48 protein-coding genes and 1 tRNA gene (1 of these 49 cut by a window edge) are annotated in these 57,084 nt (G+C 66.2%); 30 read left to right on the top strand and 19 right to left on the bottom strand.

All coding sequences use genetic code 11. The annotated features are described in order from the left end of the window. From ACFWHR_RS14690 to ACFWHR_RS14675, 4 genes are all read right to left on the bottom strand, one after another. Positions 1-185, bottom strand: the beginning of a protein-coding gene (locus ACFWHR_RS14690; protein WP_382449058.1) for a dihydroxyacetone kinase family protein. 1,540 nt of this gene lie to the left of the window's left edge; only the first 185 of its 1,725 coding nucleotides appear in the window; it begins with the start codon at positions 183-185; the stop codon falls past the left edge of the window. A gap of 9 nt (positions 186-194) precedes the next feature. Beyond that, positions 195-1,250 (bottom strand): substrate-binding domain-containing protein, encoded by a 1,056-nt coding sequence (locus ACFWHR_RS14685; RefSeq protein WP_382449057.1) that lies wholly within the window; start codon positions 1,248-1,250, stop codon positions 195-197. A 391-nt stretch (positions 1,251-1,641) separates the two neighbouring features. Next, a complete protein-coding gene (locus tag ACFWHR_RS14680) occupies positions 1,642-3,027 on the bottom strand; it encodes an FGGY-family carbohydrate kinase (RefSeq protein WP_382449056.1) in 1,386 nt (461 codons plus the stop codon). A gap of 3 nt (positions 3,028-3,030) precedes the next feature. Next, a complete protein-coding gene (locus tag ACFWHR_RS14675; RefSeq protein ID WP_382449055.1) occupies positions 3,031-3,966 on the bottom strand; it encodes a sugar-binding transcriptional regulator in 936 nt (311 codons plus the stop codon). A gap of 197 nt (positions 3,967-4,163) precedes the next feature. Between ACFWHR_RS14675 and ACFWHR_RS14670 the strand changes: the two genes are divergently transcribed. Together ACFWHR_RS14670 and ACFWHR_RS14665 are read left to right on the top strand one after the other, a co-directional pair. After that, entirely contained in the window at positions 4,164-4,382 is a 219-nt protein-coding gene (locus ACFWHR_RS14670) for a helix-turn-helix domain-containing protein (protein ID WP_382449054.1), read from the top strand. Continuing rightward, positions 4,375-4,833: a Clp protease N-terminal domain-containing protein gene (locus tag ACFWHR_RS14665; protein WP_382449053.1), complete on the top strand. Its 459-nt coding sequence runs from the start codon at positions 4,375-4,377 to the stop codon at positions 4,831-4,833. Before ACFWHR_RS14670 ends, ACFWHR_RS14665 begins: the two co-directional genes overlap by 8 nt. 58 nt (positions 4,834-4,891) lie before the next feature. On the opposite strand, the gene ACFWHR_RS14660 is transcribed toward ACFWHR_RS14665, so the two are convergent. Beyond that, entirely contained in the window at positions 4,892-5,335 is a 444-nt protein-coding gene (locus tag ACFWHR_RS14660) for an Lrp/AsnC family transcriptional regulator (RefSeq protein ID WP_382449052.1), read from the bottom strand. Between the two features lie 142 nt (positions 5,336-5,477). Here ACFWHR_RS14660 and ACFWHR_RS14655 point away from each other — a divergent pair, with 142 nt between their 5' ends. Beyond that, complete coding sequence (locus tag ACFWHR_RS14655; RefSeq protein WP_382449051.1) at positions 5,478-6,302, top strand: arginase family protein; 825 nt, start codon at positions 5,478-5,480, stop codon at positions 6,300-6,302. Positions 6,303-6,340: 38 nt separating this feature from the next. Here ACFWHR_RS14655 and ACFWHR_RS14650 read toward each other — a convergent pair whose 3' ends face one another. Beyond that, complete coding sequence (locus ACFWHR_RS14650; RefSeq protein WP_382449050.1) at positions 6,341-8,065, bottom strand: RNA polymerase sigma factor; 1,725 nt, start codon at positions 8,063-8,065, stop codon at positions 6,341-6,343. A gap of 447 nt (positions 8,066-8,512) precedes the next feature. Here ACFWHR_RS14650 and ACFWHR_RS14645 point away from each other — a divergent pair, with 447 nt between their 5' ends. Next, complete coding sequence (locus tag ACFWHR_RS14645; RefSeq protein ID WP_382449049.1) at positions 8,513-13,846, top strand: DUF6923 family protein; 5,334 nt, start codon at positions 8,513-8,515, stop codon at positions 13,844-13,846. 48 nt (positions 13,847-13,894) lie between these two features. Here the strand turns inward: ACFWHR_RS14645 and arr are convergent, their stop codons facing one another. Both arr and ACFWHR_RS14635 read right to left on the bottom strand, forming a co-directional pair. Then, positions 13,895-14,344: an NAD(+)--rifampin ADP-ribosyltransferase gene (gene arr / locus ACFWHR_RS14640; RefSeq protein WP_382449048.1), complete on the bottom strand. Its 450-nt coding sequence runs from the start codon at positions 14,342-14,344 to the stop codon at positions 13,895-13,897. A gap of 42 nt (positions 14,345-14,386) precedes the next feature. After that, positions 14,387-15,760 carry an MFS transporter gene (locus tag ACFWHR_RS14635; RefSeq protein ID WP_382449047.1) on the bottom strand — a complete coding sequence of 458 codons (1,374 nt, stop codon included), beginning with the start codon at positions 15,758-15,760 and terminating at the stop codon, positions 14,387-14,389. A gap of 85 nt (positions 15,761-15,845) precedes the next feature. Between ACFWHR_RS14635 and ACFWHR_RS14630 the strand changes: the two genes are divergently transcribed. Then, on the top strand, positions 15,846-16,229 hold the full coding sequence (locus ACFWHR_RS14630) for a winged helix-turn-helix transcriptional regulator (protein WP_382449046.1): 384 nt from the start codon (positions 15,846-15,848) through the stop codon (positions 16,227-16,229). A gap of 80 nt (positions 16,230-16,309) precedes the next feature. Here the strand turns inward: ACFWHR_RS14630 and ACFWHR_RS14625 are convergent. Beyond that, positions 16,310-16,383, bottom strand: a tRNA-Arg gene (locus ACFWHR_RS14625). Between the two features lie 122 nt (positions 16,384-16,505). Here ACFWHR_RS14625 and ACFWHR_RS14620 point away from each other — a divergent pair. Genes ACFWHR_RS14620 through ACFWHR_RS14610 form a run of 3 tightly spaced genes read left to right on the top strand, consistent with a single transcriptional unit; the run spans position 16,506 to position 21,911 of the window. Beyond that, positions 16,506-17,045, top strand: coding sequence for an adenine phosphoribosyltransferase (locus tag ACFWHR_RS14620; RefSeq protein ID WP_382449045.1), 540 nt, complete (start codon positions 16,506-16,508; stop codon positions 17,043-17,045). Between the two features lie 47 nt (positions 17,046-17,092). After that, positions 17,093-20,173, top strand: coding sequence for a DUF2207 domain-containing protein (locus ACFWHR_RS14615; protein WP_382449044.1), 3,081 nt, complete (start codon positions 17,093-17,095; stop codon positions 20,171-20,173). Positions 20,174-20,177: 4 nt separating this feature from the next. After that, positions 20,178-21,911: an AMP-binding protein gene (locus ACFWHR_RS14610; RefSeq protein ID WP_382449043.1), complete on the top strand. Its 1,734-nt coding sequence runs from the start codon at positions 20,178-20,180 to the stop codon at positions 21,909-21,911. Between the two features lie 177 nt (positions 21,912-22,088). On the opposite strand, the gene ACFWHR_RS14605 is transcribed toward ACFWHR_RS14610, so the two are convergent. Further along, on the bottom strand, positions 22,089-23,120 hold the full coding sequence (locus tag ACFWHR_RS14605) for an o-succinylbenzoate synthase (RefSeq protein ID WP_382449042.1): 1,032 nt from the start codon (positions 23,118-23,120) through the stop codon (positions 22,089-22,091). A gap of 97 nt (positions 23,121-23,217) precedes the next feature. On the opposite strand from ACFWHR_RS14605, the gene ACFWHR_RS14600 reads away from it, so the two are divergent. Further along, positions 23,218-24,132 (top strand): 1,4-dihydroxy-2-naphthoyl-CoA synthase, encoded by a 915-nt coding sequence (locus ACFWHR_RS14600; protein ID WP_382449041.1) that lies wholly within the window; start codon positions 23,218-23,220, stop codon positions 24,130-24,132. A 210-nt stretch (positions 24,133-24,342) separates the two neighbouring features. Here the strand turns inward: ACFWHR_RS14600 and ACFWHR_RS14595 are convergent, their stop codons facing one another. Continuing rightward, on the bottom strand, positions 24,343-24,966 hold the full coding sequence (locus ACFWHR_RS14595) for a hypothetical protein (protein ID WP_382449040.1): 624 nt from the start codon (positions 24,964-24,966) through the stop codon (positions 24,343-24,345). Between the two features lie 190 nt (positions 24,967-25,156). Between ACFWHR_RS14595 and ACFWHR_RS14590 the strand changes: the two genes are divergently transcribed. Both ACFWHR_RS14590 and ACFWHR_RS14585 read left to right on the top strand, forming a co-directional pair. Beyond that, positions 25,157-26,449 (top strand): AMP-binding protein, encoded by a 1,293-nt coding sequence (locus ACFWHR_RS14590; protein WP_382449039.1) that lies wholly within the window; start codon positions 25,157-25,159, stop codon positions 26,447-26,449. Next, positions 26,446-27,402, top strand: coding sequence for a 1,4-dihydroxy-2-naphthoate polyprenyltransferase (locus tag ACFWHR_RS14585; RefSeq protein WP_382449038.1), 957 nt, complete (start codon positions 26,446-26,448; stop codon positions 27,400-27,402). Before ACFWHR_RS14590 ends, ACFWHR_RS14585 begins: the two co-directional genes overlap by 4 nt. Before the next feature lie 109 nt (positions 27,403-27,511). On the opposite strand, the gene ACFWHR_RS14580 is transcribed toward ACFWHR_RS14585, so the two are convergent. Next, positions 27,512-27,889 carry a nuclear transport factor 2 family protein gene (locus ACFWHR_RS14580; protein ID WP_382449037.1) on the bottom strand — a complete coding sequence of 126 codons (378 nt, stop codon included), beginning with the start codon at positions 27,887-27,889 and terminating at the stop codon, positions 27,512-27,514. 82 nt (positions 27,890-27,971) lie between these two features. Here ACFWHR_RS14580 and ACFWHR_RS14575 point away from each other — a divergent pair, with 82 nt between their 5' ends. The 3 genes from ACFWHR_RS14575 to ACFWHR_RS14565 all read left to right on the top strand — a co-directional run bounded on the left by ACFWHR_RS14575 (position 27,972) and on the right by ACFWHR_RS14565 (position 32,641). Continuing rightward, positions 27,972-28,580 (top strand): TetR/AcrR family transcriptional regulator, encoded by a 609-nt coding sequence (locus ACFWHR_RS14575; RefSeq protein ID WP_382449036.1) that lies wholly within the window; start codon positions 27,972-27,974, stop codon positions 28,578-28,580. Between the two features lie 336 nt (positions 28,581-28,916). Continuing rightward, entirely contained in the window at positions 28,917-30,815 is a 1,899-nt protein-coding gene (locus tag ACFWHR_RS14570; protein ID WP_382449035.1) for an ABC transporter ATP-binding protein, read from the top strand. Beyond that, a complete protein-coding gene (locus ACFWHR_RS14565) occupies positions 30,812-32,641 on the top strand; it encodes an ABC transporter ATP-binding protein (protein WP_382449034.1) in 1,830 nt (609 codons plus the stop codon). The genes ACFWHR_RS14570 and ACFWHR_RS14565 overlap by 4 nt, the downstream gene beginning before the upstream one ends. Before the next feature lie 105 nt (positions 32,642-32,746). On the opposite strand, the gene ACFWHR_RS14560 is transcribed toward ACFWHR_RS14565, so the two are convergent. Beyond that, entirely contained in the window at positions 32,747-33,004 is a 258-nt protein-coding gene (locus ACFWHR_RS14560) for a DUF4229 domain-containing protein (protein WP_382449033.1), read from the bottom strand. Between the two features lie 84 nt (positions 33,005-33,088). On the opposite strand from ACFWHR_RS14560, the gene ACFWHR_RS14555 reads away from it, so the two are divergent. The 3 genes from ACFWHR_RS14555 (at position 33,089) to ACFWHR_RS14545 (ending at position 36,398) form a co-directional block, all read left to right on the top strand. Continuing rightward, positions 33,089-33,634, top strand: a complete 546-nt coding sequence (locus tag ACFWHR_RS14555) for a PLD nuclease N-terminal domain-containing protein (RefSeq protein ID WP_382449032.1) — start codon at positions 33,089-33,091, stop codon at positions 33,632-33,634. Further along, complete coding sequence (gene menD, locus ACFWHR_RS14550) at positions 33,631-35,454, top strand: 2-succinyl-5-enolpyruvyl-6-hydroxy-3-cyclohexene-1-carboxylic-acid synthase (RefSeq protein WP_382449031.1); 1,824 nt, start codon at positions 33,631-33,633, stop codon at positions 35,452-35,454. The genes ACFWHR_RS14555 and menD overlap by 4 nt, the downstream gene beginning before the upstream one ends. Before the next feature lie 74 nt (positions 35,455-35,528). Further along, a complete protein-coding gene (locus ACFWHR_RS14545) occupies positions 35,529-36,398 on the top strand; it encodes a PPK2 family polyphosphate kinase (protein ID WP_382449030.1) in 870 nt (289 codons plus the stop codon). Positions 36,399-36,422: 24 nt separating this feature from the next. Here the strand turns inward: ACFWHR_RS14545 and ACFWHR_RS14540 are convergent, their stop codons facing one another. Continuing rightward, positions 36,423-37,703, bottom strand: coding sequence for an isochorismate synthase MenF (locus tag ACFWHR_RS14540; RefSeq protein ID WP_382449029.1), 1,281 nt, complete (start codon positions 37,701-37,703; stop codon positions 36,423-36,425). Between the two features lie 97 nt (positions 37,704-37,800). On the opposite strand from ACFWHR_RS14540, the gene ACFWHR_RS14535 reads away from it, so the two are divergent. The 3 genes from ACFWHR_RS14535 to ACFWHR_RS14525 all read left to right on the top strand — a co-directional run bounded on the left by ACFWHR_RS14535 (position 37,801) and on the right by ACFWHR_RS14525 (position 41,401). Continuing rightward, the gene (locus ACFWHR_RS14535; RefSeq protein WP_382449028.1) at positions 37,801-38,808 is read left to right on the top strand and encodes a class I SAM-dependent methyltransferase; all 1,008 of its coding nucleotides are present in this window, start codon (positions 37,801-37,803) and stop codon (positions 38,806-38,808) included. A 41-nt stretch (positions 38,809-38,849) separates the two neighbouring features. After that, a complete protein-coding gene (locus tag ACFWHR_RS14530) occupies positions 38,850-39,863 on the top strand; it encodes a polyprenyl synthetase family protein (protein WP_382449189.1) in 1,014 nt (337 codons plus the stop codon). 137 nt (positions 39,864-40,000) lie between these two features. After that, positions 40,001-41,401 (top strand): pyridine nucleotide-disulfide oxidoreductase, encoded by a 1,401-nt coding sequence (locus ACFWHR_RS14525; protein WP_382449027.1) that lies wholly within the window; start codon positions 40,001-40,003, stop codon positions 41,399-41,401. 313 nt (positions 41,402-41,714) lie between these two features. Here the strand turns inward: ACFWHR_RS14525 and ACFWHR_RS14520 are convergent, their stop codons facing one another. Next, positions 41,715-42,593, bottom strand: a complete 879-nt coding sequence (locus tag ACFWHR_RS14520; RefSeq protein WP_382449026.1) for a Sir2 family NAD-dependent protein deacetylase — start codon at positions 42,591-42,593, stop codon at positions 41,715-41,717. Further along, positions 42,590-44,218, bottom strand: a complete 1,629-nt coding sequence (locus tag ACFWHR_RS14515; protein WP_382449025.1) for a PucR family transcriptional regulator — start codon at positions 44,216-44,218, stop codon at positions 42,590-42,592. Before ACFWHR_RS14515 ends, ACFWHR_RS14520 begins: the two co-directional genes overlap by 4 nt. 130 nt (positions 44,219-44,348) lie before the next feature. Here ACFWHR_RS14515 and lysA point away from each other — a divergent pair, with 130 nt between their 5' ends. From lysA to ACFWHR_RS14480, 7 genes are all read left to right on the top strand, one after another. Further along, positions 44,349-45,650, top strand: coding sequence for a diaminopimelate decarboxylase (gene lysA, locus ACFWHR_RS14510; RefSeq protein WP_382449024.1), 1,302 nt, complete (start codon positions 44,349-44,351; stop codon positions 45,648-45,650). 76 nt (positions 45,651-45,726) lie between these two features. Continuing rightward, entirely contained in the window at positions 45,727-46,677 is a 951-nt protein-coding gene (locus ACFWHR_RS14505; protein ID WP_382449023.1) for an ABC transporter substrate-binding protein, read from the top strand. Continuing rightward, positions 46,674-47,663 carry an amino acid ABC transporter permease gene (locus tag ACFWHR_RS14500; RefSeq protein WP_382449022.1) on the top strand — a complete coding sequence of 330 codons (990 nt, stop codon included), beginning with the start codon at positions 46,674-46,676 and terminating at the stop codon, positions 47,661-47,663. Before ACFWHR_RS14505 ends, ACFWHR_RS14500 begins: the two co-directional genes overlap by 4 nt. Continuing rightward, the gene (locus ACFWHR_RS14495; RefSeq protein WP_382449021.1) at positions 47,660-48,481 is read left to right on the top strand and encodes an amino acid ABC transporter ATP-binding protein; all 822 of its coding nucleotides are present in this window, start codon (positions 47,660-47,662) and stop codon (positions 48,479-48,481) included. Before ACFWHR_RS14500 ends, ACFWHR_RS14495 begins: the two co-directional genes overlap by 4 nt. A 22-nt stretch (positions 48,482-48,503) precedes the next feature. Next, the gene (gene pyrE, locus ACFWHR_RS14490) at positions 48,504-49,058 is read left to right on the top strand and encodes an orotate phosphoribosyltransferase (protein ID WP_382449020.1); all 555 of its coding nucleotides are present in this window, start codon (positions 48,504-48,506) and stop codon (positions 49,056-49,058) included. 123 nt (positions 49,059-49,181) lie between these two features. Next, positions 49,182-50,633, top strand: coding sequence for an OFA family MFS transporter (locus ACFWHR_RS14485; protein WP_382449019.1), 1,452 nt, complete (start codon positions 49,182-49,184; stop codon positions 50,631-50,633). Next, complete coding sequence (locus tag ACFWHR_RS14480) at positions 50,626-50,784, top strand: hypothetical protein (protein WP_382449018.1); 159 nt, start codon at positions 50,626-50,628, stop codon at positions 50,782-50,784. The genes ACFWHR_RS14485 and ACFWHR_RS14480 overlap by 8 nt, the downstream gene beginning before the upstream one ends. 176 nt (positions 50,785-50,960) lie before the next feature. Here ACFWHR_RS14480 and ACFWHR_RS14475 read toward each other — a convergent pair whose 3' ends face one another. The 3 genes from ACFWHR_RS14475 to ACFWHR_RS14465 all read right to left on the bottom strand — a co-directional run bounded on the left by ACFWHR_RS14475 (position 50,961) and on the right by ACFWHR_RS14465 (position 53,582). Then, positions 50,961-51,767 carry an amino acid ABC transporter ATP-binding protein gene (locus ACFWHR_RS14475; RefSeq protein WP_382449017.1) on the bottom strand — a complete coding sequence of 269 codons (807 nt, stop codon included), beginning with the start codon at positions 51,765-51,767 and terminating at the stop codon, positions 50,961-50,963. Next, a complete protein-coding gene (locus ACFWHR_RS14470; RefSeq protein ID WP_382449016.1) occupies positions 51,764-52,600 on the bottom strand; it encodes an amino acid ABC transporter permease in 837 nt (278 codons plus the stop codon). Before ACFWHR_RS14470 ends, ACFWHR_RS14475 begins: the two co-directional genes overlap by 4 nt. Positions 52,601-52,682: 82 nt before the next feature. After that, positions 52,683-53,582: an ABC transporter substrate-binding protein gene (locus ACFWHR_RS14465; RefSeq protein ID WP_382449015.1), complete on the bottom strand. Its 900-nt coding sequence runs from the start codon at positions 53,580-53,582 to the stop codon at positions 52,683-52,685. 253 nt (positions 53,583-53,835) lie between these two features. Here ACFWHR_RS14465 and ACFWHR_RS14460 point away from each other — a divergent pair, with 253 nt between their 5' ends. The 3 genes from ACFWHR_RS14460 (at position 53,836) to ACFWHR_RS14450 (ending at position 56,941) form a co-directional block, all read left to right on the top strand. Continuing rightward, positions 53,836-54,561 carry a FadR/GntR family transcriptional regulator gene (locus ACFWHR_RS14460; protein ID WP_382449014.1) on the top strand — a complete coding sequence of 242 codons (726 nt, stop codon included), beginning with the start codon at positions 53,836-53,838 and terminating at the stop codon, positions 54,559-54,561. Beyond that, on the top strand, positions 54,558-56,093 hold the full coding sequence (locus ACFWHR_RS14455; protein ID WP_382449013.1) for a gamma-glutamyltransferase family protein: 1,536 nt from the start codon (positions 54,558-54,560) through the stop codon (positions 56,091-56,093). Before ACFWHR_RS14460 ends, ACFWHR_RS14455 begins: the two co-directional genes overlap by 4 nt. 71 nt (positions 56,094-56,164) lie before the next feature. Further along, on the top strand, positions 56,165-56,941 hold the full coding sequence (locus tag ACFWHR_RS14450; RefSeq protein WP_382449012.1) for a sulfite exporter TauE/SafE family protein: 777 nt from the start codon (positions 56,165-56,167) through the stop codon (positions 56,939-56,941). Positions 56,942-57,084: the final 143 nt, after the last annotated feature.

Raw genomic sequence — 57,084 nt, 5'->3', positions numbered from 1 at the left:
ACGAGGCCCGCGAAGGCGGGGTAGTGCCCCGAGCCACCCCCCACAACGACCGCCACGATCGGTTCGCTGCCGCGGTGGCTGATGACGCCCCCGGGCACCGCGCGAAGGCGGTCGGCGTAGAGGTCGACGAATCCGGCGAGTTGATCCTCGGCGAACTCAGCGGGGTCGTTGTAGAGGGTGGTCATCGTGGGTCCTTACTGCTTCTGACCGGGCAGGTTTTCGAAGGCGATGTTGCCCGAGGCGAGGTTCTCGTCAATCAGATCGGGAAGGCCCTTAAGGAAGGCCTCGCGATCGGTGACGACGTTCTTCATCGCGTCTTCGACGTTGTCGCCTGTGACCGCTGGCATCACGTAGACCGGCTCAGTGTCGCCGTCTTCGCCGCGCACGACGTTCGCGGCGACAGCGAGACCGGTTGCGAGCTCGACCGTGCCGTGCTGCAGCGAGGTGCCGATCATGTCGCCGGCCTGCACCGCTTTCAGGCCGTCTTCGATGCCGTCGATGCCGACGACCGGAACGTCTGAGACGCCCGCTTCACGGAGGGCCTGGATCGCGCCGAGGGCCATGTCGTCGTTCTGGGAGATGACGCCGTCAATATCGTCGCCGAACGCCGAGATCCAGTTCTTCACCTTGTTGACGGCCTCGTCGCGCTTCCAGTTCGCGGTGTCTTGCGCGAGCACCTTGATGTCGGGGTTCTCGGCGAGCACCTTGTCGATGCCCGAGCCGCGGTCGAGTTGCGGTGACGAGCCGAGCGGCCCCTCGAGCACCACGACGTTGCCCTTGCCGCCGAGAGCGTCGACCATCTGAGTCGCCTCCTGCTCGCCCGCGGCGACGTCATCGGGCTGCACGCTCGCGTCAACCTCGACACCGGTGAGCGAGGTGTTCACGGCGACGACGGGGATTTCTGCGTCTTTCGCGGCCTTCACCTGCGGGCCGAGCGAGTCGGCCTGCACGGGCACGACGATGATCGCGTCGACGCTGTCGCTGACGTACTGATCCATCTGGTTCGCCTGGGTGGCGACGTCGCCGCCCGCAGAGTTCCACTGCAGGGTGATGTCGTTTGCTGCGGCGTAGGCCTCCATGCCCTCCTTGCCCTGGGTGATGAACGACGACATGTCGTAGACCGTGACGCCGACGACGATGTTGTCTTCGCCTCCGGCGCTCGGGTCACCCGCGCCGCACCCGGCGAGCGCGAGGGCGGCGGTGCCCGCGAGGGCCGCCGCGGCGATCGTGGTAGAAACCTTGCGTTTCATGAGTGACTCCTTCGTCATTGAGGGGGTGATGGGTGTGTAAGCAAAGTGTGGGAAGTGTTCGCGTGCAGCGTTGGCGTCGTCCGCGTCCCCCTGACGATAGGCCAGATGTCGCTCACATTGCAAATAAGCGTGCTCACATGTGCAAGAAGTCACAGTGAGGCCCACTCTGCTCATCTGTTCACGAACCCGAAACGCGCCGGTCGATCTCGCCGAGCCCCGCCCCCCCCGCCCCGCTGAGCGGCCCCGTCGAGCGTACGGAAGTGGGCGTTATGCGCCCTTATATGCGCCATTTGCGTGCGCTCGACCGGGTGCGCGGGGGTGAGCGTGGGCGGGGGTGAGCGCGGGGGAGGGCGTGGGGGCGCGCGCGGGAAGGGGTGCGCGGGTGCGCGGGCTAGGGGGTCAGGCGGGCGTTGTAGTTGGCCCGGGTTTGGGTGACCCATGCTCCGGGCGGGCCCGCGATGGGGCGGATCTCGCGCGTCGGCAGCTCAGGCCACTGCGGCAGGTCACCGAGTAGCGCCCACGCCGCCTGCCGGGCGGCGCCGAACGCGGCGTGCTCGCGATCGCGCGGAACGAGCAGCGGGCGCTGCAGCAGGTCGGCGAAGATCTGGCACAGCGTGGCAGATCTAGATCCTCCGCCCACGAGAAAAATGCGGCGAGCGGGCCCGCACTCGCGCACCAGCGCATCCATGGCGTTTGCTGTCGCGCAGCCCAAGCCGAGCATTGCTGCGCGGGCCATGTTGGTCGGGGTGAGGGAGGCTCGGCTGATCCCGAACAGCGTGCCGTCTGACACCGGCCTGCGCGGGTTTCGTTCGCCGTCGAGGAAGGGCAGCGCGATGATGCCAGCGGCGTCGGGTGCGCCCGCACCCGCGAGCGTGTCGAGCTCGGTGAGTGACACGCCGAGCATCTGTGCTGTCGACGTGAGTACCCGCGCGCCGTTCAGCATCGTCACCATCGGGATGAATCCTGAGCGCACGTCGGCCATGGTGTCGACGACGCCGTCACGATCGCGCGCCGGCGCGTCCGTGCGCATCGATACGGTCGCGCTCGTGCCGACCGAGATCACGACGTCACCGGCAGCGGTGTCGAGCGAAAAATGGGTGGCGGGATTGTCACCGCTTCCGGATCCGACCACGAGACCACTCGCGGTCACGCCCGCCGGTTCGCCCGGCCCGACCAGCGTAGGCACGCGGAGCTCGCGGCCGAACGCGCGGCGCAACAGCCCAGCATCGTATTCGCCGGTCGTCGCCGACCAATAGCCGGTGGTTGAGGCGTCTGATCGGTCGGTCGTGGGCGGCTGCGCGCGGTCGAGCACCCGCCACGTCAACCAGTCGTGGGGAAGCAGCGCGCTTTCGACCCGGGCGGCGATTTCAGGCTCGTGCTCGGAGAGCCAGCGGAGCTTGCTCACCGGGTGCGCGCTGTCGGGAACGAGGCCCGTGCGGTCCAGCCAGGCGTCGACACCCAGCTCGTCGACGAGTGCGTCGGCACTGTCTGAGGCGCGTAGATCGTTCCAGAGAATCGCGTCTCGCGCCGGATCCCCGCGCTCATCGAGAAAGATGGTCGTGTGCTGCTGCGCGGTAATCGACAGCGCAGCGGCATCCTCTGGGCGACTCGCGCCGGCTGCTTCAAGCGCATGCCACCAGTGTTCGGGGTCAATTTCCGTGCCGTCCGGGTGCGGCATTGCGCTCGTCCGAAGCAGCTCACCAGATCGCGCGTCGACAACGACGAGCTTGGTTTGCTGCGTGGAGGAGTCGATTCCGGCGACCGCCTGACGGTGCATGCGTTATCCCGCCAATAGTCTTTCAGCGGTGTAGATATCCGTGACCAGCCCGGTGAGCAGCCCGGAATTCAGCACGGCCCGGATCGCGCGCGTCTTCGACGGCCCGCCAGCGACCCCCACCCGTGAGGGGATCGCGCGCAGCTGTTCTTCTGAGATCGCGACGCAGCGCGCGTCGACGTCGTGCACGATCGCGCCGGCATCTGTGACGAGTGAGGAGGCCACCTCGGCGACCACTCCGCGCTCGAGCAGACGCTGGCGATCGAGGTCATCGAGTGCGGGGTTGGCCATCATGAGCGAGTTGGGCGGCGCCCACGATCCGATTGCGCAGAACGCGACGGTGACCTCGTCAAACATTTCGACCGCAGCCCGCACCCCGGGCTGTCGAAGTACCCCCTGCGCCGTCTGCGCATCGCTCATTACGAGCGAGGCGTAGATGGGCCAGCCCTGAACATTGGGGAGTGAGGCCAGGCGGCGAATCACCTCGAGCCCGCTCTCCTGGATCGGCCCGGCGACCCCCGCGAGCTGCACCACTGATCGACACGGCAGACGATTCAGCTCGCGAGCCATTGCGTTCAGCGTGCGACCCGAGGTGAGTCCCAAGATGTCCTCTGGCCCGACGAGCTCGTCGATGAGCTGCGCCGCCGTGGAGCCGAGGGCCGCCTGCACCTCGACGTCGGTGTCGACGGTCACGTCAACGGCGATGCCCTGCGCGAGACCGAACCGTTGGCGCAGCGCCATCGAGAGCTCGGCATTGATTCCGGGCGTGTTGCTGATCTGGAACTGAATCACGCCGCGTGCGATCGCCTCGTCGAGCATGCGTCCCACCTTGAAACGGCTGAGCCCGAGTGCCTCGGCGATCTCGACGCGCGTCTTCCGGTTGACGTAATATTCGCGCGCAACGTGAGCGAGCTGCACCCGTGAGAGTGGGCCATCGCTCATGGTCGCCTCCTCTGCGGGCCGTCGAATCGGGGGTCACACCGACATTCAGCGTTCAGGATAGCGCGTCACGGTTCACACGGGAGGGGTGGTGGGCGCGACCTGCTGGGCCGCGCTAATACCTGCGGGTCTCCCGTGTAACTTGCGCGCATCTGTCAGTCTGCCTTGACAAAGGTGAATTGTCAGTTCAGACTGACGGCATGGAATCGGATGATCTCGCGCAGTTACTGCGCACCACAGACCCAGCGACGGGGCTGAGAGCTGCCGACGCGCTGCGCCGCGTCGCCGAGCGAGTCGAGGCAATGCACGTTGCCGAGGCCCGCCGAGCTGGCTGGTCGTGGGAGCAAATCGGCGACGCCCTCGGTGTCACGCGCCAATCGGCGCACGCAAAATACGGAAAGGACCCGCACCATGTTTGAGAAGTTTGCCCGGTCCGCACGAACGGCCGTCGTGGACGCACGCTCCGAAGCCGCCCTGCGCGGGGATCGGCGAGTCGGGGCCGAACATCTGTTACTCGCGCTGCTCCGAGAACCCCCGCTCGCGCAAGCTTTCGGCGCGGACGCTGACCAGGCCCGTGCGGCCGCCGATGCCCTCGACCGCGCGGCGCTCGCGGCCGTCGGTATAGACCTGGGGGCCGCACCACTGGGTGCACCAGCAACCCTCGGCAAGCACGTGCCGTTCACCTCCGCCGCGAAGGGGGTGCTCCGTGACGCCCTCAAGATCGCCTCGTCAGAACGCGCTCGCTCGATCACCGCCGGTCACCTGGGCCGGGCGCTATTAGAGCGGCCCGACCCCGACCCGGCGGCCGCACTGATCTCGGCGCTGTCGATCGATCGCGCAGCGGCCAGTCAGCGGCTCATCGACAGGTGAGCGCACCGGAACAGGTGGCACGAGCCGGGGGACGTGGCATGCCGGGCCCAACCAGCGCCTAGCCGCGCGTGCGGTGATGCCCGGTCAGTGAGTTCATGAGCAGCACGGTGTCGGTGTCGGTGACGCCCGGCACCGCTCTGATGCGCTCCAAGACCTCATCGAATTCCGTCAGCGTTGACGTGCGCAGCTGCGCGGCGAGGTCCCACGTGCCCAGGGTCGAATGCAGTCGCTCGACCTCGGGAAATCCGCGGACGGCTCGGATGACATCTTGCCCGTGACTCGGTGTGCTCGAAATGAGTGTGATCGCCTCGACGGCGTCGCGATCGATCTCGTCGCTGAGGCGAATCGTGAATGCTTCGATCACTCCCGAAGCGGTCAAGCTGTCGATGCGCGCAGCGACCGTCGAACGGTTCACGCCGAGCTCGCGCGCGAGCGCCGCAGTTGGCATTCTCGCCTGCGTGCGGAGCAATGAGATGAGGCGCCGGTCAAGTTCGTCGATCACGCAGTAAGTGTAAATCGGCTCAGCAGATTGCGGAAGATTGGCCAGAAAATCAGCACTGTGACCGTTGATGCACCACATTGCTGCTTTCTAGCGTTGGAGTCACTGCACTTCGCAGAGAACTTAACATACGGAGGACCCCACTGTGACCGTTTCTCTCACGCACTTCGCCGCCCGCGTTGGTGACCACAACGACCGCGCAATGGCCGCCTCGCCGGTTCTCGCGGAGGTACTGGGGGCGCGCTTGGGCACCGCGGCCACCGTGATTGGCGAGCCAAGCTCGGCCGAGCCGACCGGCTGGCAGGCGGAACTCGCGACCGCGCTCCCCGCCCTGCTCCTCATGGCGACGCGATACGACGAGGTCTTCACGAACGGCCACTCGCCGGTCGCTGCCATCAGCCGCTGCGCGACCGCGCTCGCGACGCTGCCGGTTGTCGCCCGCCACCGCCCCGACGCCGTCGTTGTGTGGTACGACGCGCACGCCGACCTCAACACGCCGGTCGGCACCGAGAGCGGCTACCTCGGTGGGCTCGCTCTCTCGGGGCCTCTCGGGCTCTGGGATTCGGGGCTCGGAGCGGGGCTCGCTCCGCGCAACACCGTCATCGTGGGAGCTCGCGATATCGACGAGCCCGAGCGGGCGGTGCTGGCCTCGGGCGACATTCGCGTCGTTCCCGTGGGGGCCGACATGTCTGCGCGACTCGCGCTCGCTATCGACGGGCGGCCCGTCTACGTGCACATCGATTGTGACGTGCTGGATCCGGGCATCGTGCCGACCGACTATCACGTACCGGGCGGTATGACGCTCGAGCAACTCACCGCCTGCGCGCGGGCGCTCGCACAGAGCGAGGTCATCGGCCTCGAAATCGGCGAGCTCGAAACGGGCGAGACGCCGCCGCGCCAAGCAGAGGCCCTCATCGTCGACGCGCTTGAGCCACTGTTGGCGCGGCTTGACGGCGGCGGTCGCCGCTAGCCCAACACCGCTAGCTCGACGCAGCTCACGGCCAGACCCTACCGTTGCAGCACCCAGTCGCGCGGTGGTCCGATCGAGGTGTCACCCTGCCAGAACGTCAGGGTGCCCAGATCAGCACGGGCGTAGGGCACTGTCACTACGACCGCGCCGGGCTCAGTGGTTGCGTGCTTATCGACGATGAGCCCATGCTCAGATGACCGCACATTCGCGACCTCATTCTTCGAGGCCTCGCCCAGCCGCGAAATGCGGAGCGTCGAAGATGCGGCGCCCGCCTCGGTCACGGAGATGCGCAAGCCCTCACCGGCGGCGAAGGTTCCGACCTCGATCGGGTCCTCAATGTACTGAATGCCGCCTGACGTATACGTCTGCGAAGCGGTGATCGACAGCGTGCCTCGAATACCTCGGGGAGTGAATGACCACGCACCTGAGCTGCTCGCTGTGGTCGCCACCGCGAGCTTGCGCGACTGCTCATTCACCACGGTTACCACCACGCGGGCACCGGGTACCGCTGTGCCCGCGAGCCTCGGGAGCACGCCTGATTCTTGACCGTCGACGGCGCCGGCGGTGAGTGTCGCAGTGGTCGTTACGCTCGGTACTTCAGCGGGCGACGACTCAGTAGCAGCGTCGGGCGCGATGGGCGCTTTCTCGTCGGGCGGCGTGGCCCCGCCGTCCGCGTCTGCACTCGATGATTGATCATCGGAGGCGGTCGCCGCCGCCGTGGCCTCTGGCTCTGATTCTTTCGGGTCAATGGACGCTGTGGGTGATTTGCCATCGACGTCTTCCCGAGGTGCGTCCGGTGTGCTTGGTGAAGACGCGACCCCGAGTGGTGCGGGCGTGGTGTGGGTAAAGTGCACGACGGCGGCGACGGCGATGACCGCGGCGAGGCACAAGGCTGAGAGCACCACCAAGAGTTTTCGTAACCGGGGCGGCTGATCTGTCGCCGCGTTCGCCGAAGTGGGCGTTTGTAGCCAGGTCAGATAGCCGGCGGCACCCGCGCCGCCAAGCATTGCTGGTAGCAACGACAGGGCGAGATTCGAATTGATCTGCTGCGACTCCCGGGCAACCGCCTGACAGTGAGCGCACGTCTCCAGGTGTGCGGCGATGCGGGCGGTAACCTGCGAATTCGTGCGCTTTCGCGTGTACTGGGCCATGCGCTCGGTCGCCCATGCGCAGTCCGCGGGCAACTCGAGCTCAGGTGCAACATTGGCAGCGATCCACGACTGCTTGAAGCCCTCGCGGGCGCGCTTCAACAGCGCGCTCGTCGCGTTTTCAGTCATGTCGAGATACGTGCAGATTTGATGAATCGGCAGGTCTTCGACATCGCGATACCAGAGCACTTCCTGCCACCTCACGGGCAGGCTCTGAAACACCTGGAGCGTGAACCCGTTGCCGAGCACCTGTGCCGCGGTGTCTGGCTGGGCGAAGCCACGCGCCTCAAAGATCTCGTCGTCGACGCCCGTGACCTCGTCCGAACTCTTGCGTTTGGACTTGTTGATCGCAACGTTTCGCGCAGTCGTCAGAACATATGCGCGAAAGGCAATGTCTGGGCCCCCGCCGGCTCGAATTTGTACCAGCACACGTTCGAAGGCTTCTTGCGCGATGTCGTCCGGGTCGAATCCGGTGAAGGCGCGGGTCGCTGCAATCACCGCGGGCGAGTGTCTCCGCCACAGCTCAGCGAAGGCCTCGTCTGAGCCTTCAGTCCCCAATTTGGCGCGTTGCAACAGCGCATCATCAGATGCGCTCTCGACGTCGTTCCTGTTCATGCCCCCCCCGGGAATACCGGTAACTTCCAAAGATGACCGCGGAGGAGACTGGTACGCCCCCGAGTGTAGACAGCTTTCGAGAGGGCTGCGACACGAGGTGTGAAGCAACTCCGCAAGATGGTCCATCTGTCTGAGACAAGTCAGAAGAGTCGAATCTGACGGACACCGCGCGAAATTTTTTTGTCGCGTATTGTCCGTCAGATTTTGCTTCGCACACCTGTCTATGCGCGTGAGGGAAATCAATGCACTGGAGGGGTATGCAAAAGATGACATCTACAACTAAGCTCCGGTCCTAGTGGCGCTTTTGCGACACCTGCGCGTGCGCAATGGTGGGAGATCATGACGGGGGTCATGAGGGGGGTCAATGTGTTAATTCGGAGAGCCAAAAAAAATCTTCCGTCAACGGTGACGGGGTTTCGAAAGCGGCGCTTGATACGCGCGACAGCGATGACGCTGGCGAGCGCAGTGGTGATGACCCTGGCTACGGCGCTGAGCCTGACAGTGCCGTCGGCGGCTCAGGCGGCACCGGGCGACCCCTTCGACCCGACTCGTCCGACGGTGTTCGTCGCGCAGTCGCAAACCGGCGATCCGACGCGCCTCTACCGGTCCGAGACAGCCGGTGACGGTAGCTTCTCGTTCACACCAGAGGGTCCCGCTGTCGCATCGGGCAATTACAACGCGATCAGCTTCAACCGCGCGAACAACTACATGTACGGTTCGGTCATCGGGGCGATCGGCGGAATTCCGCAGAACGCCCTCGTGCGGATCGGCCAGTCCGGCGCCGTCACCCGCGTTGGCACGATGACGTTCCCCATTGCGCAGTGGGCCGGTGCGTTCAATACCGATAACGGTCTGCTGTACACGACGAACGGCGCGCCAGGGACGTCGCGCACACTGTACGCCGTGAATACCGCTACGGGAACGATCGCTTCGCAGGTGCAGCTGAGCCTCACCGATTACACCCTTGCCGACATGGAATACCAAGACGGATTCCTGTGGGCCTTTGACTACAACGGCGCGCAGCCAGCGGGCACCATCGTGCGCATTAATCCGCAAACCGGCGCCATGACCCGGTTTGCTGGCGTCATCACCGGCGCTCCCGCCGGCGCGTGGGGTGCGGCCTGGCAGTTCGGCAACGGCAACCTCGGGTTCTCAAATAACGGGAACGGCACGATAGCTCAACTGAAGATCACGAATGGCGCGACGGCCACTCCCACGTTCGAGGTCGTATCACTCGTTGCTGGTCCGCCAGCAGCGGGGAATGACGGCACGGCGATCCCGGGCATCCCCGTTGATCTGGCGATCGAAAAGTCCGCGGCGCCGACTTACGCCCCCGGCGGCCAAGTCAGTTACACGCTCACCGTGACGAACAACGGCGCGGGAGAATCGAGCGGGTGGACGGTGCAAGACAGCGTGCCGGCAGACCTGTCAAACGTTACGGCGTCGGGAGACGCCACCTGCAGTGTGACCGGCAATGACGTCACGTGTGCGGGTGGCAGACTCGCGCTGGGGGCATCTGCGACGATTACCGTCACTGGCACTACTGCGGCCGCAGAGCGTGACTGCTTCACCAACTCAGCATCCGTGATCGGCAACGAATTGGATCCGGTCGCCGCGAACAACGAAGACAGTGTCGAGGTGTGTTCGCGACTCCTGCAGATCGAGAAGACCTCGGACGCAACATCGGCGACTCGCGTGGGTGACACGGTCAGCTACACGGTCACCGCGACGAACGCTGGCGCGGCTGACTTCACGGTCGCCGATCCGGCGTTCGTAGCTGATTCTCTTGCCGGTGTAGTCGACGATGCGACGTACAACAACGACGCGGTGGCGACGCTGCCCGGCACACCCACGTACTCTGCTCCAGTGGTTGAGTGGTCGGGAGCACTCGGGGCTGGCGACAGTGTCGACATCACCTACACCGTCACGATGCGAAGCGGCGGCGACGGTAGCGTGCGCAACGTTGCGTGGGCTCCGGGAGACCCAGAGAACCCGACGCCTCCCGCGTGTAACCCACCCGTCGACGGCGTTGACCCGACGACCGGTGAAGCGTGCGCAGAGGTCGAGTTCGAACTGCCGCGCTTGACCATCGAGAAGTCGGCCAATCGCACCGATCTCCCCGCGATCGGAGACGACGTCGAGTACACGGTGACCGTGACGAACGAGGGACCGGGCGATTACACCGCCGGCGCCCCCGCTACGTTCACGGACGATCTCAGCAACGTGATCGACGCCGCGACCTACAACGATGACGCGGCTGCAACCGCGGGTACCGTCTCCTACAACGAACCGACCCTGTCATGGGAGGGCGCACTCGCCTCGGGCGAATCCGCAACGGTCACCTACACCGCCACGTACACGGGTGAGGGCGATCAGAATCTGCGAAACGTTGCCTGTATCCCCGCCGGCGAAGTTGCGCCGGGGGAGCGCGCGTGCGATCTCGTACAGATTCCGGGCGCAGATCTCACGCAGTGGAAGCAGGTCAGCGCGTCGGCGACGCCCGCGGTCGCGGGCACGGTGCTCACCTACACGCTGTTCTTCCAGAACGATGGCGAAGCCGACGCGACCGTCGATGCCGTTGACGACCTGACCTACGTTTTGGACGACGCGGATGTGACCGTAGAACCCTCGTCCTCCGACGGCCTGAACCCGGTGCGCACGGGCAATCAGATCGCCATCACCGGCACAGTACCCGCGGGTACGACATCTTCCGTGACGTATCAGGTCACGGTAAAGGCGGACGGAGATCGTGGCGATGACGTCTCGACCAACTTCCTGCTGGCGGCGGATGAAGAGCCGCCCACTAATCCCGTGTGTGTGCCAGACGATGAGCAGCTGCCGAACTGTACTGCGACGCCGATCGCGGCGGTGAGCTACAGCAAGGCCGTCGAAGCCTCGACCTCCCCTGTTGTCGCCGGTACCGTCCTGACCTACACGATCACCGTTGAGAACACCGGAGCAGTCGCTGGCCCGGTTGCGCGTGAGGATGTCTTGACGGATGTGCTTGACGACGCCGAGCTCTCCGCTGATCCCGAATCCGATACGGCGTCTGTGACGGTCACCGATGTGCAGGCGGGTCGCTTTGCGATCGGTGGCACGCTCGGGGCCGGTGAAACTGCGCTGGTTACCTACGATGTGACAGTGCTGCCGGATGCTGACCGCGGAAACAATGCGGCGAACAACTTCCTGGTGCCGCCGGGTGAGGAGCCGCCGGCCGACTGCGATGCCGACAGTCCGGAGTGCACGAGCACCCCGATGCCTCTCATCACGGCGACCAAGTCGGTCGACGTCGGCACGGGCGCGACGGTTGTCGCGGGGCAAGAAGTGACGTACACGCTGACCTTCGCGAACAGCGGCACTGCTGCGGGCGACGTCGACTACACCGACAATCTCGCCGGCGTTCTCGACGACGCAACCCTCACAGGCGGGCCGTCGTCGTCTGACGCCGCGCTTGTCGCGAACCTCGGTGCCGATGATGCGCTCGCGATTGCCGGCGAATTGGCCGCGGGCCAGACCGTGACGGTCACGTATTCGGTCACGGTGCTGCCCGACGGCCAGCGCGCCGACAACGTGTTGGGTAATGTGCTCGCTCCGTCGGATCTCGAGAACCCCGAGTGCGGCGACCCCGGCGTATCGTGCACGGAGAACCCGATTCCGCTGCTCGATTCTTGGAAGACGGTTTCCGCGAGCGATTCACCGGTGGCTGCCGGCACCGTGTTGACGTACACCCTGTACTTCGAGAACAGCGGAGCGGCTGCGGCGACCGTTGATGAAGTCGACAATCTCGTGCATGTCACCGATGATGCAGACGTCACCACGGAACCCAGCTCGGACGACCTGCTGGTCGCGCGCGCCGGAGATGTGATCAGCATCGGCGGCGAAGTACCGGCTGGTGAGACCTACAGCGTCACGTATCAGGTCACCGTGCGGGCAGATGGGGAGCGTGGCGACGATATCGCGGCGAACTTCCTGCTCCCCGAGGGTCAGGATCCACCGGCGACGCCGGTGTGCCAGCCGACGAACTCCGAGCGGCCCGACTGCACGGTCACGCCGATCGGGCGTCTGCTCACCGGCAAGTCGGTGTCCGCGGACACGAACCCCATCGACGTGGGTACCGTGCTCACCTACACGCTGACGTTCGACAACCAGGGCGAAGGTCCCGTCGACGTTGACCACACGGATTACCTCGCAGACGTGCTCGACGATGCGACGCTGACCGACGATCCCGAGGCGTCCGACGACGCACTTACGGCGTCAGCGGTGGCGAACGACGCATTCTCCGTGACGGGTGAATTGGCCGCCGGCCAGACGGTTACTGTCACGTACCGGGTGACCGTGAACGCCGAAGATGAGCGCGGAAACAATGAGGAAAACAACTTCCTCATGCCGGGCGATGAGGAGCCGCCCGCCGACTGCAACGCGGAGGACCCGAATTGCACGTCGACGCCGCTGCCCTTGATTGCGGCCACGAAGACGGCCGACCCCGATTCGGGCTCAGGCGTCCAAGCGGGTGAGCAAATTACGTACACGCTCTCCTTCTCGAACACCGGTGAGGCCGCAGGGCCAGTCGACTACACCGATCGCCTCGCAGAGGTGCTCGATGACGCCACCCTGACGGGCGCGCCCGCCGCAAGCGATCCGGCATTGACCGTCTCATCGGGTGCCGACGGCTTGGTTCGTGTCACCGGCACGCTCGCCGCTGATCAGACAGTCACGGTGACATATTCGGTGACGGTTAATGCGGATGGTGATCGCGGCGACAACATGCTGCGCAACGTCGTCGCCAAGAGCAGTGTCACCGATCCCGAATGCGGTGACGCCGGTGTTTCGTGCACCGAGCACCCCGTCGGAGAGCTCGAGAGCTGGAAGACCGTCGACCCAGCGAGCGGCGCGACCGTTCGCCCGGGCGCTGAGCTCACCTACACGCTGCACTTCGAGAACACCGGGAACGCTCTGACTGATGTGAATCAGGATGACGTGCTCACCGAGGTGCTCGATGATGCGGATGTGACGGTGCAGCCTGAAGCCTCGAGCGACGCGCTCGTCGCTTCTGAGATCGCCGACGGTCGTTTCAACGTGAGCGGTACGCTCGCCGCTGGGGACTCCGCGACGGTGACGTACACCGTGACGGTGCGGGCCGAAGGGGAACGAGGCGACGACCGTCTCGGTAACTTCCTGGTGCCGAGCGGCGAGGCGCCTCCGACCGGGCCATGCACGCCAGTCGACCCTGCCCGCCCGAACTGCACGGTGAACCACGTCTCCGACGTGAGCGTCGTGAAATCGAGCGATCCGAAATCAGGTACCGAGGTTGGTCCGAACGAGAAGGTCACCTACACACTGACCTTCACGAACGCGTCGAGCGATGCTGACGGTGAGCCGGCCGCTGTGGACTACACCGATCACATGGCTGACGTTCTCGATGACGCGAAGCTCGTCGCAGGCCCCGCGCCGTCGAACGACAATCTGCGGGCCGCGAGCGAGGGCGGTTCGATCAGGATCACCGGAACCGTTGCAGCGGGTGAGACCTACACCGTGCGATACACCGTGCAGGTGAAGTCGTATGAGTCGCAGGGCAACCACAAACTCGGAAACGTGATCGCGGTGACGGGTGAGACGCCGATGTGCGCGCCGGGATCGCAGTTGTGCACCGAGCACCGCCTCGTGCCAGGGCCGACGCTCGCGGTGACGGGTACGAGTTTCGCTTGGATGACCGCCGCGGCAGCACTCATGCTGTTGCTCGCCGGCGGCGCGGTGCTCGTGGCGAGACGCCGGGTGAGCTAGGTCGTGGGGGCAGGATCGGGGGTGCCCGATCCTGCCCGCCGCTGCGCGTTAGTTAATGATTTCGCCGCGATCGTCGGGGTGCACGGCGACGATCTGCCTTCGCCACTGTTGGAGAGCCTCGGGGGCGAGCCTTTTCCAGTCGGCGATCTCAGCGACGACGCGGAGCGGGTGCGCCGTGCGATAGGAACGCGTGGGGTTTCCCGGGAACTTCTTGTCGGTGACGTTCGGGTCGTCCTCGAACTCACCCGTCGGCTCCACGCGGTACACCCGCGGTGTGCGGCCGTCGGAGTGAAGCTCGGCGGCCAGCTCTGCTGCGAGCCCCGCGCCGTCCGCGAGCGCCGTGAAGTAGACGTGATTCATCACGACCTCGGGTCGGTAGTTGGACCGGAACCCGGGGGATAAGTAGTCACCGACTTGAAGATCGGCGATCGTTCCGTGGAAAAATGGCCCGGTGTCTGGAGGATCTTGCATGGCGGCAGTATAAAAGGTCGTGCTCATCGCTGGTTCAGCCTGCACGCCGGCGAAACCGAAGGCCACCGCTCAGTTCCGTGTGAGCTGCGCGTCTGGCGCACGCCGACGTCGTGACCGCTGCGACACAGGCAGCACTCCGGCCACGGCAGCAGTGACAGCTGCTGCGACGAACGCCACGCTGAACCCGTTGATCCCGAGCGCCGCCGCGATGGCTCCGAAGACCGCGATTCCGAGCCCGGCACCCAGAGCGAATCCGACCTCTTGGATCGCACCGACTTGCCCCGCCTGGTCGGACGTTGTGACGTCGAACAGTGCCGCGGCTGAGAGTGTACCGACGACCCCCATTCCCAACCCGATGAGCACGAGCGGCGCGATGAAGTTCTCCGGCTGCACGCTCACCCAGATCAAACCGGACGCCTGCGCAATGAGGGCAAGTGCCGTCGCGACGCCGGAGGAGAAGATTCGGAGCGTGAGGGGTGCGAGCACGCCGCCGATGACGATCAGCGCGGCGTGTGGCAACAGCGTGATTCCGGCCTCGATCGCACTGTACCCCCGCGTTTGCTGCAGGTGCAGACTCACGAGAAAAACTGTCGCGTTGCTCGTGCCCGTGGTCACGAGAATCTGCAGGTATGCCACCGAGAATCGCCCGTTGGCGAAGAGGTTGACGTCAATCAGCGGGTCGTGCAGGCGGCGTTGCCGTCGCACGAAGAGCACCAGGGCGACGACGCCAGTGACGCCCACAATGGCGGCCGTGACGGGCGCGAGTGCCGCATGCTGTAGGCCGTAAACGATTCCTGCGAGGGCGACGATCGACAGCGCGATGCTCGCGAAGTCCCAGCTCGGTCGCGTGCTCGTTCGCGACTCTGGAACGAGCCAGGCAGCGAGCACCAGAGCCGCCGCGGCGACGGGTGCCGCCGCGTACATCGTCCACCGCCAGCCGGGTCCATCCGACAGTAATCCGCCAATCAGTGGGCCGAGGGCGCTTCCTGCGCCGAACGTCGCTGTCCATAGCCCGTAGGCGAACACGCGCTCCCGTGCGCGAAAATGTACGCCAATGGTCGCGACGACTGAGGCGATCACCAGGGCCTCCGCGAAGCCGAGAAGGGTGCGCGCTGCAATGAGCGCAAGACCGCTCTGTGCGAAGCCGCCAACAAGGTTGAATGCGGCGAAGCCGGCAAAACCGAGGATCATCATTCGGCGGCGCCCGAAACGATCGCCCGTGCGTGCTGCGACGACGAGCGAGACGGCGAGTGCCAACGGGTAGGCGTCGATGATCCAGGTGGCTTCGACAGTGGAGAGGGAAAGTTCGGTGATCATCGAGGGCAGCGCCGTGGTTGCGCTGCTAATCGTGACTGCGCCGAGGAAGACGCCCAATAGCATCGGAATCATTGCGAACCAGCGACGTGGATTGAGGCGTGTGAGTACGTCCGTTTGCTGGTGCATGCATTCAGTCTGAGGGATATGATCGATTCCGCAAGTACTGACATGTTTGGTATGTAGTAACCATTGTGATACTAAGGGGTTCATCATGCGGCCGAGAATTGAACAACTCGTCACGACGTGGTCCCCGCTCTGCACGGCCGAGATATCCGTGGCGATTCTCGGCGGTGCCTGGAAGCCGAGCATCCTGACGCTCCTCAACACTCACCGTGTGCTTCGCTTTGGCGAGCTCAGTAGGCATCTGGGCAATTGCACGGCACGCGTGCTCACCCGTCAGCTGCGCGAGCTTGAGATTGATGGCCTCGTGGTCCGCACCGTGTACGCGGAGGTTCCGCCGAAAGTTGAATACTCACTCAGTGCACTCGGCGAGGAGGTGCAGCCGCTGATCGGCGAGTTGGCGCGCTGGGGGACCGCGTACATACAGCAGGAGCGCGAAAGTAACGAGACGGACGCAGAGTCGCGCGCAGGCTGAGCAGGATCCTAAGCAGTCGGAGAAGCTCCAGAGAATGACGAAATCCCTGCCACATCTGTGACAGGGATTTCGTGTGAACGTGCGCCCCAAGGGATTCGAACCCCTGACCTTCTGATCCGTAGTCAGATGCTCTATCCAGCTGAGCTAGGGGCGCCCGTTGGTTTCCCAACTCGAAAGAGACTACACGACTCGAGAAGAAATCTAAAATCTGGGCACCCCGGGCCGCGAGCGCCGCGCGTGTCGCGTACGTCAGCATGGCGCAGTACCCTGGATCCCGTGACATTGAGCCCCGCAACCAGCCCAGCCCTTGCCCGCGCAGAGGCGCTGATTCGCGAGATCGCGAACTATCCGTCGCCGGGCATCCTGTTCCGTGACATCACTCCGCTGCTCGGGGACGCGGCAGCGCTGCGCGCAACAGTGGATGCCCTCATCGAACCGTTTCGCGGATCCTTCGATGTCGTCGCCGGCCTCGAAGCGCGAGGCTTCTTGCTGGCGAGTGCCGCCGCCTATTCGAGCAACACGGGGCTGATGCCGATCCGCAAGGCGGGCAAGCTGCCTCGCCCGGCCGCGAGTGTCGGGTACAAGCTTGAGTACGGCACGGCCGAGGTCGAAGCGCACGACGACTTTGCGCCGGGCACCCGCGTGCTGCTGATTGACGACGTGCTGGCAACGGGCGGCACCCTCGCGGCGGCGCACGAGCTCATTGAGCGCCTCGGTTACGTCGCAGCGGGCACCTCCGTGCTGTTTGAGATCGAAGGTCTCGGTGGACGCGCAGCGGTCGGTGATCCTGCGCTGCACACTGTTTTTCACAGTTGAACGACCGAGCAAGCATCAGCGTCGATGGTCACGGGTAGATTCACATCATGAGTCGGAAGTCACAACGCGAACGTTCGCGACTTCCGGCGCCCGATTTCTTTGATCTTGCTGGCAGCGATCCTGAGCTGCTGAACTCGGGCAGGATCCCTGACCCGCAGCCCGAGCACACTCCGCTGTTCAGGTGGCTCGCGAGTGTGCTGACCCGCGTCGAAACGCGTTTGCGCGCGCGGGGCGACACCGTTATTCGCAATGCCATGCGGTATTTCTGGGTGTTGCTCGCGATGTTCGGCGTGTTTTTGCTGGTCGGCCCGATCATCAATAAGCCGCTTGATTTCGACGAGGTAATCGCGTCTGCCGAGATTGACGAGGTTGACTGGATCGCGCGCGACGCGGCGGTCGACTATGTGGTGAGTCGCGACGCCGACGGGGCCTTCACGGCGCACGTCAGCGAGCGCTTTTCAGCCGACTTTCGCAACGGCCCCGAAGAGAGCGTCGCGCGCACCATCGTGACCGAGTTCAAGGGGCACGACGTGCGGTTTGCCCTGGGCGAGGTGACGGTAGATGGTGCAGCCGCGAAGACGGTGGTCGATGAAAAGTCGACAACCACAGAAGTGCGGATCACGCGCGCCGGCGGCGCAAAGTTCTCTGGCACTCAAGAGGTCGCGCTCAGCTATGAATTGCACGACCTCGTCTCCGTTGACGTTGATACGGCGACGGGCCAGGCGGTCGACTCACTGAACTGGCCGCTCTTCGCGCCGACGTGGCCGCAGGCAACCAAGGGGATCGACGTCTCGCTCACGCTTGCAGACGATGTGAACGATGCGCTCGTGCGGGCACCGCAGGCCTATATCGGCTGGCTGCTGGTGAGCGCGACGGAGTGGCTGAGCCCCGAAGCAGACTCTGCCGACGGGGTGCGCTACGCGTTCTCGAATGACGACACGCTGCCTCCCAACGCTGACCTGTATATCAGCGCGAAGTTCGAGCCGGGCACGTTTGCGCAGCCGCCGACGACGGCGCTGTTCTGGGTGCAGACCTATGGCCCCCTCCTGCCGCTCGCTCTACTGGTCGTGCTCGCGCTGTTCGCGTTCGCGGCGCGTCGCGTAGTTTGGGCAGACAGCGCGGGCGAGCCGTGGTACCTGCCGCGAAGCGAGCGGCCCGAAAAAATGAGCCCGAAGCTCGCCGCTGAGTTCATGCGAAAGCCGCGGCACGTCGAAATTGTGAGCGCGCTCGACGAACCCCAGGGGCGCTCGCTCGTGCGACGCACCGAGTGGTTCCGTCGCATCGCGCGTGCTGGCCGGCGGGCAGGTACGCTCGGCAATTCGGCGACGATCGCGCGGCGCACGGCCTCGTGGAGTAGAACCGATGCCGCGGTCGCAGAGAAGCTCCGCTGGGTGCCCGACAGTTACGTGCGCGATTTCTTCACGTTCGCGCCCGTCGCCATCATGCTGCTGCAGTGGGGGTTGCTGCGGCAGCTGTCCCACCAGGTCATTCTGTCGATCGTGTGGTGGCCAGCGGTGTTTGTGCTCGTCTCCACGATCTGTGCGAATCTCGCGGTCGCTGCGGTGTGGCGACCACGACCGCTCACCCGCAAGGGTGCACTCGCGATGCAGCAGCTCAAGGGCATCGATGTCTGGGCGCGGGCAACGCGGCTGCTGGATCGCGGCCCGCTCGACGACCGCCTCTTGCCGTACGCAGTGCTTTTCGAGCGCCCCCGCAAGGCTGGGCGCAAGCTCGTCGCTCACGCCGAGGCCGAATCGGGGGACCGCGCCATAGACCGCGGGTGGCGCTCAGAACACTTCGTCTCGGCGCCGGCGGTATTCGCGCTGGTGGTGTCGATCGCCGCACTCGCCGGGTCGATCGTCACGGTCTCCACGCTTCCACCGCCCTATGACAACGGTGCGAGCTTCATCACTCACGACGATGACCTGCCGGGCAGTTTTTACACCGAAGTGTCGGGCTTTGAGATCGCCGCGGAATTGAGCCGCGGTAGCAACGGGCAGGCTCACCTTGACGTCGTGGAACAGCTCGATGTCAATTTCGATGACTCCTCGTCGAATGTGCCACAGTTCGCGAAGGAATGGCCGGTCAAGCGGCTCGGGCAGTCGCTTGGATTCAAACTCGAGTCTGTCTCCATTGACGGCAAGCCCGTGCCCTACTCAGAACTGCCACAGCCCCAGACGCACAGTGTCGCAATGCTCACGCAACTCTCGGACGTACTCGCAGGCACACATGCAGTTGAAATCAGATACTCCCTGACCAGCGCCGCTGTCGCCGCCTCAAACGGGCCGCAGCCCGTACAGGAGGTGCGCTGGGCGACCTGGCTCTCATTCTGGGACGACGACTATTACGCGACGACCGGTGATTATTCCGGTGGCAAGAATCCGGTTCGTCCAATGCGCGTGCAGCTGACCGTCGACTCTGAGCTCGTCGATCAGTGGAACACAGCCGGGTGGCTCAATTACGACTCCGACCGCTCCGCCGAGCCCCTTGAATACGGCAACGTCGCAAAGCCGTGGGTCACTGAACGCCAGTTCTATACGGACACCCCCGATATCAAGGACACTCAGCACTACGAATTGCGCATCGGGTCTCAGCGGGAACGTGCCGACGGTGCGCTCGTGGTCGAACTCGATGCGGACGCCGTTACCTCTCGGTTCATTGCCGCCGGTGAGAGCGCCGCGGACGGCAAATGGTCGGTGGATCCTGATATCAATTCCCAGTTGGGTAAGTACGAGCTCGATCTTGGCGGCGACGTCGGCGCGCTGTTTGAGTTTCCGGCGGGCACATTTGACGGGGTCAGCCCCGTCGCGTACGAGAAATACACGCATCAGGTCACACTCCCGTACACCGTGATGCTCTGGGGATTCGGTCTCGTGCTGGCAGGGGCACTCGGGGTCATCGCGTACGCGCTGGCTGCAAAGCGCGCGGTGAGCGCGAGCTTGCGCACGACCTCTCGGGCGACGATCCCGCTGCTCGCGCTCGCGCAGACCGTGTATTTCTGCTGGGTCGTCATGCCGATGGCGGGCGACGACTCGCGCGGAACCCTCGGCCTCTCCCTCATCGGCGTCACGGTCGTGGCCGTGATCGCGCAAATTGTCGTGGTGAATCGTCGGAACAGAGCAGAATAGAGCAATGACTGAGATCGACGCCACGGCCGCATTTTTTGCCGCCCGGGATCAGCTGCTCGCCCTCGCTGGAGAGCCCGAGCGCCAGCGTGCCGAATTCGAGTGGCCCGACGTCGGGCCCGACTTCAACTGGGCGCACGACATCTTCGACGTTATAGCCGACGGCAATGACACGACGGCCCTCTGGATCGCTGAGCAAGACGGCAGTGAACTCAAGCGCTCCTTCGCCCAGCTGAAACGACGCTCCGATCAGGTCGCCAACTGGCTCACGAAAATCGGTGCGCGGCGCGGTGACGTTGCCATGCTGATGCTGGGCAACCGCGTGGAGCTTTGGGAGATCATGCTCGCGGCAATGAAGATGGGCGTCGTGCTCTTGCCCACCTCGGTCGTGCTGGGGCCCCACGAACTCGTCGACCGCGTCGAACGTGGCACCGTGAAGTGGGTCTTCGCCGCGGCAGAAGACGCGCAGAAGTTCAGCGACGTACCCGGCGATTACCGGGGCATCGGCGTGGGCTTCGACACCGCAACAGACGACCAGCGCGCGCGGCTCTACAACTGGGAGCGCTACGAGGAGTCGTCAGCTGCATCGCTCGCACGCATTCGCAAGGTGACGACGAGCGCCGACCCGGCGCTGCTCTACTTCACGTCGGGCACCACGAGCCTGCCGAAGATCGTCGTGCACTCGCACACGAGCTACCCGCTCGGACACCTCACCACCCTGTCGTGGCTCGGCATTCGCCCGGGCGACACGCACCTCGTCATCAGCGCGCCGGGCTGGGCCAAGCACGCCTGGTCGAGTTTCTTTGGGCCGTGGCACGTCGGTGCGACCATTTTCGTTGCGAACTATGCCCGGTTCGACGCTGATTTCTTGGTTTCTGAGTTGGATCGTGTGGGCGTGAATACGTTCTGCGCGCCGCCCACGGTGTGGCGCATGCTCATCCAGAGCAAGCTCGCGAACCGGCCGCGCGCGCTGCGCGAGATCGTGTCCGCGGGCGAGCCGTTGAACCCCGAGGTCATCGCGCGTATTCAGGAGTGGTGGGGGCTCGAGATTCGCGACGGCTACGGTCAGACCGAGACGACGGCGCTCATTGGCAACCTCCCGGGCGACCCGATCGTGCCGGGCGCCATGGGCCAGCCGCTGCCCGGAGTCGCCGCGGTACTCATCGACCCCGTGACCGGAGACGAGACCGACGAGGGCGAGATCTGCCTGCGACTCGAACCCGAGCGTCCCGTGAACCTGATGCCCGGCTACTACGGCAACCCCGATGCGACAGAGCGTGCGACGCGCGGCGGACTGTTCCACACCGGAGACGTGGCCCAGCGCGGCGCTGACGGCGTGCTCACGTTCGTGGGTCGCACCGACGACATCTTCAAATCGAGCGACTACAAGGTGTCGCCGTTCGAGGTCGAGAGCGCGCTGATTGAGCACGCGTTCGTCGCCGAGGCTGCGGTCGTCGGCGCCCCCGACGAGACGCGACTCAACGTCACGAAGGCGTATGTCTCGCTCGCCGCCGGCGTCGAGGCGACTGACGACGCTGCGCGCGAGATCCTGGCCCACGCGCGCACCGCGCTGCCGCCGTACATGCGCGTGCGCCGCGTCGAGTTCTTCGAGCTGCCGAAGACCACGTCGGGCAAGATTCGCCGCATCGAACTGCGCCAGCGTGAAGAGGCCGCCCACGCGGCGGGCGAGCGCATCGCGAGCGAGTGGCGCGAAGAGGACTTCCCGGGTCTGAAGGGGTAGCGCGCTGCGGGCGGCCGCGCGCCCGCTCGCCCTCCCGCCCGCGTTCCGCAAGCTATCCGCGTTCTGCAAGTCGGATTCGCGCTGCACGGGCTTGCGCAACGCAGAAAACTTGCGCAACGCGGGGCCCGACCGTGCTCACCCGGGCCAGGCCTGAGCCCGAGCCCGGGTGCCCGGGCCTCACACGAGCGCGTACGCGCGGACGAGGCGGTCGCGCCACCACGCCTCGCGATCCGGCGCCGCTTGAAACTGCGCAAGCAGGGACATGTCGAGCTCTGGGCGTCCCACCGCAATCGCTCCGTTGACCGGCACCAGCGGGTTTGCGGTGACGTCGCCGTCGAGCAGCGCGACCGTGCCGAGCCCGCAGGCTCCGGCGAGCAGCCCGTCGGGGAGCGCGGCCGCGAGTTGCAATCCCATCGCGATGCCCGCGGAGGTGTCGAGCGCGCTCGAGACGACCACGGGCAGGCCAGCCTCGCGCACGATATCAAGAGCGCGGCGTACGCCGCCGAGCGGCTGCGCCTTCACGATGAGCAGGTCGGCGGCGCCGGCGCGGGCGACGGCGAGGGGATCCTCCGCTTTGCGCACGCTCTCGTCGGCGGCGATGCGCACCGTGCGCCCCGGCCCACTCGCGCCGCGCGGCCCGCGCAGGCGCTCGCGCACCTCGACTAACTCGTCGACGGTGGCGCACGGCTGCTCGGCGTAGTCGAGGTCAAACTCGGCGAGCGAGGTGAGCGCAGCGACGGCGTCGGCGACCCCCCAGCCGGCGTTCGCGTCGATGCGCACAAGACCGCTCTCGCCGAGTGCTCGCCGCACCGCGCGCACCCGGGCGACGTCGTCTGCGAGGGTCTGACCGCGCTCGGCGACCTTTACTTTCGCTGTCGTGCACCCGGGAAATCTCGCCAAAATGTCGGGTACCTCGTCCGCCGCGACCGCCGGCACGGTCGCGTTCACCTCAATGCGATCGCGCAGTGCCCGCGGCTGCTCCTGCCACCCGAAATCGAGCGCGGCCGCGAGCCACGGGGCGGCCTCCGCGTCGGCGTACTCGAGAAACGGTGAGAACTCGCTCGCACCCTGCGGCGCATCAAACACGACGGCCTCGCGCACCGAAATGCCGCGAAACCGCGTGCGGGTCGGGATCGCCACGACGTGTGCCGCCGCAAGCACGTCGGCGAGTGGCGGCAGCGCGGGGCGGGGCGGGTGCGCGGTGGTCATGCTTCGATCCTGCCACTTCGGGGCTCGTGCGTGAGTGTGTTTGTGCGTGTTCAGCCGCCGAACGACCTTCTCGCGGAAGCACACCTAGGCTAGGGGCATGACGCAGCAGGTTTCTGAGCTTTTTGATCCGGCGGAGTGGGCGAGTGCCCCGGGATCGGAGCAGTACACCGACATCACCTCCCACCTCAGTCTCGACGGCCGCATTGCCCGCGTCGCGTTCGACCGGCCCGAGGTGCGCAACGCATTCCGTCCGCGCACGGTCGATGAGCTTGCCGACGCGCTCGAGCGGGCCCGCGTGAACCCGAAGGTTGGTGTCGTGCTGCTCACCGGCAACGGGCCGAGCCCGAAAGACGGCGGCTGGGCGTTCTGCTCGGGCGGCGACCAGCGCATTCGCGGCCGCGACGGATACAAGTACTCCGACGACGAGACCACGGTCGGCCCAGAAGCGACAGCGCGCGCGGGGAGGCTGCACATTCTTGAGGTGCAGCGGTTGATCCGATTCATGCCGAAGGTCGTCATCGCGCTGGTGCCGGGCTGGGCAGCCGGCGGCGGGCACTCGCTGAATGTGGTCTGCGATCTCACGATCGCGAGCCGCGAGCACGCCAAATTCAAGCAAACCGACGCCGATGTCGGGTCGTTCGACGCCGGATACGGCAGCGCCTACTTCGCGAAGCAGGTCGGTCAGAAGTTTGCGCGCGAGATCTTCTTCCTCGCCGAGGAGTACTCGGCCGACCGCGCACGCGAGATCGGCGCGGTGAACGAGGTCGTGCCGCACGCCGAACTCGAGCGCACCGGTATCGCCTGGGCACGCACGATCCTCGGCAAGTCGCCGACCGCGATTCGCATGCTCAAGTACGCGATGAACGCGGTCGACGACGGGATCGTCGGCCAGCAGCTCTTCGCGGGTGAGACGACGCGCCTCGCCTACGGCACCGACGAGGCGGTTGAGGGGCGCGACTCGTTCTTGGAGAAGCGCGAACCTGACTGGAGCCCATTCCCCTACCACTACTGAGCGCGCTGCGCTGCTGCTGCGGGCTGCGGGCGCTGCGGGCTGCGGGCTGCTGAACCCCTCCGGGCGCCGCTGCGCGCCGCCCGACCGAGCGGGGTAACTTTTGACGCGTGTCGCAGTCGCAACACCCCCTAAAAGTTACCCCGCTCGCGAATGGGCGGGCGGGCACGCCCGACGGGAGTGCGCGCGGGCCCGCCCGTTCAGCGGGGCGCCTCAGAACTCGGGGACGACCTCGGCGACGCCCACCAGTTCGTTTTGTAGACGATTGTGCAGCTCAGTGCCCCGCGCGAGCCAGCCACGCTCGTCAGGGACCGGCTCGTCTTCATCACGATTCCTATATTCGCGGTTCCACTTCACGAGCTCGTTCCAGAGTTCGTCCGAGATGGGCAAACTGCCTTGCTGAAGTGGGTAGTTGTCAGTGAAACTCTCCCAAAGCGGGCAGCTGTCGACCCACTCGGCGAACATGCGAATGCACCGCAAGCCATTCGGGAGGACGACCGACTCACCGGCCTGGCTTCGCGCCATGAGATAGCGGCTCTGCATTTCACTGTGGAGCTTCCACTCATGCGCGTTACAGGGAACCTCGTTGTAGTCCATACCCGACAGCCATGTAAGGCCGAAGTCGCCGTTGCTATCAGTTGAGACAAGTGCGAGCGACCACAGTCGGGCGTCGTGTTCTGAGAGTACCTCCGCAGATTGCAACACGTCTTCGACTGACGTCTTAAATATGTCCATCACCGTCGTCCGGTTGTCCGGACCGTCAAATAGGTAGAGCCGAAACTGTGGTTCGTGCTGCACCCACGAGAAGTCGGTTTCCGTGACGTGTGCGCCGTACATGCCCCCACGCTAACGCGCCGCTGCGCGCCGCCCCGGCCGAGCGGGGTAACTATTGACGCGTGTCGCCGTCGCAACACCCCCTTAAAGTTACCCCGCTCGCGAATGGGCGGGCGGGCGGCGGGCGGGCGGGCACGCGGCGGGCGCGCACGCCGCGCGCGCGTGCCCCAGCAACGCGGAGTAGCCTAGTCGGGTGACTGCGCCCCACGGACTTCGTGCGATCCCGACCGAGGATCGCGCCTGGATGATGGCCGGACTTGCCGATGCGATGCGTGGCGTCGCCCCGATCGTTCCGGTCGCCCCCGGCACCGACCCCGACGAGATTGCTGCACTCCAACGGCAACCTCTCCCTGAGGGCACTGCCCTCGTCGTGCGGACATCTGGGTCGAGCGGCGTGCCCAAGGCGGTCGCGCTCTCGGCCGACGCGCTCCGGGCGGGCGCCGAGGCGACGGCCGAGCGATTCGGCGGTCACGGGCAGTGGCTCGTCGCGCTGCCGACGCACCTCATCTCGGGCCTGCAGATGCTGGTGCGCAGCGAGATTGCGGGCACGCAGCCGGTGTTTTTCGACGGGCACTTCGATCCGGAGGCGTTCCTGGAACGCGCAGAGATGCTCGAGGCCGACCGCCGCTATGTGTCGCTGGTGCCGGTGCAGCTCGCGCGGCTGTTTGATTTCGTCGAGCAGGATCGCGAGGCCGCCGATGTGCTGCGGCGCTTTGACGCGGTGCTCGTCGGTGGCCAGGCCGTCAGCCTGGCGCTCCGCAGTCGCGCTCACGTGCTCGGCATTGGACTGAAGCGCAGCTACGGCATGACCGAAACGTCAGGCGGATGCGTCTACGACGGAGTCGAGATCGGCGACACGCGCGTACGCATCCGCGGTGGCGAGGTGCAGCTCGCGGGGTCGTCGCTCGCCCTGGGATACGTCGGTGATCCCGAACTCACCGCACGCACGTTCATCACCGAGAGCGGGCGCGACGGCGTACCAGTTCGCTGGTATCGCACGGGTGACTCTGGCGAGCTACTCGGCGGCATGCTCACCGTCACCGGACGACTCGACCGCGTCATCATCTCGGGCGGCGTGAATGTGTCACTCGACGCGGTTGAGCGAGTCGTGCGCGAGCAGCCCGGCTGGGAGAGCGCGGTCGCACTCAGCGCCCCGCACCCCGAATGGGGCGAGCGGGCGTCTTTGGTCGTAGAGATCGAGGGCGGCGCGGGAGATCCCGACTCCGGCACCGAGACCCCCGCGCCCATCCGCGCAAGTTTCGATCACGTCCAACAGGCCATTCGTGGTGCCCTCGGCCCGGCGGCGGTGCCCGAATGGGCCACTGAGATTGGCGAGATCCCGAAGCTCGCCGGGGGCAAGACTGACTACGCGGAGCTGGGCGAGTGGCTGACCCGGTTGCGGTCGAGTTTTAGTGAGGTACGACGCGGGGATACCCGCGCTGCAGCGCGCGAGGAGACATCGCGCGGAGAGAAGGATCAGGCGTGAACCAGTCGAAAGACCGTCGCCGTTCAGGCAACCCAGCGACCCGCGCAGCCGCCAAGCGACAGATGTCGTCGGGTGCCCAACCGCGCATTACCTGGCGCAACTGGGTCGGTGGGGCGCGTCTGCGCACCCTTCCGCTCGCGGTCGCGCCGGTTGCAGTGGGCAGCGGAATCGCCTATATGGTGCAGGACTTCTCACTCACGCTCACGCTGCTCGCGCACGCCGTCTCGATCTTCCTGCAGATCGGTGTGAACTACGCGAACGATTACTCCGACGGTATTCGTGGCACCGATGAGTTCCGTGTCGGGCCCGCGCGGCTGACCGGGTCCGGGCTCGTTAATCCGAAGCGTGTACTCGCGCTCGCGCTGACGTTCTTCGCGCTCGCCGCAATCGCGGGTCTCATCGCCGTGGTGCTGAGCGAGCGCTGGTGGTTCCTCGCGCTCGGCGCGATCGCGATCGTCGCCGCGTGGTTCTACACGGGTGGCAAGCGCCCCTACGGTTACGCGGGACTCGGCGAGCTCGTCGTGTTCGTCTTCTTTGGTCTCGTCGCGACGGTCGGCACGGTCTGGCTGCAAACGGACATCGACCTGCAGGAGCCGTGGGTGGCCGGGGCCGGAGTCGGCTTCTTCGCGGTTGCGGTGCTCGTCGTGAACAACCTTCGTGACATCCCGACCGATCGCCTCGCGGGCAAGCGTACGCTTGCGGTGCGCATGGGTGATCGCGCCTCTCGCATCCTGTACGTTGTGTGCGTGCTGCTGCCGTTCGCGGTGCCAGCCCTCTACTCGATCGCGCAGCCCGGCATGATCCTCGTCTGGTTCGTGCTGCTGCTCGCTATTCCCGCGTCGATCATCACGCTCACCGCCAAGACCCCGCGCGAACTCATCCTGGTGCTGCAGCTCACGAGCTTCGCCGCGCTCGCATACGGCGTGCTGCTCGGGATCGCCTTCGCGTTCTAACCGGACCGCGATCTGCGCGGACTGAATGCGGCGCGGGATCGCTGGGCGCACTGTGGCTGCTCACCGGAGCGACGCGCGCCGATGAGCCGCCAATTCGAATGCAGTGGGGTTAGTTCACCCCCATGAACATGTGCACGGATTCGATGAGTCCGTCCGCGGTGAAGGTGACAGTGTCGATACCGCGACCGACGACGTCGCCCGTTGGGGCGAGCATCGACCAGCGAAGCAATACGGTGTCGACACACTCCACCTGCTGGTCGTAGGCGAAGGTGAGTCCCTTCGACGCGATGAGATCGTCGTGTACGCGTCCAATGTGAGCTTCAATGAGCTTGATTCCGGTGATGCTGGCGTTAATCGACGAGACAAACAGCGTTCCAGTGGGCGACCAGAGCTGCGCAACTGCGGCCGAGCGAGCCTGATGAGTCGGTTCAATCCAAGTTGCGAGATAGTGGTCCGCGAAGGCGTCGCGTGGTGTTGTGGGAGGCATAATTTTCTCCATTTCGTAAGTTGACGGTGTCAGCATACGAACGATTGTTGACGGTGTCAACAATAAGTTCTAGGCTGGCTGCATGAGTCCCCGTGATGCTGCGCCGACGCGAGTCGCCATAATCGGTGCGGCGTCGACGCTGCTAGAACGCGGCGGCGTCGAAGCTGTCACGCTGCGCGGCGTGGGCGAGGAAGCCGGTATCTCGCGCGCCGCTCCGTATCGGCACTTTGCCGACAAAGCGGCGCTGCTGCAGTACCTCGCCGTGCACGCCCTGCACTCAATGGCACAGGCCGTGCGTCAGCAGGCTGCGCGAGCCGATCCGAGTGAGCGCGTGCTTGCGGGGAGCCTCGCGTACGTGGAATACGCGATCGCGCACCCGAAGCACTACCTGCTGATTTTCGGGGACGCGCCACGCGTGGAAGCGGCACCTGACGCCGAAGCTGCGGCGGATGACGCAATGCAGTCAATCGAAGAGCTGATCGCTGAGCGCGACGCTATCACTCGAATTGACTCCGCAACTGACCGTGACCCCATCCCTGTTCGCGAGCGCGCGACTGTGCTCTGGATTACTCTGCACGGCATCGCGCAGTTGCAAATCACGGGGCATCTCCACGAGCCTCGCACGCTTGACGGCAATACTCGGCTCGCGGAACTGGTCGAGCTTGCCGTACGCACACAGTTGCGCGCGTAACTGCATAACTGCGCGGACTGAATGCGTCGCGACCCAACCCAAAATCGCGACGCGCGGAACGCGACTCTTGATTTTCGGCTCGCGGCCTCGTTAGGCTGAACGTCGTCACCACGTGACAACACCCTGACCAAAACACTGACCCGGAGAGGAGCGAACCATGGCAAACATCGTGTACAAGCCAGCGGCGCCGCGACCTTCGGGCTCACCGAAGTTTCAGAACTAGGCTTTCTCGGCCCGTTCGCGGCCGGCCCCGTTCGACTTCCAGTTTTCGTCTCCGCGCTCTGCGCAGCCCGTAGTTTCGGGCGGCCTCGATAGCGCCGACTCACGTCAGGCATCATGAATTACGCAGCTGCACAACAGCCCCCTACCCCCCTGCCCCAAGCGAGCCACCAGGCCGCCCAGCCCAGGGTTTCCACGCTCCGCGCCCTCGCGCGGCTGATCCCGTTCGCGCGCCCCGCGCTGCCCAAGCTCATCGGCGGTGCGTTCCTTGGGCTCGGCGCCGCCGTCGCGAGCCTCATCATTCCACTGGTGCTGCAGTGGGCCGTCGACGGTCCGATTGCCTCGGGCGACCGCACGCTGATCGTCTGGGCGACGCTCGGCGTACTCGCGCTCGGTATTGCCGAAGCGGCATTCGTCTTCCTGCGGCGCAAACTCGTGCTCGCGCCCGCCGCCGCGGTTGAATACTCGGTGCGTCAAGCCTTCTACGAGCGGTTGCAGCGGCTGCCCGTTGCATTCCACGACCGGTGGCAGTCGGGGCAGCTGCTGAGCCGCATGATGCAGGACATCAGCTCGATCCGTCGCTGGTTGGCGTTCGGCTCGATCCTGCTGCTCGTGAATCTGCTCACGATCTTTATCGGCATGGGGCTGCTGTTCCGCTGGCACTGGTCGCTCGGTGTCGTGTTCATTGTCTGTTCGATTCCGATCTGGGTGGTCGGCTATCGCTTCGAGCAGCGCTACGGCGTGCTTTCGCGGCGCAGCCAGGATCAGACCGGTGATCTTGCGACCTCCGTCGAAGAGAGCGTGCACGGCATCCGCGTGCTGAAAGCGTTCGGCCGGGGCGGTCATGCCCTGTCGCAGTTCACGCGCCGTGCCGAAACTCTGCGCGAAACCGAAATGCGCAAGGCGCGTGAGGTCGGCGGAGTGTGGTTCTGGTACGAGCTCGTGCCGATCCTCGCGATGGGCGCGTGCTTCATCACGGGCGTGTGGCTTGCGGCCCACGACCTGCTCACGACGGGTGAACTGGTGGCGTTCTTCGCCATGGCCGCCGCGCTGCGCTGGCCGCTCGGCTCGCTCGGTTTCCTGTTCTCGTTCCTGATCGACACGCGAACGGCCACGGATCGCGTGTTCGAAGTGTTCGACGCCGAGCTCACCGTGCGCGGGCCGGAGCACCCGAAGACCATTGAGCACGCTCGCGGTGAACTTATATTCCGCGATGTGCATTTTCATTATCCCGATGCGGGATCAACCGAACCCGACCTGATCAACGGTCTCGATCTCGCGCTGCGACCCGGCGAGACGCTCGCGCTCGTGGGCGCGACGGGAAGTGGCAAGACGAGCATCACGACCCTCCCGACCCGGCTCTACGACGTGACCGGCGGAGCCGTGACGCTCGATGGAGTCGACGTGCGCGATCTCGCACTCGAAGACCTGCGGCGCAGGATCGGCGTGGCGTTTGAAGACCCCATTCTGTTTTCGGCGACGGTACGAGAGAACGTGCTGCTGGGCCGCCACGACCTTGAACCGAGCAGCCCAGAGGCCGAGCAGGTGCTGCAGGACGCGCTCGCGGTGGCGCAGGCGGGGTTCGTCTCCGACCTGCCGCAGGGCCTTGACACTGAGGTTGGCGAAGAGGGGCTCAGCCTCTCGGGCGGTCAGCGCCAACGTCTCGCGCTCGCTCGCGTGGTTGCCGCCGCCCCCGATGTGCTGGTGCTTGATGACCCGCTGTCGGCGCTCGATGTCGACACCGAGGCACTCGTCGAGGCCGCGCTGCGCAGGGTGCTCGCGAGCACGACGGCCCTCGTTGTCGCGCATCGTCCGTCTACTGTCGCCCTCGCAGACCGCGTCGCCGTGCTGCGGGACGGCCGCATCGACGCCATCGGTACCCACTCTGAGCTGCTGCGCAGCAGCGCCCACTACCGGCACCTGATCGCCGGAATCGAACGCGAACACCCCGACAATCACCCCGACAATCACCCCGACGAACACTCGACGACCCACACCGAGGAGGTGCGACCGTGAGCCCCGAAAGCGTGCGCGGCACGAGCGGTGAAGACCGCGATACTTACACCCGCGAGGAGAGCCGCGCGATTCGGCGGCGGTCGCTGCGACTGCTTGGGTCGATCCTGCGCCCGCTCACGCGCCTCATCGTGCTGACTGCGGTCGTGGTCATCATCTCGTCGGCGATGCGCGCGATCGGGCCGTCGCTGATTGCATACGGCATCGACACGGCCCTGCCCGCCGCGCTGAACGCGGGGGACTGGCTGCCCGCGATTGGAGTGGCGCTCGCGTTCGTCGTGACCGGCGGCATCGGCTCGGTGCTCGTCGGATGGTACGTCGTGCTCATCGCGCGCCTCACCCAGGCCGTAATGATCGAGCTACGGACGCGTATATTCCGTCAGACGCAGCGACTCAGCCTTGAATTCCACGAGGGGTATACGTCGGGCCGCATCATCTCCCGGCAGACGAGCGACCTCGAGTCGATTCAGGAGCTGCTCGACGGCAGCCTCAACGAACTCGTCGACGCCGTGCTGATTGGCGCGTTCACGCTCGTCATGCTCTTCCTGCTCGACTGGCAGAGCGGACTGGTGCTGCTGTTCATGGGAATTCCGCTCTCGATCTTGATGCGCTGGTTCGTTGTCGAATCGCAGAAGGGCTTCCGGTCGACCCGCGTTGTCAGTGCGCGCCTCATCGTGCAGTTCGTGGAGACGATGACCGGCATCCGCGCGGTGCAGGCGTTCCGGCGTGAGCGTCGCGGTGACGTCGACTTTGGTGCGGTCTCCGACGACTATCGACGCGCGAACCTGCGAGTACTGAGGCTCTTCGGCGTGCTCGATCCCGGGCTGATTCTGCTCGCGAATGTCACCGTGGCCGTCGTGCTGCTGTGGGGCGCGCTGCGCGTGACGACCGGTGAGCTCGCGATCGGCGTGCTGATCGCCGCCGTGCTCTACGTGCGAAACTTCTTCGGCCCGCTCGAAGAGGTTGCGATGTTCCTCAACTCATACCAGTCGGCGACGGCAGCGCTCGAAAAGGTGTCGGGCGTGCTCGAGGAGGCACCAACGGTTCGGGATCCCGAGTCGCCCGTGCGCCTCACGAGCCCGCGCGGCGAATTGCGGTTCGACCACGTGAGCTTCGCATACGGCACCGCGGGAGCCGGCGGTCGCACGGTGCTTGATGACTGCGATCTCGTGCTGCCCGCGGGGCAGACGGTCGCGCTCGTCGGTACGACGGGTGCTGGCAAATCGACGCTCGCAAAGCTCGTCGCGCGGTTCTACGATCCGACCCAGGGTGCTGTGCTGCTCGACGGGATCGACCTGCGCGACCTCGACCCATCTGACCTGCGCCGCGCGATCGTGATGGTGACCCAGGAGGCGTATCTGTTCAGTGGCACCGTCGCCGAGAACATTGCGCTCGGAAAGCCCGACGCAACCGTCGCCGAGGTGCGCGCGGCGGCCCGCGCGGTGGGGGCGGACACGTTCATCGAGGCCCTGCCCGACGGATACGAGACGGACGTGAATAAGCGCGGCGGGCGCGTGTCAGCGGGTCAACGCCAGTTGATCTCGTTCGCGCGCGCGTTCCTCGCCGACCCGACGGTGCTGATTCTGGACGAGGCGACCGCCTCGCTCGATCTCCCGAGTGAGCGCCTGGTGCAGGACGCGTTGCAGCGGCTGCTCGCCGACCGCACCGCGATTATCATTGCCCACCGACTGTCGACGGTGGCGATTGCCGATCGCGTGCTCGTCATGGAGCACGGTCGAGTGGTTGAAGACGGTGCACCAGACTCGCTCGTTGAGCTCGGCGGCCGCTACGCCCGACTGTTCGCCGAGTGGGAGTCGACGCAGGTGTAACGTCACCGCTTCAGTGAGAGATTCGGCTTCGGTGACACGTTTCAGTGGCGCATGAGCTTACGGAAGCCGAATCTCTCACCGAAGCCCACTCGCCTCCGCGCCGCGCTACTGGGCGTCGGTGGCCTCGTCTTCGACGATGTCGTCGGCCGTGCGGTCGCGGTTGCGCCACTCGTAAATGCTCTCTGAAGCGGTCGCGCGCGGGCGCGACAGGAAGATAACCGAGAGGGCGACGCCGATGAGCGCGGCGAAGATCGCGGCGAGCCACGGCTGCAGGCCGATCAGAAAGAGCACGGCAAACGGTACGGCGAAGAACAATAGGCGCAGCACGACGTACACGATCCAGGCGGTGCGGGGGTTCTTCACCCGCACGAGTGTACCCGCGGCACCTGGGCTGAGGCTCCGCGCAAGCCCCAGAGGTGGCGCAGCTCGTCCGGGTACGATTGGGGTATGGTGCGGTTCGTGATTATCGGAATCGTCGTCGCTGTTGCACTGACGCTCTACGCGTTGGTCGATGCCGCGATGACTGATGGATCGCGTGCGCGCGGAGTGGCCAAGCCGGTCTGGATCCTGCTCATCGTGATTCTGCCGGTCATCGGTGCCCTGCTCTGGTTCTTCATCGGCAAAGGCTCAGCTCAATCGCAGGCTCAGGCGCAGGCGACGAGGCGGGCCGCGCTCGATGACGACCCGCGATTCACGGGTGCTCGCCTGTCAGACGCCGATCTCGATGCGCACATGCGCGAGCTCGAAGAGCGACTGCGCGAACTCGACAACGAGACGTTCCCCGGTGAAACACCGTCGGAGAATCCCACGGCGACGGCAACCGCGTCCGGCACTTCGGGCGCAGCCGATCCGCAGGCCATGCCCACACCAACCCCAAACGTAGACGGTGGTTCCAGCGCGGCCGCCGACGCGGACGCCGACGCTGGCGCAGCCACAGAGTCTGACAGTGGCGACGAGGTCGGAAAGCGCTCCGACGGCGACGCGAAGCCGTGAGCGAAGCGCGTCCCGCCGCATCATCCGTCTTCGCGGTCGAGCTGCTCGCAGAATTCGTGCGCCGCGGCGTGCGCGATGTCGTGGTCTGCCCGGGCTCTCGCTCCCAGGCGCTCGCGCTCGCTGCTGCGGCCGCTGAGTCAGCGTCGGCGCTTCGACTGCACGTGGCGCTCGACGAACGCTCGGCCGGATTCTTCGCCCTCGGCGTTGCACGTGAAACAGGCATGCCCGCGCCGATCATCGTGACGAGCGGCACCGCCGTGGCCAACCTGATGCCCGCGGCGCTCGAAGCGCACGAAGCGCGGATTCCACTGCTGCTCCTCACGGCCGACCGCCCGACGGAGCTGCGCGGTATTCGGAGCAATCAAACGACGCGGCAGGCGGGGTTCTTCGACGCGTTCGCTCGCTGGTCGATCGACGTCCCTGCACCCGAGTTTGCAGGCGGTGATCTCGTTCGAGACGCGCGACGCGATCCCGGATCGCTCGCCGCCCGCGGCCTCGCCGCCGCACTCGGCAGCGTCGGGGGAGCGCCCGCCGGCCCGGCGCAGCTGAATCTCTCGTTCCGCGAACCGCTTTCGGGGACCGGGGGCTTCGATCGCATGATCGTCGCCGGCTTCGAGGCTGCGGCGGCGGAAGCAGCTGAAGCGGCGGAAGCCGCCAAAACAGCTGAAACAGCCGAAGCCCAAGCAGCGGAGTCGACAGGCGCGGCCGATACGCCCGCACACCCAACCGACGCATACGTGCACACGGGCGACACCCTGACCGTCGTCATTGCGGGTGAGGGCGCTGGCGCCGCTGCCGAAGCGTTCGCGCGAGCAGCGGGCCTTCCACTCCTCGCCGAGGTCGTGAGCGGCTCGAGGTTCGGTCGCGAGGCCATCACGGGGTACGCGACACTCATTGACGATCCTGAGATTGGCGGCCTCACAGAACGCGCCATAGTATTCGGGCATCCGACGCTGACCAGGCAGGTCCCCGCGCTGCTTCGGCGAGACGACGTTGAAGTCATCGTTGTTGATCCTCACCTGGGCGAGGGGGTCGAACACGTCGATCCGAGCCGCGCCGCACGAGTTGTGCGCGAGGCGCGCGTGGGCGACGATCACGACCCCCGCGCACTCCGTCGCTGGCTCGGCGCCTGGGTGGTCGCCGACCGAGCGCTGCAGCGCGATCGCACCACCGTGCACGAACCCGATCTCGACGCAGCGCTCGCCCCGGGGTATAAGGAGCGCAGCGCGTACGCGCGCTCAGAGGTTGCGACGATGCGTGAACCGGTGTCGCGCGATCTGCTCGTCGAGAGTGTGTGGCGCAGTACCTGGCCGCACGACCGGCTCGTCGTCGCGGCTTCGCGCCTGGTTCGGGTGCTCGACGGCCTCGCCCCAGCGCGCCGCGTGAACGTCCACGCCAACCGCGGGCTCGCCGGCATCGACGGCACGGTCGCCACCGCGCTCGGTATCGCAACCGCGAGTCAGCGCGACGATGATCCGGCGCGGGCGGCCGGCACGACGCGGGTGTTGATCGGCGATCTCGCGCTGCTGCACGATGCCGGATCGCTGCTCCTGCTTGAGGGCGAGGCCCGCCCGCGCATCCAGCTCTTTGTGGGCAACGACGGCGGCGGAACGATCTTCGACGGTCTCGAGGTCGCGGGCACCGCCGACCCGAGTGCGTTCGAGCGCGTCATGCGCACCCCGCAGCGCGCTGACCTCGCCGCGCTCGCGACGGCGTACGGCTGGGAGTACCGCAGGGTCGCCAACCGCGGCGAGCTCGAACGGTTACTCACCGAGCCGGTTACCGGGCCGAGCATCGTGGAGATCCCGCTCACCGAATAGCCGGGAGCCCATAGCTACGAGCCCCCACCAGGAAACCCATAGAGTAGAACGCGCCCGTGACGTGAGGAGACACGATGACGACGACGTTCTGGACTGATGAGGTCGCCGAGCTGCTACGGGTGCGCCCCGGGTTCACGCTCAGCGAGGTCGATCCTGGCGCAAAGCCCGGCACGGACGCTCATAAGCGCGATGGCGCGAAAGAACTCACTCGCGCCGCCCAAGAGCTGCGTGAACTGCAAGAAAAACTCTTCGCGCAGAGTCGACTCGGGGCGCCCGACCGCCTGCTCGTCGTGCTGCAGGCCATGGACGCCGCGGGCAAGGGCGGCGTCGTCAATCACGTCTTCGGTCAGACTGAGCCCTACGGACTCGAGCTCACCTCGTTCAAATCTCCCACTGACGAGGAGCGCGCCCACGACTTTCTGTGGCGCGTCGAGCCTCGCGTGCCCGGGCCAGGCGTGATCGGGGTGTTCGACCGGTCGCACTACGAAGATGTGCTGATCCAAAAAGTGCGCCAGTTTGCCCCGGCCGACGAGATCGAGCGACGCTACGGCGCGATCGTCGATTTCGAGCGGAGGATCACGGCCGCCGGTGTGCGCGTCGTGAAGATCATGCTGCACATCTCGCCTGAAGAGCAGGCCGAACGCCTGCTGTCTCGCCTCAACGACCCCGCAAAGCACTGGAAGTACAACCCCGGCGACGTCGACGAGCGGCTGCACTGGGCTGAGTACATGGCCGCGTTCCAAACCGCGATCGAGCGCACCGACTCAGACGAGGCGCCCTGGTACGTGGTCCCGGCGAACTCGAAGTGGTACGCACGCGCCGCTGTGCAGCGCATCGTAATTTCGGAGCTTGTGGCGCTCAGCCCGCACTGGCCGGAACCCGACTTCGACGCGGCGGCCGAGCGGCAGCGCGTGGTCGACTCGCAAGACCTGCGCTGGCCGTAGCCGCTGGCGGGCGCCTGGCCCGACCTATTGGGCGAACGCCTCAGTGATGGGGCGGAACTTCGAGATCGTTTCGCCGAGTTCGTGGGTGGGGTCTGATCCGGCGACGATGCCGCCACCCGCGCTCGCAACGATCGATCGCGATCCGTCGACCGCGTCACCGAGTTGAGCGCAGCGCAGGGCGATGACCCACTCGCCGTCTCCGGCGGCGTCGATCCACCCCACGGCGCCCGAGTACCGCCCGCGATCGAAGGGCTCGAGCTCTGCGATCGCTGCAACGGCGGTCGACGTGGGGGTGCCTGCGACGGCGGCGGTTGGGTGGAGGGCGCCGACGAGTTCAATCGCCGAGCTTTCCTCGCCGAGTGCAGCGCCGAGGTCGGTCGCGAGATGCCACACGTTCGGCAATTGCAGCGGAAACGGCTCTTCGCTCGTGTGCAGCTCGCGTACGTACGGCGACAGTGCGGTCACGACGCTCTGCACCGCAAACGAGTGCTCGTGCTGCTCTTTGGCGCTCGTGAGCAACTCGTCGCGAGCGCGGAGGTCGCGCTGCGGGTCGTCCGCGTGCCGACCGCGGGTACCCGCGAGCACGCGAGCCGAAACTGCGCCGCCCGTAGAGCGGATCAGCGTCTCGGGGCTTGCACCGATCAGGCCGTCAACGGCGAACGTCCAGCAGTCGAGATACTGATCGGCGAGGCGCTTCAGAGGCACCCGTACATCAGACGCCTCGGGCAGCGTGCCCTCGAGCTGGCGCGCGAGCACTACCTTTTCGAACTCACCCCGCGCGATGCGCGCGCCAGCCTCGCGCACGCCGGCGACGTACGATGCCACTGAATCGCCGCCGTCGAGCAGCACTCGGTCTCGCAGCTCGGCCCCCGGCCACGCTCCGGGCTCGCGGGCTTCGGGAACGACAAGCTGTGCGGGATCGGCATCGGCGGGTGTGATCTCCGTGATCCAGGCCTGTCCACGATGACGGGCGATCAGGAGCCGCGGAACGATGAACACGCTCTCGGCGACGCTGTGGTCGGAGAACGCGAATGAGCCGAGCGCGACGAGACCTGAGCCGGGCATGCGCACGGGGTCGTCGATGGTCGCCGCCGCGGCGATCCTGCGCCAGGCTGCCGCGGCCTCGCTGAAACGGTCTGCTCCCGTAAAGGTCAGGCGCAGCGTTTCGCCGATGCCGACGCAGCCGCGGTCGCCGCGGGTCCAGAGAAGGGGGGCGCTCGAATCGGCCAGCGCGAGCAGATCGGGGGTGTGCTCCAGAGGCCGAGTCGTCGCGCGCAGGCGGGGCGCCAGGGGAGTGCTCGTCACCGTGCCAATCTACTCCTCCTGCCTGGCTGCTTTCCTGTTCGGCCGATCGCGCCCGATACCCCAGGAGATGCATAGCGGTTCGGGATACGATGGGGGAGTGACCCGCCCCGATACCGCAACCAAGCACGCCGCCGACGTTTCCGCAATGTTCGATGAGGTCTCGCCGCGATACGACCTGATCAACGATGTGCTCACCGTCGGCAATGATCGTCTCTGGCGCATCGCGACGACGAAGGCGATCGCGCCGCGAAAGGGCATGCGCGTGCTCGACCTCGCGGCCGGCACCGGCACTTCGTCTGCTGCGATCGCGGCGCACGGTGCGCACGTCGTCGCTGCCGACTTCTCGGAGGGCATGCTCGCCGAGGGGCGCAATCGCTACGGGCACAACGACCTGATCGAGTTTCAGTGGGCCGACGCGACTGAGCTGCCGTTCGAAGACGACTCGTTTGATGCTGCCACGATCTCGTACGGCCTGCGCAACGTGAGCGATCCGAAGGCGGTGCTGCGTGAAATGCGACGCGTCGTCAAGCCGGGTGGCCGCGTCGTTATCGCGGAGTTCTCAACTCCGCCGTCCGCAGTGGTGCGCGGTCCCTATGCGTTCTACGGTCGCCACGTGCTGCCGCGCGTTGCGGGGGCCATCAATCGCGACGCGGCAGCCGCGTATCGCTACCTTAACGAGTCAATTGAAAAATGGCCGGCCCAGGATGAGCTCGCCGCGTGGATGCGCGAGGCCGGTCTCGAGCGCGTCGCCTACCGCAACCTGACGTTCGGCATTGTGGCGCTGCACCGCGGGTTCGTGCCGCGGGAAGTGGCAAAGCCTGCGGCGGCTGAGAAGCCCGCGGTGGCTGAGAAGCCCGCTGCGGCTGAGAAGCCCGCGGTGGCTGAGAAGCCCGCTGCGGCGAAGAAGCCCGCTGCCGCGAAGAAGCCTGCGGCTGCGAAGAAGCCGGCCGCAGCGAAGCCAGTCGCTGCGAAGCCCGCTGCGACGAAGAAGCCTGCCGCGCCGAAGCCAGCTACGGCGAAGCCCGCTACGCCGAAGCCAGCGGCATCCAAGAAGCCCGCCGCGCCGAAGCCCGCGCCTGAAACTGGAGCCGGAGCCGCACAGTGAGTCGCCCCTTGGCCGAAGACACCGCGACACAGGCGCTGCCGATGCGCCTCTTCCGCGGCGCTGCCGACCGCAAGCACGCCAAAGAGATCCAGCAGCAGCTTGAAATCGTCGAATCAGAGCTGCTCGAGCACCTCCGCTTCGCCTCACCTGTCGCGGATGCGCCCGCGCGCTACCTGATGGGGGCGGGCGGAAAGCGGATCCGTCCCATGCTCACTCTGCTCACGAGCGAGCTCGGTTCCGGCCCCAACGAATTCGTGCGTCGCGCCGCTGAGGCCGTTGAGATGACGCACCTCGCGTCGCTGTACCACGACGACGTCATGGACGACGCGAAGCTGCGTCGAGGCGTTGCCGCCGCGCAGACGGTGTGGTCGAACTCGGTAGCGATCCTCGCCGGTGACCTGCTCTTCGCTCGCGCGTCGTCGCTCGTGTCAGGCATGGGCGAAGACGCGATCCTGCTGCAGGCGCGCACGTTCGAGCGCCTCTGCCTGGGGCAGCTGCACGAGACCGTGGGGCCGCAGGAGGGCGACGATCCGAAAGCTCACTACATTCAGGTGCTCGCCGACAAGACGGGCGCGCTTATCTCGACGGCCGCGCGCATGGGCGTCATGTTCGGCAACGCGCCGGCAGAGTTCGCCGATCCCGTCACCGAGTACGGTGAGCGCATCGGCGTCGCGTTCCAGCTGATCGACGACGTCATCGACCTCTCGCCCAAGTCGGAGCAGACGGGCAAGCGCGCCGGCACCGATCTGCGCGCGGGAGTCGTCACGCTGCCGTATCTGCTGCTGCAGGAGCGCGCTGCCGCCGGCAACGCAGACGATGCCGCCCTGCTCGCGCGCATTCAAGCCGGTGTTGCTGAGATCGAGAAGGGCGCCGATCCCGCGCTGCTCGATCCCGAGGTGCGTGCGCTGCAAACCCACGACGTCACCCGCGAAACCGAGGCCACCGCGCATCGGTGGGCCGAGGAAGCCGTGGCAGCGCTCGACGTGCTGCCGAAGTCGTCGGTGAAACGCGCCCTTGAGCGCATGGCCGATTCGATCGTCAACCGCGAAGGCTGAGCGCCGGGCTTCGGCCCGGTGTCTGCCCCGGCTTCGTGCAAGGCACGCAGCACCGCACGACTGCACGACCGCACCACCCGAGTCTCTCAATCCCCGCGGAGAATACCGTTCGGGGAACGGAAGGAAGTACTAGCGCGATGAGCAAGATGAGACTGGCGATTGTTGGAGCAGGGCCCGCGGGAATCTACGCGGCCGACCTGCTACTGAAGGCGGAACGCGACTTCGCGGTCGAGATCGATCTCTTCGAGCAGCTTCCGGCGCCCTACGGCCTGGTCCGTTACGGCGTCTCGCCGGACCACCCGCGCATCAAAGGCATCATCACCGCTCTGCGCGACGTGCTCGATCGCGCGAGCTCGGGCGAGACCGGCGACGACACGATTCGTTACTTCGGCAACGTGCGCTACGGGCAAGACATCACGCTCGCCGATCTGAAGCGTCACTACCACGCGGTGATCTTCTCAACGGGAGCGATCCGCGACGCCGCGCTCGCGATCCCCGGCATCGACGCTGACGGGTCGTACGGAGCCGCCGATTTCGTCAGCTGGTTTGACGGCCACCCCGATGTGCCCCGCACCTGGCCGCTCGAGGCGCGCTCGGTGGGAGTGGTCGGTAACGGCAACGTGGCGCTCGATGTTTCGCGCATGCTGATTAAGCACGCGGAAGACCTGCTGCCGACCGAGATTCCACAGAATGTGCACGAGGGGCTCGCCGCGAACCCCATTGAAGAACTGCACCTGTTCGGTCGCCGCGGCCCGAAGTACGTGAAGTTCACGCCGCTCGAACTGCGCGAACTCGGCGAGGTGCGCGACGTCGACATGGTGATCGACGAGCGCGATTTTGCGCACGACGACGCCTACGCCGACGAGACGCTCGCGAAGAACAAGCAGGTCATCGTGATGACCCGCATCATGGACAAGTGGCGCGACGAGCAGCGCGCCCGCGAAGCCGGAGACGTCGCTCCGGCGTCACGCCGACTGCACCTGCACTTCTGGTCCAAGCCCGTCGAGGTCGTCGTCGAAGACGGTCGCGTCGCCGGGCTCAAGATCGAGCGCACGGCGCCCGATGGCCAGGGTGGCATCATCGACACCGGCGAGTTCGAGGTGATCCCGATGCAGTCGCTGTACCGCGCGGTCGGTTACCTCGGGTCTCCGCTCGACGAGATTCCGTTCGACGACGCGAAGGGCGTGATCCCGAACGCGCAGGGCCGCGTGCTCGATCTTGAGGGGCAGCACATTCCTGGGATCTACGCGACCGGCTGGATCAAGCGCGGCCCCGTAGGCCTCATCGGACACACGAAGTCTGACGCAATGGAGACGCTCGAGTGCCTGCTCGAGGATCGCGCAGACCTGTGGACGCCCGAAGACCCAGAGCCGCTCGCGATTCCCGCGCTGCTCGAGGCGCGCGGCGTGCCCTACACGACGATCGAGGGCTGGCATCGCCTCGACGAACACGAACTCGCCCTTGGCGAACCGCACGGCCGCACCCGCATCAAGGTAGTGCCGCGCGACGAGATGACCCGGATCTCCCGGGGGGAATAGGGTCGGGAGATCCGGGTTCGGGCCTGGTGGCCCGGGGCGCGGCGGCGCGGGGCCGGGGGCCTCGCTAGCTCGGCGGCCCGGGCCGCGTGAAGAGGCGACAGAAACTCCGCTTCTCAGCGCCTGAGAGACGGAGTTTGTTGGGGCTCCACCCGGGGGCGGCCGCGCCCCGGGCCGTAGCCGGCGGCGGGGGCGGGGCGGGCCTGCCCGGCGGGCGGCCGGGGCCGGAGAACCGCCCCCACACACCCCCACCTCACCGGCCCGGCCCCCGTGTTTTGCCGTCCCCCTCCACCCGGGGGCGCCGGCGCCCGGGCCGTTAGCCGCCGGCGAGGAGGGGTTCGAGGGCGGCTAGCGTTTCGGCCGCTCCGCCCTCGACGCGCACCGTCACCGAGTCGCGGGCGTCGACCGCGGTCGGGCCGCGGTTGATGACGGCGATCGGGATCTCGCGCAGCTGCGCGCGGTGGACGAGCCGAATGCCCGTGTTCACGGCGAGCGACGTGCCGATCAGCAGGAGACCACCTGCACCGGCGACGAGGGCCTCGGCCGCCTCGAACACGGGTTTCGGCACGAACTCACCGAAGTAGACGACATCGGGGCGCAGGATCGACCCGCACTCCGGGCAACTCGGCGCCGTGACGGTGTCGGTATCGCCGACGATTGCGTCGCCGTCGGGGGCGATCTCGGCGGCTGCGTTGCGCTCCGCGAATCCGGGGTTGAGGTCATCGAACCAGCCGAGCACTTCATCGCGCGTGAAGCGGTGTCCGTGCTCGGTACAGCGGATGACGCCTCCGTTGCCGTGCAATTCGATGACGCGTTGAGACCCCGCGAGCCGGTGCAGGTTGTCGACGTTTTGCGTGATCACGCCGTTGGTCAGCCCGGCCGCCTCGAAACGCGCGAGCGCACGGTGACCCGCGTTCGGGGTTACCCCGGCAGCGCGCAGCGCGCCGACCCTGGCGCCCGCCCAGAAGCGGCGGCGATATGCGGGGTCACGCATGAACTGGGTGATGCTCATCGGAGTGCGCGGCGGGCTGCCGGCACCGCGGTAGTCGGGAATGCCGGAGTCGGTGCTGATGCCCGCCCCGGTGAGCACGGCGAGGGGCGCCGCCTGAAAGAGATCGGTGAGGCGCTCAAGGGTTGCGGGCGACGCGTCGCTCGCGACAGGAGCGGGCCGCCCTGCCGCAGCCGGATCGGTCATGCGTCCCTCATCTCGTTCGCGAGCAGCGCCCGCAGCTCCAGCCAGGTCGTGAGTATCGCGTCGGGTGTGGTGACGTCGACCGCGTATTTCTCTTCGGCCTGCCGCACACGATATCGCACCGTGTTTTCGTGCACTCCCAGGGCCCGGGCGGTGCGCGCGATGTTGCCGAAGTTCGCGCACCACGCGGCAAGTATCTCGGCGCTGCGCGGGTCGCCGTCGAGGAGCGCTGCGAGACGGGGCGAGCGCAGCGCCGGTTCGGCGGTGAACACGGCGTTGACGCGTTCCAGCACGAGCAGCGTGCGCACGCTTTCGATGGTGACGATGCGCGACGTCACGGTGCGGGCGTGCCGCGCGGCCGTATCGAGCAGCCGGTCGGCCAGCTGCCGGTGAGATGATATCTCGCCGGAGTGGTGCGCGGTTCCCGGCAGTGCGACCCGCGTGTCGAAGCCGACGAGACGGTCGATGATGGGTAGCAGCGGTTCGATGAGCTGCGCCACGGGCAGCGCTGGTTGATGCGCGACCAGCGCGTAGACGCGGTCGCCGCGCACGACGGTGACTGACTCGGGACGGTGCAGTGACAGGTGACGCTGCACCGTCGAGCGAAGCTGGGCGAGCGTCGTCGCGGGCGCCGATTGGGCGGGCGCGAACGCAACGAGCTGACTGCCGCGCTCCTCGTCGTGCCCCAGCTCAGCGAGCTCGGAACCCGTCACGTCAGTACCGTCGAGCAGCGTGCGCAGCCGCGCCTCGCGCGGAATCTGTGTGGTCTTGCGGGCGTGAATGTCGTTCAGCAGGTGGGCTGCCGCCACCGACGCCGCCGTCCGAATGTGCGTGTCTTGCGCGGGCGTCAGATGCGTACTTCCCGTGGCGTCAATCGCCCAAATCGTGCCGAGGGGAAGCGCGCCGGCCCGGATCGCGAAGGCGACGCGCGGCTCCTCGTCATCGAGTCGCGGGTACCTGATCGGCGTCTCCGACCTCAGTACGGTGCGGTACTGGTCGTCGTTGAACGGCGAATCGGGAACCTGCCTGGTCAAGATACCCTGGGTGCGGAGCCGGTCAATGAGCTGATCGGGCACCGAAGAGTACGCGATGATGCGCCGCGCGAGATCCTCAATCGCTACCGACCCCCCGAACACCTCAGCGAGCTCGTTCGCAAGCGCGAACAGCGGCTCGACGCCGGTATTGCGGTGGGTATCTTCGGTGTGTCGGCGCTCCCCGAAGACCTGGGCGAGCATGGAGTCGAAGAGGCGCCAGCTCACGTGATCCATGACTCGAATGATGGCGACTCCCGTGCGCGCGGCGAGCGCCGAGAGCACGTCGACGTCTTCGGATCGACACTTCAGGGCGAGCGCGGCCGTCGACGATTGCGCGACGTCAGCGGCAATCGACGTGATGCGGGCGACGGAGAGCGTGTCGGGCGAAGGCACGAGCAGCAAGAGCCCGGCACCGGTCGGGTCGGCCCCGAACGCGTCGTAAAACTCGACCCCGCGCACGAAGCGGTCGTGGGAAGCAGCCGCCCCGCGACTATCTGGGCCGAGCAGCACCCCGACATCTCCCTCGAGATTTGCCACGAGTTCCGAGAGCAGAATCTCGTGCTCGACGACACTTGGAGTAATCGCTGCGTTCATCCGTCAAACATATGCGAAATCTCTAAGTCTTGCGCGCACGGACTCGCATATCGTCGTCAACAGCAGAACCAGCACACGCAGCACGAGCAGCACACGCAGCACAGCCGCAACGAAGCGAACGGAGTCCCGCATGCACGCGAACGTCACATCAGAGGTCGGCCATCGGCTGAATCAACTCTGGGATGTGCTGCCGGAGGAATCGACGGCAACCGCGGCTGGCATCCTGGCGATCGGCGGCGTTCCCGTTGACGTGCTCGCCGAGCGCTACGGTACGCCTCTCCACATCATCGACGAGACCGGCCTCCGCCGCCAGATTCGCCGCTTCGTCGACGGGCTGCGTCAGCGCTGGCCGAACTCCGAGGTGCTCTTCGCATCGAAGTCGCTGCCCATCGTCGGCATGTACCGCGTCGCGCACGAAGAGGGCCTCTCGGTGGACGTCGCCGGCGGCGGCGAGCTTCGCCTCGCGCTCGCCGCAGGGGTGGCCCCCGAACGCATCTACTTCCACGGCAACGCCAAAACCGATGCCGAGCTCACGATGGCGCTCGAAGCGGGCATCGGCGCGATCATCGTCGACAACGAAGACGAGCTCGACCGTCTCGAGCGCCTGCTCGAGCGCCCGCAGAACCTGCTGCTTCGCGTAATCCCCGGCGTCGAGGCCGAGACCCACGCTTCGCAAGCGACTGGCGGCGAAGACTCGAAGTTCGGCCTTCCGATGGATCAGGCGCACCGCGCGATCGAGCGGATGCGCGCGCACCCGCTCATGCGGTTCGAGGGCGTGCACCTGCACATCGGATCGCAGATCCTGAACACGCATCAGTTTGCCGAGGCCGTGCGCAACATCTCCACCGCGGGTACGTTCGCGACCTACGACGTCGGCGGGGGGCTTGGCGTGACGTACACGCCGGGCGAAGAGGCGCCAGAGGTCGACGCTTACCTTGATTCGATCGTAGAGGCCGCGCGCGAGCACCTGCCTGCTGACGCGAAGCTCATGATCGAGCCGGGCCGCGCCGTCGTGGCGCGCGCCGGGGTCACCCTGTATCGCGTCGTCTCGGTGAAGCGCACCGGCAACGTCTTCGTGGCGGTCGACGGCGGCATGGCCGATCAGCTCGACGTCGCCCTCACGCACCAGCGCTACGAGGCGATCGTCGCAGACCGACTCAACGAACCCTGGAGTGAATCGGTGCAGCTCGTCGGTCGGCAGTGCGAATCGGGCGACCTGCTCGTTGACGGTGCGCCGTTCCCCGAGACGCAGGTCGGCGACCTCGTGGTGATGGCCACGACGGGCGCCTACTCCTACACAATGTCGAACAACTACAACGGCGCGCTCAAGCCCGCAATCGTCTTCGTGGGCGACGGCGAGGCTCGGCTCGTCGCCCGCCGCGAGACCTACGAAGACCTGCTCGCGCTGCACTCACCGGCGGCCCAGCTGTAGCGAGCTCGCTGCGGCGCTAGCGGGCTCGCACCGCCGCTCCTCACGCCTTACCCCTCCAATGACGAAGGAACCTCTCATGCACACCAAATCCAACGCGGTAACGCTTCTCTCGCTCGCGGCCGTCGCCGCCCTCACGCTCGTCGGCTGCTCAAGCGGCGGATCGGGCGGCGGGTCGACTGATTCGGGAGACAAGGGATCCGCTGCGAGTTCGAGCCTCCCGACCGGCGACGAGATCTCGACGACCGCCGACGAGAGCCTGACGAAGCTCCTGCCCGAAGACATCGTGAAGGCCGGCGTCATCAACATTGCCGTCGACATCCCGTTCCCGCCGATGGCGATGTACGACAAAGACAACCGTGAGATCGGGTTTGATCCCGAACTGGGTCGCTTGATCGGGCAGAAGCTCGGTATCGATGTCTCGCTCAACAAGCAGGCGTTCGACTCGGTGATTCCGTCGCTCCAGGCCAACAAGAACGACATCATCATGAGTGGCATGAACGATACGCCCGAGCGCCAGAAGACGCTGAGCTTTGTCGATTACACGCACGGCGGGTTCGCAATCGCCGTAAAGAAGGGCAACCCCGACAAGATCACCACGCAGGAGGATCTCTGCGGCAAGACCGTCTCGGTGCAGAAGGCGACCGTGCAGGGCGAGCTGCTGCGCGCGATGGACTGCGACGTGAACGTCATGGAACTGCCGAGCGACCTCGACGCGCAGACCGCGCTGCGCGCGGGCAAAAGCCAGGCCTACACCGCTGACGCAGTGGTTGCGGAGTACGTCGTGGCTACCACGGAAGACGGCGACGCCTTCGAGATCGTACGCGATCCGAAGAACCCGGCGGGCTTCAACCCGGTCTACAGCGGCATCGGTGTGCTGAAGAGCGACACTGAGCTGGTCGAGGCCGTGCGCCAGGCATTGCAGGCGCTGATCGAGGAGGGAACTTACACGAAGGTGCTTGAGCGCAACGGCATTGAGGCCTACGCAGTTGATTCCGCCGAAATCAACCAGGGATCGGACGCCTCGTGACCACGACCCAGCCTGCACTGGCGGGGGCGACGGTGCCCGAGCTGAGCACCGAGGACGACGTCGTCGCGATCCCGCTGCGTCGGCCGTGGCGCTGGGTCAGCGCCGTGGTGGTGCTCGCGCTCGTCGTCGCATTCATCATCGTGATCGCGACGAACCCGAACCTCGACTTCGACACCGTCGGTGAGTTCCTGTTCGATCCGCGCATCATCGAGGGCGTCTGGCTCACGATCGTCATCACCGTGGTTTCAATGGTCGTCTCGACGCTGCTCGCCATCGTGATTGCGTCGATGCGACTGGCGTCGAACCCGGTGCTCACCACCGTCGCGTGGTTCTACGTGTGGGCGTTCCGCGGCACTCCCGTGCTCGTGCAGATCGTGCTCTGGGGCTACCTCGGGCTGCTGTTCGATCAAATCACGCTCGGGATCCCGTTGACCGACGTCGTGTTCTGGTCAGTGGACACGAACAGCCTGGTCACACCGTTCGTGGCCGGTCTGCTCGCGCTCACCCTGAACCAGGCCGCGTACTCCTCCGAGATCGTTCGCGCCGGCATGATGTCGGTCGACGAGGGCCAGCGTGAGGCCGCTTACTCGCTCGGCATGTCGCCGCTCTACACGTTTCGCCGCGTGCTGCTGCCGCAGGCCATGCGCGTCATCATTCCGCCGATGGGCAACGAGCTGATCTCGATGCTGAAGAACACGTCGCTGCTGTCGGTGATCGCGGTGATGGAGCTCTACACGCAGGCGTCGGTGATCTCGTCGTCGAACCTGAAGCAGGTCGAGCTGCTGCTCGTCGTGAGCGCCTGGTACCTCTTCATGACGAGCGTGCTCTCGATTCCGCAGTACTACCTCGAACGCCGTTACGGCCGAGGCAGTTCGCGCAATCTGCCGCCCACCCCCTTCCAGCGAATCAAGCGTGCATTCAGCTCGCGCCAGGCGGGGCCGGCCCCCGCACCAGCAACGACAACCGTAGAGGTGGTTGGATCATGACCGCAGTCGCCCCCGCCGGAGCCCCCGGAGCCCCCGTCGCAGCCCCCGCCGTCGTCCCCGACGCGCTCGTGCAGATTCGGCGCGTGCGCAAGAGTTTCGGGGCCCACCAGGTGCTGCGCGACGTGTCGCTCGCCGTGCCCGCTGGCACCGTGACCGTTCTGCTCGGGCCCTCGGGCTCTGGCAAATCGACGCTGCTGCGCTGCGTCAACCACCTCGAAACCATCGACGGTGGCCGCATCATCGTCGACGGTGAATTGATCGGGTACCGCCAGGCCGGTGCGAAGATCCACGAGATGACCCCGCGTCAGATCGCCCGCCAGCGCCGCAGCATCGGCATGGTGTTTCAGAAGTTCAACCTGTTTCCGCACCTGACCGCGCTCGAGAACGTGTGTGAGGCGCCCATCGGCGTGGTCGGCGCCGCGCGCGGTGTCGCCAAGTCGCGCGCGATCGAGCTGCTCGAACGCGTGGGCCTCGGGGAGTTCACGGGGCACTACCCCGCGCAGCTCTCTGGCGGTCAGCAGCAGCGCGTGGCGATTGCGCGCGCGCTCGCGATGGACCCGAAGGTGATGCTGTTCGACGAGCCGACCTCCGCGCTCGATCCCGAGCTGGTTGGCGACGTGCTCGAGGTGATGCGCGAGCTCGCCGCGGAGGGCATGACCATGATCGTGGTGACCCACGAGATAGGTTTTGCCCGCGGCGTCGCCGATCAGGTGGCGTTCATGGACGGCGGCGTGATCGTCGAGGCGGGGCCGCCGCACGAGGTGATCGACAACCCGCAGCGCCAGCGCACGCGCAACTTCTTGGAGAGCGTGGCCTGACACCGCCGGTAGAATCGGCAGCATGACCACTGCGCGCGAACAGCTCATCGAACTCATCACGAGTGAGGCCGTCTTCCACGGCGACTTCACCCTCACGAGCGGTAAGAAGGCGACCTATTACATCGATCTGCGCAAGCTGAGCCTCGACCACCGCGCGGCGCCTCTCATCGGTCAGGTCATGCTTGATCTCATTGATGACATCGACGGCGTCGTCGCGGTTGGCGGGCTGACGATGGGTGCAGACCCGATCGCGTCAGCGATCATGCACCAGGGCGTCGCGCAGGGCAAGGTCTACGACTCGTTCGTCGTGCGCAAGGAGCCGAAGGATCATGGCCGGGGCCGTCAGGTTGAGGGCCCCGATCTCGAGGGCAAGCGCGTCGTGGTGGTCGAAGACACGTCAACGACGGGCGGCTCGCCGCTGAAAGCGATCGAGGCGCTGCAAAAGGTCGGGGCCGAGATCGCTGCGGTCGCGGTCGTGGTGGATCGCCAGGCCCCTGCCAAGGAGCGCATTGAGGCGGCTGGCTTCGAGTACCGCTACGCGATCGGGCTCGACGATTTGGGTCTCGCTCCCCAATAATTGGAGCAACTTCCAACGCCGCAAGTGCGCCCGATGGAAACGCTATGAAGTAAGCTGCGATGCACAAGTACACGGAGACAACGAAGTCGCCGGTTACCGCTCGTCGGTGGCCACGGCTCCGCGATGAACGGAGAACTTATGAGCGCGGGTTTCTTGGAGCGTAGACGCATCGAGGCGAGGCCGGGCTGGTCGCGCTGGCTCGTGCCGCCGGCGGCACTCTCGATCCACCTGTCGATCGGACAGGCATACGGGTGGAGCGTGTTCAAGCCGGCCCTCGAGCACGGGCTCGGGGTGTCGGAGGTGCAGAGCGCGCTTCCGTTCACGATCGCCATTATCGTGCTCGGTTTGTCGGCGGCCATCTTCGGCACGCGCGTCGACTCCCGCGGCCCGCGGTGGGCGATGGTCGTGTCGTCGTCCTGCTTCCTCGTGGGGTTCCTGCTCGCCGCGCTCGGCTTCTACACGAGCCAGTACTGGCTAATCCTGCTCGGCTACGGTGGCGTCTTCGGGGTCGCTCTCGGCATCGGGTACATCTCGCCCGTGTCGACACTGATGAAGTGGTTCCCCGACCGCCCCGGCCTCGCGACGGGCATCGCGATCATGGGTTTCGGTGGTGGTGCGCTCATCGCGGCCCCGCTCGGCAATAGCCTGCTCACGGCGTTCGGTGGCAACTACGTTGCGGCCGATCCGGCAAACGGAATCGCCGAGCACGTGCCTGATCCGGCGGGCATTGGGTTGACGTTCGTTGTGCTCGCGCTCATTTACTCGGTGTTCATGGCGCTCGGGTGGATGCTGATTCGCGTGCCGGCTCCGGGCTGGCAGCCCACCGGCTGGGATCCCTCGGCGGTGAAGTCGCACGGGCTGATCACGACGAACAACGTCTCGGCAAAGAACGCGATCAAGACGCCGCAGTTCTGGCTGCTGTGGGTGGTGCTCTGCTTCAACGTGACCGCGGGCATCGGCATCCTAGAAAAGGCCTCGCCGATTTTCCAGGAGTACTTCCCAGGCACGACCGGCGTTGTGGCGGCCGCCGCAGGCTTCGTGGCTATTCTGTCGCTCGCGAATTCGCTCGGGCGACTCGGGTGGTCGGCGCTTTCCGACCGGGTCGGGCGCAAGAACATGTACCGCCTGTATCTCGGTGTGGGGGCGCTGCTATACCTCGCCATCATCCTCATGGGGGATCAAAACAAGCCGCTGTTTATCGTCTGCGCGATCGTGATCCTGTCGTTCTACGGCGCGGGCTTCGCAACCGTGCCCGCGTACCTGCGCGACCTGTTCGGCACCTACCAGGTGGGCGCGATCCATGGTCGTCTGCTCACCGCGTGGTCGACAGCGGGTGTGCTGGGGCCGCTGATCGTGAACGCGATCTCCGAACACCAGCACGAGGCCGGGCTGACCGGGCCGCCGGCGTTCAAGACCGCCTTCATCATCATGATCGCGCTGCTGATCGTCGGGTTCGTCTGCAACGAACTGATTCGACCGGTGAATGCGCGCTTCTTCGAGCCGGATACGGGAGCGGCCGCCTCGGCCCGCACCGAACCGGCACGCTCGACGACTGAAAGGACCGCACGTGGCTGAGCAAACTTCGCAGGGGGCCGCGCAGGTGCAGGTGCAGGAGAGGCCGGTGCCGAAACCGCTGATCGCGCTCGCCTGGGCGTGGGTGATCATCCCATTCGGATACGGGCTCTGGCAGCTCGTCCTGAAGATCCCGGCCCTCTTCGGCGCCTGACCCGCGCGGCCGCCGGCCGCCCGCTGGCGCCCATCGCCCGCTGGCGCCTCTGTCCGCTGGCGCCCTCCGAAGCGGGGTAACTATTGGTGCGTGTTGCACGCACGACACGCACCAATAGTTACCCCGCTGCCGAAGGGTGGGTGGGTGGGATGAGGGTTGAGGGTTGAGGTGAGGTGTTAGAGGATTTTTGAGAGGAACTGGCGGGTGCGCTCGTGGCTCGGGTTCGTGAAGACGAGCTCGGGGTCGCCCTGCTCGATGATGGCGCCCGCGTCCATGATGACGACGCGATCCGCCACCTCGCGAGTGAACCCCATCTCGTGGCTCACGATGATCATCGTCATGCCCGCCTTCGCGAGATCCTTCATGACCTGCAGCACCTCGCCGACCATCTCGGGGTCGAGCGCGCTCGTCGGCTCATCGAACAGCATCAGCGCCGGTCGCATTGCCAGCGCGCGGGCGATGGCCACGCGCTGCTGCTGCCCGCCCGAGAGCGAACGAGGTCGCACGTCGGCCTTGTCGGAGAGCCCGACCCGCTCAAGCAGTTCGCGCGCGTACGCGATCGCGTCAGCCTTTTTCTCGCCCTTCACTCGCACGGGGGCGTGCCAGATGTTCTCGAGCACGGTCATGTGCGGGAAGAGATTGAAGTGCTGAAACACGAAACCGATGTCGGATCGCTGTTCGGCGAGCGCCTTCGCCGAGATCTCGCTGACGCTGCCGTTTTCGCGCACTCGCTCGCCGATGCGCTGGCCGTTCACGTAGATCTCGCCGCCGTCGATCGGTTCCAACCGGTTCAGGGTGCGCAGAAACGTGGTCTTGCCGGCGCCCGACGGGCCCACGAGCACGACAACCTCGCCGCGATCGATCTCGAGCGAAACATCGTGAAGGATGTGACGGTCGTCGAACCACTTGTTGATGGCGACCGTGCGCACGATGGGGCCGTCGGTGATGCTGACGGGGGCGGTGTACTCGGTGGTCGCGCTCATGCCGCGACTCCTTCCAGGTCGGCGATCGGGCTCTTCGGGGCGAGGCGATCACGCTTGCTGCGGAAGCCGAACAGGCGCTTCCAGACCGACTCGGCCTTCGGGAGACCGGCCTTCGCGTTGAGCCAATTCTCGATCTGCGTCTGAATGACGGTCCAGACCGTCGTCAACAGCAGATAGTAGAGGGCGACGACGATATAAATCTCGAACACCTTGAACGTCGCCGCGCTCATTGAGCTACTGACCTGGAACATCTCGGCCACGCCGATGATGGAGAGGATCGAGGTGCTCTTCATGAGCCCGTTGAATGAGTTGCCAAGTGGCGGCACCATGACGCGAATCGCCTGCGGCACAATGATCCAGCGCATCGCCCCGAGCGGGGTCATGCCGAGGGAGAGTGCGGCCTCGGTTTGTCCCTTTTCAATGGACTCGAGGCCGCCGCGCACGATCTCGGAGATGTAGGCGCTTTCGTTGAGCATCAGTGCGACGATTGCGGCCTGCACGGCGCCCTTGATGAGGATGCCGACGGTGACCTCTTCGAGGCGCAGCCCCAGCGTGAAATCCTCAAAGCGGAAGAGGTTCGCTGCGGCGAAGCCCGTATAGATGATGACGAGTTGCACGAGCAGCGGAGTGCCGCGAATGATCCAGATGTAGAGGCTCGCGAGAATGCGCAGCGGCACGAAGCGGCTGCGGCCCATGAGCGCAATGAGGAGGCCCAAGATCAAGGCGAGCGCCATCGCGATCACCGAGATCACGACGGTGAGGGCGAGTCCGTTGAGGAAGCTCTCACTCGGCGTGAAGAGGCTCTGCCAGAAGTAGTCCCAGTCGAATTTCATAAGCTAACTTTCCTGTTGCCGATGTTCGCGGTGGTCGGTGGGCCGGAGTGACGCGGCCGCACCGGCCGCCGCGAACGAGGGGTTACTCGGGCTGGGTGATGTCGTTCGACTCGACGCCCCACTTGGCGAGGATGTCGGCGTAGGTGCCGTCGTCAACGATCGCCGCGAAGGCGTCGTCGAGGGCGGTGTTCAGCTCGGTGTTGTCCTTCAGCGTCGCTGCCCCGATGCGAATCTTGCCGAACGGCTTACCGATGGCCATCAGATCGCCGTCTGACTGCTTCTCGTAGTAGCTGACGATCTCGGTGGTGTCGATGAACGCATCGGCCTGCTTCGCGAGGACCTGCTGCAGTGCGTTCGTTCCCTCGTCGACGAGGGTGATGTTCAGCGGCTGCTTGCCGTCTGCGACGCACTCGTCTGACTTCTCTTGCGCCGATGCGGCGCCCGTAGCGCCCGTGATGCCGACGACCTTCGTGCCGCAGAGTGAATCGTCGAAGCCGGTGACCTTCTTCGGGTTTGCTTTGTTCACCGCGACTGCCGTGCCGGAGTAGAGGTACGGCACGAAGTTCGCGATCTCTTCGCGCTCGGGCTTGATGTAGAGCGAACCCATGATGACGTCGCACTGCTTTGCCTGAAGGGCCGGAATGAGGCCGGCGAATGCGTACTCGCCGAGGGTGGTCGTGACGCCGAGCTTGTCGGCCATCGCGTTGGCGATGTCGATTTCGACGCCCTGCAGTTCGTTGTTGTCGTCGTAGAAGATGTTGGGCGCGCTGTCACCGGTGCAGATGGTGAGTGTGCCGTCCTTAATGATGGTCGGCGGAGCGAGGGTGGTCTCGGTTGAGCCCGAATCACCCTTGTCGCTGGCACCGGCGTCGCTTGAGTCATTCGAGGTGACGGTGCAGGCGGCCAGCGAGAGCGCAAGGCCCGCAGCTGCGACCAGGGCGAGCGCGGGGGCGGAGCGCCGCGCGAGTGGGGGGAAAGCCACGATGATTTCTCCATTCGGTGACCCCGGCGGGTGCCGGGGGAAAGGTTGCATATCCCGGATGTTACGGGTGTATGCTCGATCAGCAGTTGGTCAGACCAACGGATGAACTGAATGGAACATACCCCGGTATCGGCTCCCGCGTCAACGGGCAGGCCGAGTCGAAACGGAACTGAAACACAGACACCGGTGAAGATCGGTTCAGATAGCATCACGAGAGCACAGGCCGTATCTCGCGAGCACAATGGAGGCGCACGTGGACTGGAATGACATCGGTCGAGCAACGACGCTCTCGCTGCCCGATCGCCTCTCCGTCGACATCGAGCGGTTGATCCTCGACGGCAAGCTCGCCCCGGGGGAGCGCCTGCCGCCCGAGCGCGAACTGGCCGAGCACTTCGGCGTCTCGCGCGTCTCCATCCGCGAGGGCCTGCGCGAGCTCGAGAATCGCGGCCTCATTGATCGCCGCCCCGGGCGCGGAACGATCGTGCTCAGCCCCGGCGAACGAGCCGACGTCTCTGACGGCGCGCTCGGCAAGCTGGCAGCGCTGCGGCCCGAACTGCACGACATCATGGAGCTGCGCGCCATCGTCGAGCCTCCGATCGCGGGCATCACTGCCACGCGGGCGACGGCGCGAGATCTGGCGCAGTTGCGCGAGCTGGTCGAGGCCATGGAGGTCGACGTCACCAAGGAGCGTTACGCCGAACTCGACCGCGCCTTTCACCAGGCCATCGCGCAGTACGCGCATAATCCGCTGCTTGAGCTGATCAACGAGCAGATCGCTCAGCAGATCGCGCCGAGCCGTGCCGGGCGCTACCAAACCAAGGCACGTCGCCAAGCCTCGAGTATCGCCCACCGTCGCATCTTCGAGGCGATCTCGGCGGGCGACGCCGAGCGCGCCGAGGAAGAGGCGCGGGCGCACGTGCTCGATATCAGTAGCCAGATCGCGCACGCCGCGACGACACAGGAGGATCCCTCAGCATGACCACTCCCACAGAGTCGGCGGCCCGCGGCGCCATTTCCACCTCGCACCACCTCGCGACCGAGGCGGGCGCTGAGGTGCTGCGCGCGGGCGGCAATGCCATCGATGCCGCGATCGCCGCTGCGGCAACCCTCTGCGTCGTATACCCGAACAATGTAGCCCTCGGCGGCGATCTGGTCGCACTCGTGCGCAGCCCGTCGGGCGAGGTGAGGTTTCTCAACGCCACCGGCACTGCGCCCGGTGCGCAGTCTCTCGACGTGCTGCGGGAGCGCTACGGTGACCTGTTGCCGCTGCGCGGCATCGACACCGTCACGGTGCCAGGCGGCGTGCGCGGCTGGCACGCGCTACACGAGTACGGCGCGACGCGGCGCTGGGATCAGCACCTCGAGGCGGCGACCCGGCACGCCGAGGATGGCGTGCCGACGGCTCGCTCCGTTGCCGCCGCCATCGTTGAGAACCGTGAGGTGCTCGAACTTGATCCGGGGTGCCGCGGCGTCTTCTTCGATGGCGGCCTCCCGCTCGTCGAGGGTGCACCGCTCGTGCAGCCCGCCCTCGCGGAGTCGCTGAAGCGTCTCGCAGCTGGCGGTGCCGCGGAGTTCTATGAGGGGTCGCTCGCTGAGCAGTGGACGGCGGGGCTGCAGAGACTCGGATCGAAAATCTCGCTCAGCGATACCGCGGCGTACACCCCAGAGTGGGGCGAGCCTCTCGAAGGATCCTTCGGTGAGCACCGCGTGCTGACCGGGCCGCCCAACACCTCCGGCTTCATGCTGTTGCGCGCGCTGCGCGACATTGCCGCTGGCATTTCGGATCCGCTCGGCGCGGGCGCCGGAGCGCTCGCACAGTCGTTCCGCGCGAGCAACGCGGTGCGTGCTGCGTCGCTTGCCGACCCGAGGTTCGGAGGCGCGACCGGCGCCGAACTGATCGCGGCCGATGCTCCGGCGCACCCGCCCGTGCGCGAGGCGAAGCCGAGTGGTGACACCGTCGGGCTGAGTGCCGTGAGCGCAGACGGCTGGGCGATCTCACTCATCAACTCGGTGTACTTCGGATTCGGATCGGCCGTGCTCGAACCCGAGACGGGCATCCTCTTTCAAAATCGTGGCACCTCGTTCTCGCTCGACCCCGTGCATCCGAACGCCTTCGGCCCGGGCAAGCGCCCGCGTCACACGCTGATGCCGGTGCTCGTGCTGCGCGGCGACGAGCTGGCCTGGGTGCCAGCGACGATGGGTGGATCGGCGCAGCCGCAAATCCACACCCAGTTGCTGTTGCGGTCGTTGGCCGGGGCGTCACCCGAGGCAGCGACGCACGCGCCGCGCTGGATCGTCGACGAGCCCGGCGTCGACGGTGTCGTGCGCGTTACCATCGAGGAGGACGTGCCCGGCGAGGTGCACGAGGCGATCGCCACAGCGGGGTTCCCACTGAAGGTAGTGCCGCCCGTGACCGAAGATCTGGGCCACTCGAACCTGATTCGCCTCACCGCGGACGGCGTCGACGCGGCAAGCGATCCGCGATCCGACGGTTCGGCCATCGTGGTCTGACTCCTCTGGCTGGCCGTCTCGCCCGCCACCCTGACGCTCACTTCAGCAGTACGCACTTGAGAAAGCAGCACATGAACCAGATTGCCCGCCCCGGGTTTCTTCCCCTCATCCTCGTCGGTATCGCCGGCGGCATCCTCTCCGGGCTGTTCGGGATCGGGGGCGGCACCATCATCGTGCCGGCGCTCGCGCTGTGGTTGAGCATGCCGCAGAAACTGTCGGCGGGCACGTCGGTTGCGGCGATCCTGCCCACCGCGATTGTCGGCGCGACAACCTACGGACTGCAGGGGCACGTTGACTGGATCTCGGGAGCGTGCCTGGCGATCGGAATCGTGATCGGCGCGCAGGTGGGCAGCGCGCTGCTCGCGAAGTTGCCGGTCGGCGCGATTCAGTGGGGTTTCATGGGGTTTCTCGCGGTCGTGATCGTGAGCCTGTGGTTCGTGGTACCGCAGCGCGGTGATGAGATTGAGCTCACGACGCTGACCGTGGTGATGCTGATCGTGACGGGCTTCATTACGGGCGTGCTCTCGGGGCTGCTGGGCGTCGGCGGTGGCGTGGTGGTCGTGCCGGTGCTGATGTTCTTCTTCAGCGCGAGCGACCTGGTGGCGAAGGGCACGTCGCTTTTGATGATGATTCCGGGGTCGATCTCGGGCACGATCGGCAACTTCCGGCGCAAGAACGTTGACCTGCGCGCGGCGGCGATCGTCGGACTCGGCGCCTGCGTGTGCGTGCCGATTGGCAACTTCTTCGCGGTGTGGATCGACCCGTTCTGGGGCAACGTCGCGTTCTCGGTCTACCTCGGCTTCATTCTGGTGCAGATGCTCGTCCGCAAGCTCCGCACGAAAGCCTAACGCGAGCGCTCCCTCGCTGGCCCCCCCCCCCCCCCCCCCCCCCCCCCCCCCCCCCCCCCCCCGCCGGGGGGAGAGAGTCCGGGGGTTGGGGGGCCCAACACGGCCACCAAATAGACCCCCCCGGGGTGGGGGGGGGGGCGGCG

The sequence above is a fragment of the Leucobacter sp. NPDC058333 genome (assembly GCF_042726155.1).
Lineage (GTDB): Bacteria > Actinomycetota > Actinomycetes > Actinomycetales > Microbacteriaceae > Leucobacter.
The sequence above is the reverse complement of the archived record's forward strand: the minus strand, read 5'-3'. Positions and strand labels throughout refer to the sequence as shown.

What these genes read in the sequence shown, in the direction of transcription:
- ACFWHR_RS14685 (WP_382449057.1), bottom strand. Translation starts at nt 1,250, where the DNA reads ATGAAACGCAAGGTTTCTACCACGATCGCCGCGGCGGCCCTCGCGGGC.
- ACFWHR_RS14680 (WP_382449056.1), bottom strand. Translation starts at nt 3,027, where the DNA reads ATGCACCGTCAGGCGGTCGCCGGAATCGACTCCTCCACGCAGCAAACC.
- ACFWHR_RS14675 (WP_382449055.1), bottom strand. Translation starts at nt 3,966, where the DNA reads ATGAGCGATGGCCCACTCTCACGGGTGCAGCTCGCTCACGTTGCGCGC.
- ACFWHR_RS14670 (WP_382449054.1), top strand. Translation starts at nt 4,164, where the DNA reads ATGGAATCGGATGATCTCGCGCAGTTACTGCGCACCACAGACCCAGCG.
- ACFWHR_RS14665 (WP_382449053.1), top strand. Translation starts at nt 4,375, where the DNA reads ATGTTTGAGAAGTTTGCCCGGTCCGCACGAACGGCCGTCGTGGACGCA.
- ACFWHR_RS14650 (WP_382449050.1), bottom strand. Translation starts at nt 8,065, where the DNA reads ATGAACAGGAACGACGTCGAGAGCGCATCTGATGATGCGCTGTTGCAA.
- ACFWHR_RS14645 (WP_382449049.1), top strand. Translation starts at nt 8,513, where the DNA reads ATGACGCTGGCGAGCGCAGTGGTGATGACCCTGGCTACGGCGCTGAGC.
- arr (WP_382449048.1), bottom strand. Translation starts at nt 14,344, where the DNA reads ATGAGCACGACCTTTTATACTGCCGCCATGCAAGATCCTCCAGACACC.
- ACFWHR_RS14635 (WP_382449047.1), bottom strand. Translation starts at nt 15,760, where the DNA reads ATGCACCAGCAAACGGACGTACTCACACGCCTCAATCCACGTCGCTGG.
- ACFWHR_RS14630 (WP_382449046.1), top strand. Translation starts at nt 15,846, where the DNA reads ATGCGGCCGAGAATTGAACAACTCGTCACGACGTGGTCCCCGCTCTGC.
- ACFWHR_RS14615 (WP_382449044.1), top strand. Translation starts at nt 17,093, where the DNA reads ATGAGTCGGAAGTCACAACGCGAACGTTCGCGACTTCCGGCGCCCGAT.
- ACFWHR_RS14610 (WP_382449043.1), top strand. Translation starts at nt 20,178, where the DNA reads ATGACTGAGATCGACGCCACGGCCGCATTTTTTGCCGCCCGGGATCAG.
- ACFWHR_RS14605 (WP_382449042.1), bottom strand. Translation starts at nt 23,120, where the DNA reads ATGACCACCGCGCACCCGCCCCGCCCCGCGCTGCCGCCACTCGCCGAC.
- ACFWHR_RS14600 (WP_382449041.1), top strand. Translation starts at nt 23,218, where the DNA reads ATGACGCAGCAGGTTTCTGAGCTTTTTGATCCGGCGGAGTGGGCGAGT.
- ACFWHR_RS14595 (WP_382449040.1), bottom strand. Translation starts at nt 24,966, where the DNA reads ATGTACGGCGCACACGTCACGGAAACCGACTTCTCGTGGGTGCAGCAC.
- ACFWHR_RS14580 (WP_382449037.1), bottom strand. Translation starts at nt 27,889, where the DNA reads ATGCCTCCCACAACACCACGCGACGCCTTCGCGGACCACTATCTCGCA.
- ACFWHR_RS14575 (WP_382449036.1), top strand. Translation starts at nt 27,972, where the DNA reads ATGAGTCCCCGTGATGCTGCGCCGACGCGAGTCGCCATAATCGGTGCG.
- ACFWHR_RS14570 (WP_382449035.1), top strand. Translation starts at nt 28,917, where the DNA reads ATGAATTACGCAGCTGCACAACAGCCCCCTACCCCCCTGCCCCAAGCG.
- ACFWHR_RS14555 (WP_382449032.1), top strand. Translation starts at nt 33,089, where the DNA reads ATGGTGCGGTTCGTGATTATCGGAATCGTCGTCGCTGTTGCACTGACG.
- ACFWHR_RS14545 (WP_382449030.1), top strand. Translation starts at nt 35,529, where the DNA reads ATGACGACGACGTTCTGGACTGATGAGGTCGCCGAGCTGCTACGGGTG.
- ACFWHR_RS14530 (WP_382449189.1), top strand. Translation starts at nt 38,850, where the DNA reads ATGCGCCTCTTCCGCGGCGCTGCCGACCGCAAGCACGCCAAAGAGATC.
- ACFWHR_RS14525 (WP_382449027.1), top strand. Translation starts at nt 40,001, where the DNA reads ATGAGCAAGATGAGACTGGCGATTGTTGGAGCAGGGCCCGCGGGAATC.
- ACFWHR_RS14520 (WP_382449026.1), bottom strand. Translation starts at nt 42,593, where the DNA reads ATGACCGATCCGGCTGCGGCAGGGCGGCCCGCTCCTGTCGCGAGCGAC.
- ACFWHR_RS14515 (WP_382449025.1), bottom strand. Translation starts at nt 44,218, where the DNA reads ATGAACGCAGCGATTACTCCAAGTGTCGTCGAGCACGAGATTCTGCTC.
- lysA (WP_382449024.1), top strand. Translation starts at nt 44,349, where the DNA reads ATGCACGCGAACGTCACATCAGAGGTCGGCCATCGGCTGAATCAACTC.
- ACFWHR_RS14505 (WP_382449023.1), top strand. Translation starts at nt 45,727, where the DNA reads ATGCACACCAAATCCAACGCGGTAACGCTTCTCTCGCTCGCGGCCGTC.
- ACFWHR_RS14495 (WP_382449021.1), top strand. Translation starts at nt 47,660, where the DNA reads ATGACCGCAGTCGCCCCCGCCGGAGCCCCCGGAGCCCCCGTCGCAGCC.
- pyrE (WP_382449020.1), top strand. Translation starts at nt 48,504, where the DNA reads ATGACCACTGCGCGCGAACAGCTCATCGAACTCATCACGAGTGAGGCC.
- ACFWHR_RS14485 (WP_382449019.1), top strand. Translation starts at nt 49,182, where the DNA reads ATGAACGGAGAACTTATGAGCGCGGGTTTCTTGGAGCGTAGACGCATC.
- ACFWHR_RS14475 (WP_382449017.1), bottom strand. Translation starts at nt 51,767, where the DNA reads ATGAGCGCGACCACCGAGTACACCGCCCCCGTCAGCATCACCGACGGC.
- ACFWHR_RS14470 (WP_382449016.1), bottom strand. Translation starts at nt 52,600, where the DNA reads ATGAAATTCGACTGGGACTACTTCTGGCAGAGCCTCTTCACGCCGAGT.
- ACFWHR_RS14455 (WP_382449013.1), top strand. Translation starts at nt 54,558, where the DNA reads ATGACCACTCCCACAGAGTCGGCGGCCCGCGGCGCCATTTCCACCTCG.
- ACFWHR_RS14450 (WP_382449012.1), top strand. Translation starts at nt 56,165, where the DNA reads ATGAACCAGATTGCCCGCCCCGGGTTTCTTCCCCTCATCCTCGTCGGT.